Source organism: Protofrankia sp. Cas4 (assembly GCF_963555915.1).
Lineage (GTDB): Bacteria > Actinomycetota > Actinomycetes > Frankiales > Frankiaceae > Protofrankia.
Genome location: NZ_CAUVXL010000113.1, coordinates 1 through 48029, shown reverse-complemented (window position 1 = coordinate 48029; position 48029 = coordinate 1). Strand labels below are relative to the sequence as shown.

At 68.8% G+C, this 48029-nt stretch carries 39 protein-coding genes; 27 read left to right on the top strand and 12 right to left on the bottom strand.

Going from position 1 to position 48029, the window contains the following annotated elements; genetic code table 11:
* The first annotated feature begins 231 nt into the window (after window positions 1-231).
* A complete protein-coding gene (locus tag U9979_RS10565; protein ID WP_322779232.1) occupies window positions 232-1488 on the top strand; it encodes a cytochrome P450 in 1257 nt (418 codons plus the stop codon).
* A gap of 17 nt (window positions 1489-1505) precedes the next feature.
* Here U9979_RS10565 and U9979_RS10560 read toward each other — a convergent pair whose 3' ends face one another.
* A complete protein-coding gene (locus U9979_RS10560; RefSeq protein ID WP_322779231.1) occupies window positions 1506-3056 on the bottom strand; it encodes an FAD-dependent oxidoreductase in 1551 nt (516 codons plus the stop codon).
* A gap of 380 nt (window positions 3057-3436) precedes the next feature.
* Here U9979_RS10560 and U9979_RS10555 point away from each other — a divergent pair, with 380 nt between their 5' ends.
* Window positions 3437-4684, top strand: coding sequence for a cytochrome P450 (locus U9979_RS10555; RefSeq protein WP_322779230.1), 1248 nt, complete (start codon window positions 3437-3439; stop codon window positions 4682-4684).
* 101 nt (window positions 4685-4785) lie between these two features.
* Here U9979_RS10555 and U9979_RS10550 read toward each other — a convergent pair whose 3' ends face one another.
* Window positions 4786-5358 carry a YceI family protein gene (locus U9979_RS10550; RefSeq protein ID WP_322749930.1) on the bottom strand — a complete coding sequence of 191 codons (573 nt, stop codon included), beginning with the start codon at window positions 5356-5358 and terminating at the stop codon, window positions 4786-4788.
* Between the two features lie 346 nt (window positions 5359-5704).
* Here U9979_RS10550 and U9979_RS10545 point away from each other — a divergent pair, with 346 nt between their 5' ends.
* Window positions 5705-6541: an SDR family oxidoreductase gene (locus U9979_RS10545; RefSeq protein ID WP_322749932.1), complete on the top strand. Its 837-nt coding sequence runs from the start codon at window positions 5705-5707 to the stop codon at window positions 6539-6541.
* A gap of 31 nt (window positions 6542-6572) precedes the next feature.
* On the opposite strand, the gene U9979_RS10540 is transcribed toward U9979_RS10545, so the two are convergent.
* Window positions 6573-7001 (bottom strand): PGPGW domain-containing protein, encoded by a 429-nt coding sequence (locus U9979_RS10540; protein ID WP_322749933.1) that lies wholly within the window; start codon window positions 6999-7001, stop codon window positions 6573-6575.
* Window positions 7002-7232: 231 nt separating this feature from the next.
* Here U9979_RS10540 and nhaA point away from each other — a divergent pair, with 231 nt between their 5' ends.
* Window positions 7233-8468 carry a Na+/H+ antiporter NhaA gene (gene nhaA, locus U9979_RS10535; protein WP_322779229.1) on the top strand — a complete coding sequence of 412 codons (1236 nt, stop codon included), beginning with the start codon at window positions 7233-7235 and terminating at the stop codon, window positions 8466-8468.
* Between the two features lie 55 nt (window positions 8469-8523).
* Window positions 8524-9297 (top strand): enoyl-ACP reductase FabI, encoded by a 774-nt coding sequence (gene fabI, locus U9979_RS10530; protein WP_322779228.1) that lies wholly within the window; start codon window positions 8524-8526, stop codon window positions 9295-9297.
* A 143-nt stretch (window positions 9298-9440) separates the two neighbouring features.
* Here the strand turns inward: fabI and U9979_RS10525 are convergent, their stop codons facing one another.
* Window positions 9441-10199, bottom strand: coding sequence for an SDR family NAD(P)-dependent oxidoreductase (locus U9979_RS10525; protein ID WP_322749936.1), 759 nt, complete (start codon window positions 10197-10199; stop codon window positions 9441-9443).
* Window positions 10200-10289: 90 nt separating this feature from the next.
* On the opposite strand from U9979_RS10525, the gene U9979_RS10520 reads away from it, so the two are divergent.
* On the top strand, window positions 10290-11072 hold the full coding sequence (locus U9979_RS10520; protein ID WP_322779227.1) for an SDR family NAD(P)-dependent oxidoreductase: 783 nt from the start codon (window positions 10290-10292) through the stop codon (window positions 11070-11072).
* Here U9979_RS10520 and U9979_RS10515 read toward each other — a convergent pair.
* Window positions 11057-11440: a DUF167 domain-containing protein gene (locus tag U9979_RS10515; protein WP_322779226.1), complete on the bottom strand. Its 384-nt coding sequence runs from the start codon at window positions 11438-11440 to the stop codon at window positions 11057-11059. The two genes, U9979_RS10520 and U9979_RS10515, sit on opposite strands and share 16 nt — an antisense overlap.
* Before the next feature lie 99 nt (window positions 11441-11539).
* Between U9979_RS10515 and fabG the strand changes: the two genes are divergently transcribed.
* From fabG to U9979_RS10495, 4 genes are all read left to right on the top strand, one after another.
* Window positions 11540-12256, top strand: a complete 717-nt coding sequence (gene fabG / locus U9979_RS10510) for a 3-oxoacyl-ACP reductase FabG (RefSeq protein WP_322749939.1) — start codon at window positions 11540-11542, stop codon at window positions 12254-12256.
* A 103-nt stretch (window positions 12257-12359) separates the two neighbouring features.
* Window positions 12360-13523: a ferrochelatase gene (locus tag U9979_RS10505; RefSeq protein WP_322779233.1), complete on the top strand. Its 1164-nt coding sequence runs from the start codon at window positions 12360-12362 to the stop codon at window positions 13521-13523.
* Window positions 13524-13697: 174 nt separating this feature from the next.
* Complete coding sequence (locus U9979_RS10500; protein WP_322749940.1) at window positions 13698-14228, top strand: DUF3090 family protein; 531 nt, start codon at window positions 13698-13700, stop codon at window positions 14226-14228.
* A 483-nt stretch (window positions 14229-14711) separates the two neighbouring features.
* The gene (locus tag U9979_RS10495; RefSeq protein WP_322779225.1) at window positions 14712-15311 is read left to right on the top strand and encodes a hypothetical protein; all 600 of its coding nucleotides are present in this window, start codon (window positions 14712-14714) and stop codon (window positions 15309-15311) included.
* 360 nt (window positions 15312-15671) lie between these two features.
* Here U9979_RS10495 and U9979_RS10490 read toward each other — a convergent pair whose 3' ends face one another.
* Window positions 15672-17189 (bottom strand): FAD-binding oxidoreductase, encoded by a 1518-nt coding sequence (locus tag U9979_RS10490; RefSeq protein WP_322779224.1) that lies wholly within the window; start codon window positions 17187-17189, stop codon window positions 15672-15674.
* A gap of 133 nt (window positions 17190-17322) precedes the next feature.
* Between U9979_RS10490 and U9979_RS10485 the strand changes: the two genes are divergently transcribed.
* From U9979_RS10485 to U9979_RS10470, 4 genes are all read left to right on the top strand, one after another.
* On the top strand, window positions 17323-18585 hold the full coding sequence (locus U9979_RS10485) for a glycosyltransferase family 1 protein (RefSeq protein WP_322779223.1): 1263 nt from the start codon (window positions 17323-17325) through the stop codon (window positions 18583-18585).
* Window positions 18582-19784: a glycosyltransferase gene (locus U9979_RS10480; protein ID WP_322779222.1), complete on the top strand. Its 1203-nt coding sequence runs from the start codon at window positions 18582-18584 to the stop codon at window positions 19782-19784. The genes U9979_RS10485 and U9979_RS10480 overlap by 4 nt, the downstream gene beginning before the upstream one ends.
* The gene (locus U9979_RS10475; protein WP_322779221.1) at window positions 19732-20649 is read left to right on the top strand and encodes an SGNH/GDSL hydrolase family protein; all 918 of its coding nucleotides are present in this window, start codon (window positions 19732-19734) and stop codon (window positions 20647-20649) included. Before U9979_RS10480 ends, U9979_RS10475 begins: the two co-directional genes overlap by 53 nt.
* Window positions 20650-20711: 62 nt before the next feature.
* Window positions 20712-21497, top strand: a complete 786-nt coding sequence (locus U9979_RS10470) for a hypothetical protein (protein WP_322748654.1) — start codon at window positions 20712-20714, stop codon at window positions 21495-21497.
* 59 nt (window positions 21498-21556) lie between these two features.
* Here the strand turns inward: U9979_RS10470 and ftsH are convergent, their stop codons facing one another.
* Window positions 21557-23533: an ATP-dependent zinc metalloprotease FtsH gene (gene ftsH, locus U9979_RS10465; RefSeq protein WP_322779220.1), complete on the bottom strand. Its 1977-nt coding sequence runs from the start codon at window positions 23531-23533 to the stop codon at window positions 21557-21559.
* A 608-nt stretch (window positions 23534-24141) separates the two neighbouring features.
* Between ftsH and U9979_RS10460 the strand changes: the two genes are divergently transcribed.
* Genes U9979_RS10460 through U9979_RS10450 form a run of 3 tightly spaced genes read left to right on the top strand, consistent with a single transcriptional unit; the run spans window position 24142 to window position 26591 of the window.
* On the top strand, window positions 24142-24546 hold the full coding sequence (locus tag U9979_RS10460; RefSeq protein WP_322779219.1) for a DUF3099 domain-containing protein: 405 nt from the start codon (window positions 24142-24144) through the stop codon (window positions 24544-24546).
* 9 nt (window positions 24547-24555) lie between these two features.
* Window positions 24556-25737: a CaiB/BaiF CoA-transferase family protein gene (locus tag U9979_RS10455; protein WP_322766301.1), complete on the top strand. Its 1182-nt coding sequence runs from the start codon at window positions 24556-24558 to the stop codon at window positions 25735-25737.
* A 14-nt stretch (window positions 25738-25751) separates the two neighbouring features.
* Window positions 25752-26591 carry an SAM hydrolase/SAM-dependent halogenase family protein gene (locus U9979_RS10450; protein WP_416219891.1) on the top strand — a complete coding sequence of 280 codons (840 nt, stop codon included), beginning with the start codon at window positions 25752-25754 and terminating at the stop codon, window positions 26589-26591.
* A 23-nt stretch (window positions 26592-26614) separates the two neighbouring features.
* Here U9979_RS10450 and pucL read toward each other — a convergent pair whose 3' ends face one another.
* A complete protein-coding gene (gene pucL, locus U9979_RS10445) occupies window positions 26615-27508 on the bottom strand; it encodes a factor-independent urate hydroxylase (RefSeq protein WP_322748659.1) in 894 nt (297 codons plus the stop codon).
* Window positions 27509-28021: 513 nt separating this feature from the next.
* Here pucL and U9979_RS10440 point away from each other — a divergent pair.
* Both U9979_RS10440 and U9979_RS10435 read left to right on the top strand, forming a co-directional pair.
* Window positions 28022-29344 carry a L,D-transpeptidase gene (locus U9979_RS10440; protein WP_322779217.1) on the top strand — a complete coding sequence of 441 codons (1323 nt, stop codon included), beginning with the start codon at window positions 28022-28024 and terminating at the stop codon, window positions 29342-29344.
* A gap of 190 nt (window positions 29345-29534) precedes the next feature.
* Window positions 29535-33308, top strand: coding sequence for an ABC transporter ATP-binding protein (locus tag U9979_RS10435; protein WP_416219900.1), 3774 nt, complete (start codon window positions 29535-29537; stop codon window positions 33306-33308).
* Between the two features lie 21 nt (window positions 33309-33329).
* On the opposite strand, the gene U9979_RS10430 is transcribed toward U9979_RS10435, so the two are convergent.
* Complete coding sequence (locus U9979_RS10430) at window positions 33330-34127, bottom strand: TetR/AcrR family transcriptional regulator (RefSeq protein WP_322779215.1); 798 nt, start codon at window positions 34125-34127, stop codon at window positions 33330-33332.
* A gap of 157 nt (window positions 34128-34284) precedes the next feature.
* Here U9979_RS10430 and U9979_RS10425 point away from each other — a divergent pair, with 157 nt between their 5' ends.
* From U9979_RS10425 to bfr, 6 genes are all read left to right on the top strand, one after another.
* The gene (locus tag U9979_RS10425; protein WP_322779214.1) at window positions 34285-35187 is read left to right on the top strand and encodes a phosphatase PAP2 family protein; all 903 of its coding nucleotides are present in this window, start codon (window positions 34285-34287) and stop codon (window positions 35185-35187) included.
* A gap of 136 nt (window positions 35188-35323) precedes the next feature.
* Entirely contained in the window at window positions 35324-36496 is a 1173-nt protein-coding gene (locus U9979_RS10420) for an OmpA family protein (protein WP_322779213.1), read from the top strand.
* A gap of 71 nt (window positions 36497-36567) precedes the next feature.
* On the top strand, window positions 36568-36999 hold the full coding sequence (locus tag U9979_RS10415; RefSeq protein WP_322779212.1) for a ferritin-like domain-containing protein: 432 nt from the start codon (window positions 36568-36570) through the stop codon (window positions 36997-36999).
* Window positions 36996-37802 (top strand): family 1 encapsulin nanocompartment shell protein, encoded by an 807-nt coding sequence (locus tag U9979_RS10410; RefSeq protein ID WP_322779211.1) that lies wholly within the window; start codon window positions 36996-36998, stop codon window positions 37800-37802. Before U9979_RS10415 ends, U9979_RS10410 begins: the two co-directional genes overlap by 4 nt.
* Window positions 37803-37989: 187 nt before the next feature.
* The gene (locus U9979_RS10405; RefSeq protein ID WP_322779210.1) at window positions 37990-38178 is read left to right on the top strand and encodes a (2Fe-2S)-binding protein; all 189 of its coding nucleotides are present in this window, start codon (window positions 37990-37992) and stop codon (window positions 38176-38178) included.
* Window positions 38179-38195: 17 nt separating this feature from the next.
* Window positions 38196-38666, top strand: a complete 471-nt coding sequence (gene bfr / locus U9979_RS10400) for a bacterioferritin (RefSeq protein WP_322779209.1) — start codon at window positions 38196-38198, stop codon at window positions 38664-38666.
* Between the two features lie 23 nt (window positions 38667-38689).
* Here the strand turns inward: bfr and U9979_RS10395 are convergent, their stop codons facing one another.
* Window positions 38690-39889 (bottom strand): glycerate kinase, encoded by a 1200-nt coding sequence (locus U9979_RS10395; RefSeq protein WP_322779208.1) that lies wholly within the window; start codon window positions 39887-39889, stop codon window positions 38690-38692.
* Window positions 39890-40061: 172 nt separating this feature from the next.
* Here U9979_RS10395 and U9979_RS10390 point away from each other — a divergent pair, with 172 nt between their 5' ends.
* Complete coding sequence (locus tag U9979_RS10390; RefSeq protein WP_322779207.1) at window positions 40062-42311, top strand: putative bifunctional diguanylate cyclase/phosphodiesterase; 2250 nt, start codon at window positions 40062-40064, stop codon at window positions 42309-42311.
* 31 nt (window positions 42312-42342) lie between these two features.
* Here the strand turns inward: U9979_RS10390 and U9979_RS10385 are convergent, their stop codons facing one another.
* Complete coding sequence (locus U9979_RS10385) at window positions 42343-45717, bottom strand: DUF2232 domain-containing protein (protein WP_322779206.1); 3375 nt, start codon at window positions 45715-45717, stop codon at window positions 42343-42345.
* 118 nt (window positions 45718-45835) lie between these two features.
* Window positions 45836-46474, bottom strand: coding sequence for a hypothetical protein (locus U9979_RS10380; RefSeq protein WP_322748672.1), 639 nt, complete (start codon window positions 46472-46474; stop codon window positions 45836-45838).
* 230 nt (window positions 46475-46704) lie between these two features.
* Here U9979_RS10380 and U9979_RS10375 point away from each other — a divergent pair.
* Window positions 46705-48029: universal stress protein (locus U9979_RS10375; RefSeq protein ID WP_322779205.1), on the top strand; the 1325-nt coding region annotated here is incomplete at its 3' end.

Genomic DNA, 48029 nt, shown 5'->3' with positions numbered 1-48029 from the left:
TGGTCCGCACCAACCTGCTTCGGGAGTGGGTGACCGGTGTGCAGGGCGCGCTGTGCGATTCCTGCCGTCCTGCATTCAGCGGCGATTCATCCGAGAGCAACGTCGTCCGGCGAGTGTTTGTCTGACAGCCAGTCGCCAATCGCACGGCTGAATTAGGGCGGCATGGCCGAACTGCGACGGCCCGGCATGCGCCGTCGCATACCGGATGATCGTGCGAAGGAAGGGCTGGTCGTGAACTCTGCCTCGACATCGAGTGTGGTCGCTCCCGCCATACCGCCGGCTTTCGGTGCGTTCGACCCGGCACCGGAACGGCGCGCCGATCCTTACCCGAGCTACCGCGCCCTGCGCGAGGCCGATCCGTTCTACCGCCTGCCGTTGGGTGCGCAGCAGGTCACGATCCTCACGCGCTACCAGGACTGTGTGACCGTTCTCCAGGGCGCGGAGTGGGGCCGCAGCGAAGAAGGAACCAATGCGTGGCGCCCGAGTGACGCGCTCGACGGCGGGCTCCGGTCGTTTCTGCGGATGAATCCGCCCAATCACACCCGGCTGCGCGGACTGGTCAGCAAGGCTTTCACTCCCCGAGTCATTTCCGGTCTGCGGCCCCGGATCACCGCACTCGTCGACTCCCTGGTCGACGCCGCGCAGGCCGCGGGCGAGGTGGATCTGATCGACGTGTTCGCCCGCCCGCTCCCGCTGCGCCTTATCTGCGAACTGCTGGGCGTGCCCGCGCGGGACGAGGAGACGTTCCGGGGCTGGGCGGCCGCGCTGACCCGTGGGCTCGATCCGGACCATCTACTTACACCCGCCGAACTGGCCCAGCGCGTCGACGCCACCCGTGAGTTCGACGCCTATTTCACGGATCTGATCACGGACCGGCGGAACCGGCCTACGGATGATCTGCTCAGCAACCTGGTGGCGGTGCGCGAACAGGGTGACCGGCTGACCGAGGCCGAACTGCTGGAACTCTGTGCGTTGCTGCTGGTCGCCGGGTACGAGACCACGGTCAATCTGATCGGCAACGCGGTTCTGGCACTGGTGCGTAATCCCGACCAGCTCGCGACCGTGCACGCTGATCTCGACCTGGTACCTGCGGTTATCGACGAGACGCTGCGCTACGACCCACCCATACAGTTCATCGGACGCTTTGCGCTACAGGATACCGAGGTGTCCGGGCGTGCCTTCAGATCAGGCGATGTCGTCGTCACCCTGTTGGCCGCCGCCCAACGGGACCCCGACGCCTTCGGGGATCCGGAGCGGTTCGACATCACCCGCTACGGCGGGCCGGCCCCGGCCCTTCGGCACCTCGGTTTCGGCCTGGGCATCCACTACTGTCTCGGCGCGCCGCTCGCCCGCCTTGAGACAGAGATCGCTCTGCGGGCGCTCATCCGCCGCGCTCCGCGCCTCGCTCTGAGCACAGACCAACTCGCCTACCGGGCACACCTGGTCGTGCGTGGCCTCCAGACCCTCCCCGTCCGGCTGGCGCCCTGACGGCGACGAAACCGCGGTCAAGCCCGGGTGGCGGGTGGCAGCTGCCCAGGTAGGGACGGACGTGCCCGACCGGACCGGACGACGCCCGCCACCACAGCGGGCCGCAGCAGCGCGGTGGGAGCCTCCACGAGGTTCAGCACATTCATCAGCGCGCCGGCCACCGTGGCATCGTGATGTGCGGCGATCTGTACCCGCTCGCCGTATGCCCCGACCAGCCGGCCGCGTAGGCTGCGTCGCCCCTGCACGCCGGGATAGCGAAGGTCTGCGCCGGTTGCCATCTCCCATGCGGCGTCCACGAGGCGGCCGGCCTGCCGGTAGAAGCGCGCGGGCAGATCCGGGCCACCGGCCTCCAGACAGGTCCGCAGGGCCAGCGCCTGCTGGGCCGCCACCGTCATCCCCTGGGCGTAGAGCGGATTGAAGCTGCAGATCGCGTCGCCGATGGCGAGGAACCCGACGGGCGGGTTCGTCAGACGCTCGTAGCGTCGACGCAGCGAACCGGAGAAGCGGTGGGGGATCGGGTCACTGAGCGCTTCCGCCGAAGCGACCAGGTCGTGGATGTCGGGAACGGGCAGCGTCCGGGCGAACGCCTCGAAACCGTCGGGGTCCGTCGGCGGATGGTCGCCGAGCATCCCGGCAAGCGTTATCTGCCAACGCTCGCCCTCGAGCGCTACAGCTCCGCCGCCACGGAACCCGGGCATCGTCGAAATGATGATCGAGCGGTGACCGTCAAGGTCGTCGGGCTTACGGCGGTAGAACCGCGACGCATAGCCGAGGTCCACGTCGACCCGCTGCTCCGACGGCCGGGGCAGGCCGAGGGCGGCGAGCCAGTCCGGGCCGCGGGAACCGCGTCCGGTCGCGTCGACGACGAGGTCCGCACCGACGAACTCCGCACCGACGAACTCCGCCCGCTCGCCGGCCGCCGGCCCCGGGCCCGAGCCCGGCCCGGGGCCATCCGAAACGGTTCGGGCCGATCGCAGGACCCGCACGCCGATGATGTGCCCGGGAGCGCCGGGAGCTGCGACAAGCTCGGTCGCGGCTGCCCGCTGGATGAACTCCACCCCCGCGGTCCCGCGCAGACTCGTCCGGATGACGGCTTCCAGCAGCGGTCTGCTGGCGAGTATCGAGATCAGCCCGGTCTCGGTCGGGTGGACCCGCAGCCCCCGTAGGTACCAGCGGGAACCGACCAGCGTCTCGATCGTGGGAGCACCCCTCGCGCCGAGTTCGGCGGTCAGTCCGGGAAACAGTTCCTCCATGATCTGACGGCCACGGTCGAGGAGGCCGTGCAGGTGGCGACCCTGGGGCACGCCGCGACGCGGGTCTGCCTCGGGGTCGGCATCGGGGTCGGCATCGGGGTCGGCAAGGACGTCCCGCTCGAACACGGTGACCCGGTCGAAGGTTGCCGCGAGCACCCGGGCGGCGAGCAGCCCGGCGATGCCGGCGCCCAGGACGACCGCGTGGCCACGGCCGTCGGCGGTCTGGGGAACCAGCGCGGGCCGGCTCCGAAACGGATCATCAGTGTCGGACGTGAATTCCTGCTTCGGCTTCCGGACTGTCCCACCGTGTACCATCACGCCTCCGTGGCCGTCCTGTGTTCGCCACCGACAGGTGGTCCACCGCCAGCATGGTCGGGTCATCTCGAATCTTATTCTCGTCTGTTTGGCCGGCTTTTTAATTATTGAGCCATCCGATAGATCCATTCATGGACGCAATGATGCGACGGGATGTGGCGTGGCCGGTCGGACGAAAACCCGTCGGGATCTTGCCTCGGTATGTCAATGAACCGTTCACCGTGGCGCCAGTCGGATCTGCTGGTATAGCTTTTTACCGGACGATCTGACACGTTCGGCGATTTCTGTTCCCGACGTGGGCGTCAGCGTATCCGCCGGTGCGCTCGACGCTGACGACCGGTGACCGGAGAAGCGTCGAAGAATCGTGAGAGGGAGCCGAAATGGACGTGGCAACCAGCCCGGCGAACACGCGGACCGACATGGTCGTACCGCCCCTGTTGGGCGAGCTGTTCGATCCGGCGAACCGCGCCGATCCGTACTCCCGATACGAGGAGCTACGAGCCGCCGGACCACTCCACATGTCAGCCATCGGGTTGCACCTGGCAACCCGTTACACAGACTGCGTCAAGATCCTGCAGAGTGCGGACTGGGGGCACGACAAGGAAGCCGAGCAACTGCACCCCACCATCCCGGCAGCGGCCTTCCCCGACACGTTCCTGTGGATGGAGCCACCCGACCACACTCGGCTACGCGGCCTGGTCACCAAGGGATTCACCGCGCGGCGGGTGGCCGAGCTCCGGCCGCGCATCACCGAACTGGTGGACAGCCTTTTTGACGCCGCGCTGGACGCCGGCGAGTTCGATCTGATCGAGATGATGGCCTACCCGCTGCCGCTCACCATGATCTGCGAGATTCTGGGCGTGCCCGCCGAGGATCATCCACTCGTGCAGAAGTGGTCGCAGGCGCTCTCGCGCGCGTTCGATCCCGACGTCTACATGACGGCCGAGGCGCTGGCCGCCCGCAACACGGCGCTGCCGGAGTTCGCCGCATACTTCCGTCAACTTGTTGACGAACGGCGGCGCAGCCCCGGCGACGACCTGATCAGTTCCCTGGCCGCGGTGGAGGACCAGGGCGACAGGCTCACCGCGGAGGAAGTTCTCGGCACCTGCATCACCCTGATCATCGCGGGTCACGAGACGACCGTGAACCTGGTCGGCAACGGTGCCCTTGCCCTGTTGCGCAACCCCGACCAGCTCGATCTGTTGGGCACGAGGCCGGAGCTGATACCCAGGGCCGTGGACGAGCTGCTCCGTTACGACTCGCCCATTCACATGAACACCCGTGCCGCCAAGCGGGAGCTCGTGATCGGTGGGCGGACCTTCGCTCCCGGGGAAGGCGTGGTCGCTCTGATCGCCTGCGCGAACCGTGACCCTGACGCCTACGACGAACCAGACCGGCTCGACGTCACCCGATTCTACGGCGAACGCCCGGTCTCGCGTCATTTGTCCTTCAGTCTCGGCCACCACTACTGCCTGGGCGCGCCACTCGCCCTGCTGGAGATGGAGATCTTCCTCGACGCGCTGGTGAGTCGGGTCAGATCCACCGAGCTGCTCAGCGCCACCCCTCCGTACAAGCCGAACATCCTCATCCGCGGTCTGGCGGGTCTGCCCGTCCGATTCCAGGCCTAAGCCCGGCGTGCCGGAGACCTCGGGGGCGGGTTACGGCCACCGGCCTCAGGGTCTCCAGCTACGCGAAAACCACCGGCAGCGTCGCTTTGGCCTCGACCAGGTCAGGCTGCCGTTCTGGTGGTCTCCAGGACGGCTTCGACGTCGACGGTGACGTCGATCATGTCGCTGACGACGACGCCGCCACGGTCGACCACGTCGTTCCAGCTCACGCCGAAGTCGTGCCGGTTGATACGGGTCGCGGCGACGAAACCCGCACGTCGCCGTGGCCCGAGGTTCTGGCCGTTCTCCCACCAGGGCGTATCCCACTGGCCCAGATATGTCACGGCCAGAGTCACCGGGCGGGTGGTCCCACGGATGGTCAGCTCCCCGGTGACGTCGAACTCCGTCGCGCTCACCTGGGTCACCCGCGTTCCCGTGAACGTCCATGTCGGATGGTGGTCCACGTCGAAGAAGTCGGCACTGCGCAGGTGGGCGTCCCGGTTGGGTTCGCCGGTGTACACCCCGGTCGCGTCCAGCGTCGCCTCGATGCGTGCGTTCTCGGGTTCGTCCGGGTCGACCTCTATGGACCCGCGAATGTTCTTGATCTGCCCTCGCACGTAGGTGACCATCATGTGCCTGGCCGTGAACTGCGCGCCGGTGTGACCGGGTTCGAAGAACCAGCTCGTCGCCGCCACTGTTTGTTCCTTCCCTCGGAGATGTCGGCCACACGACCGGCACGGCCGCCAGGAGTCACCCCGACCACGTCGACCACGTCGTGTAGCCGTCCTACCCACGGCTGGCGGTGACGGCACCATCACCAGGCGTGTGGTTTCGGGTGGACGGGTCGTGTTGGCCGCCTGTCGGCGGGTAGCGCTGCGTTCACTCGTAATGATGTTGCTTATCGGCCGGTATCCTGAACTGTCGGTGGATCGGTGCATAGATCGCCGACATCGCCCGATGATCGTCTGATCTCTGTGTGCGCAGCCGCCAGGGCCGGCCTTCGCGGTAGACGGAGGTATCGATCATGATTGGATCGGTCACATGAAGGATCTTGTCGGGCAAACGTTCCTGGTGACCGGCGCCAACACCGGGATTGGTCTGGCTACGGCCTGTGATCTTGCTCTGCGTGGCGGGCGGCTGTACATCGCCTGCCGATCGGAGGCCAAGGGGCGAGCCGTCGTTGACGACATCGTGCGGACGACCGGGAACGAGGCCGTCGCCTTCCTTTCCCTGGACCTTGCCGACCTGGCGTCCGTGCGTCGGTGCGCCGAGGACTTCCTCGCTCTGGGTCAGCCGCTGCACGGGCTCATCAACAACGCCGGTGTCGCTGGGCATCAGGGCATCACCCGGGATGGCTTCGAGCTGGCTTTCGGGGTCAACCACCTCGGCCATTTCCTGCTCACCACCGCCGTGCTCGACTGCCTGGTGGCTAGTGCGCCTGCTCGCGTTGTCACCGTCTCCAGCGACGGGCATTACCGGGCCAAGGGAATTGACTTCACAATGCTACGCAAACCCACGCACAGCATCACCGGATTTCCCGAATATGCGGTGTCCAAGTTGTGCAACGTACTGTTCACCCAGGAGCTCGGCCGTCGGCTGGCCGGTCGTGGTGTCACGACATACGCCGTGAACCCCGGCGCGGTGGCGTCCGACATCTGGCGGCGGGTGCCCTGGCCGATCCGGCCGCTGATCAAAATGCCGATGCGCTCCACCGAGGACGGCGCCCGCACATCGGTCTACTGCGCCACGGCCCCGGAGCTGGCGGGCGTGACCGGCCGTTTCTACGACAACTGCCGCGAACGGCAACCGAGCCGGGTCGTCAGCGAGGAGCTCGCCCGGCTGTTGTGGGAACACAGCGAAACCTGGACGGCGGCCTAACCCCGCGTACAGCTACCGGCGCGCAGCGGCGTCAGTCGCGGGTCGGTCGGCCGGCGTCGCGTACCGGTCGGGCCTGCCACAGGCTGACCAGCATCGTGATCAGGATCACCAGGCCGCCGAAGATGAGGCTGCCGCCCGTCCACGGAGAGGAGAAAGGCAGCGCTTCCACGACAATCCACGCGACGCCGGCGGCAACCATGGCCAGCCCGAAGACGATCGTGAAAACGGATGACCACACCGCCGCCGCGGCCTGGTCAGCAAGGTCGGCGGCCTTCTGCCGCGCCCGTTCGAACCGTCGCCGGGCCCATGGGTACTCCAGACTCAGGATGAAGAACCCCAGCGCGACGATGAGGAATCCCGGGCCGGGCAGGGCGAGCAGCGCAACCCCCACCCCGAGCACGCCCACTCCGAGCACGGTCACCACGATCCGGCGGACCAGGCGGGCACTCCTGTTGAGCACCGCGGAACCGCCTTTCCGCGGGACGTCATGCGGGACCGGTTGACCAGACGCCGCCGTGTCCGCTGCGTGTCCATCGGCCGAGTGCCACCTGCGGTGGGACATTGTTGCCACGGTACCCAGAGTTGCCACGGTACCCAGCGAACGGAGCGTGCGATCGTTGGCCGTGGCCGTGGCCGTGGCCGTGGCCGTGGCCGTGGCCGCCCTGGGCGGGCCGTTCCCGGAAGGAAACCGGTGGCACGCAGGCGAGTGACCACACATTCCCGCGTCCCCCAGGTTCTGTCGAGCCGTGGGGAGTTCGCCGAGTTCCTCCGCCAGGAGACCACCGGTGGCTTCCTGCTGCTGGGAGCCACCCTGATCGCCCTGGTGTGGGCAAACGTCGCCGGTGGCACGTACCGGGAGGTCTGGGATGCGCAGCTGGGCTTCGGCCCGTCCTGGTTGCATCTGAACCATCTGAGCGCCGGGGCGCTGGTGGCCGACGGCCTGCTCGCGGTGTTCTTCTTCGTCGCGGGCCTTGAGCTCAAGCGGGAACTCGTCGTCGGGGAGCTCTCGGACGCTCGCGCCGCTGTCCTGCCGGTCGTCGCGGCGCTCGGCGGCATGGTCGCCCCGGCTCTGGTGTTCCTGGCGGTCGCCCGGGGCGCGCCGGGGGCGTCTAACGGCTGGGCGATCCCGGTGGCCACCGACATCGCCTTCGCACTCGGTGTGCTGGCCCTGGCCGGGACGAACCTGCCCACCTCGATGCGGGTGCTGTTGCTGAGCCTGGCGGTCGTCGACGACATCGGCGCCATCATCCTGATAGCTGTTCTGTTCACCAGCGGGCTCGAACCGGTCTGGCTGGGCGCGGCCGTGCTTCTGCTGGCCGGCTATGCGTTCGCTCAGCGGCGACGGTGGACCTCGCCGCTGCTCTACATCCCACTGGCTCTGGGTGTGTGGATATGCGTACACGCTTGCGGGATACACGCGACCGTCGCCGGTATCGCCCTGGCGCTGCTCACCCGGGTGCACGCCGACCCCGGTGAGGGCCTCTCACCCGCCGTGCGCCTTGAGCACAGACTGCATCCGCTCTCGGCCGGACTGGTCGTGCCGCTGTTCGCGCTCGCCGAGGCCGGGGTGCCGATCACGGTGACGGCGCTGCGTGCCGTGTTCGAGGACCCTGTGTCCCAGGGCATCATCGCCGGGCTCGTCGTTGGCAAGGTGATCGGTGTTCTCGGCGGTGTGTGGCTCGCGGTGCGGGTCGGCGCGGCGCGGCTGCTCGTCGGGCTCGGCTGGCGCGGGGTGACCCCGATCGGTGTGCTGGCCGGTATCGGGTTCACCGTCAGCCTGCTGATGTCACGGCTTGCCCTCGACGACTTCGGCGCCCAGCAGCGGGCCGCCACCGCGGTGCTCGTCGCGTCCGTGGCGGCCAGTGTCCTCGCAATGATCGTTATGAGGCTTGTCGGTCGTGCGAAACCCACCGTCCGCGGCGGGTGAATTTGTCGGTGCGGCGTCTCGCCAGCAGCTGGTGATGTTTGGCAGGATGCCGGCTGTGAGTGGACTCCTTGCAGGTAAGCGCATCCTCGTCACCGGCGTCCTGACGGACGCGTCCATCGCGTTCGGGGTCGCCCGGATCGCCCAGGAACAGGGCGCGACGGTGGTGCTGACCGGATTTGGCCGCGGGCTGTCGCTGACCCGCCGGATCGCCAAGCGGCTCCCCGACGAGGCTCCCGTCATCGAGTTGGACGTGACCGACGAAGAGCACCTGAGCGCATTGGCCGACCGGATCCTTGAGCACACCGACGGGTTGGACGGTGTCCTGCACGCGGTTGGCTTCGCGCCCGAATCCGTGCTGGGCGGCAAGCCGTTCGTGGAGGCACCCTGGGCCGATGTCGCCACCGCCGTGCAGGTCTCGACCTGGTCGCTGGCCTCCCTGTGCCGGGCGACCCTGCCGTTGTTCGGTGAGCGGGTTTCGGTCGTCGGGCTCGACTTCGACGCGGCTGTGGCCTGGCCGTCCTATGACTGGATGGGTGTGGCCAAGGCCGGGCTGGAGTCCGCGACCCGCTATCTCGCTCGTGATCTCGGACCTCGGGGCGTCCGGGTCAACCTGGTTGCGGCGGGGCCGCTGCGCACGATGGCAGCCAAGAGCATCCCCGGCTTCGAGCGGTTCGAGGCTGTCTGGGACGAGCGCGCGCCGCTCGGCTGGAACATCCATGACACCGGCCCCGCGGCCCAGGCCTGCGTGGCGCTGCTGTCGGACTGGTTCCCCGCCACCACCGGAGAGATCATTCATGTGGACGGCGGTGTGCACGCGATCGGTACGTGATCGGCACGTGATCCGTAGGCGGATCCATACGTGATCGGTACGTGCGGCCTCGCGGTGGTCGTCCGCCGGGAACCGGCTGGCGGACGACCCGGCTGGCGGACGACCCGGCTGGCGGACGACCCGGCTGGCGGGACGCGGCTCGGTCAGCGCAGGAACGCCTGGCCGCCGTCGAGCGCGATCGTCGTACCGGTCATGTAGCTGGCGGCGTCGCTGCACAGAAAGGCGACCACGTCCCCGATGTCGTGGCGCGGGTCGCCCAGCCGGCCCAGCGGGATGTTGCTCAGACTCCGGGCGTACTCCTCGGGTTGCGCCTGCGCCCACGCATCCGCGGCGGGGCTGGTGGACGCGGGCAGCACGGTCAGAACCCGGATTCCGTCCTTGCCCCACTCCGCGGCAGCCACCCGGCCTAGCGTCTGGGTCGCGGCCTTGACCGACGCGTAGACACCCCGGCCGACCGGCATCGGATTCACCGAGGTCGAGCTGCCCAGGTTGATCACAACGCCGCCGTTACGCAGATACGGATAGGACGCGCGCATCAGCCGGAAGGTGGCGAGCGTCCCGGATTCCCAGCATGCCTGGAGAACGGACTCCTCGACGTCGAGGATGGAGCCGAGCGCGGTCTGCTGGGCGTTGTTGACGAGAATGTCCAGACCGCCGAGCCCGTCGACCGTCGCGGTCACGCTCCTGGCGATGTCCTCGGGCCGGGTCACGTCGGCGGGGATGGTCAGCGCCCGGCCGCCGAGCTCATGGACCTCCTTGGCGACCTCGATCAGTTTTGACTCGGTCCGCCCGACGAGGGCGACAGCCGCGCCCTGCGCGGCGACGGCCAGGGCGATGCCACGGCCGACCCCCTGCCCGGCGCCGGTGATCAGGGCCTTGCGGCCGACGAGCGTCCCCGCCATCGCCGTTCTCCATTCCATGTCGAGTTTGTTTTGTTAGATTTAACTTATCTGCCTGCTTGATGATGCGTCGACCATTCGGAGGTGGACTGCTTGACCGGCAGTCTGGACAACCGCTTAGCGATCGTCACCGGCGCCGGATCGGGTATCGGACGGGCGACCGCGCGCCTGCTCGCCGCCCACGGCGCTCATGTGGTGGTCAATGATCTTGTGCCCGAGCGGGCGAAGGAAACGGTCGCTCAGGTGAGTTCCGAGGGCGGTAGCGCCGAGGAGTACGCCGGTGACGTCACCCTGTCGGCGTTTGTCGACCAGCTCGTCGCCGATGTCGTGGCTACCTGGGGACGGCTCGACATCCTGCACAGTAACGCCGGTGCCGGGCTGGCTCAGGGGCCGCTGGTATCCATCGAGGACGACGGTTGGCAGGCGGACCTCGCGCTCAACCTCGGCGCCAGCTTCTTCTTTTTGCGTGCGGCGCTGCGGGCCATGGTTCCCGCCGGCCGGGGTTCGATCATCTGCACGGCATCCACCGCGGGTCTGGCTGCCGTTCCCGGCGTCGCCCCGTACGGGTCCGCCAAGGCGGGGCTCCTGCAGCTGGTCCGTTCGGCCGCCGTCGAGTACGGGCCGAAGGGGATCCGGGTGAACGCCGTCGTACCGGGATCCGTCGCAAGCGCGAGGTTCACCTCGCGGGTCGGAGGCGAGGAGCGACTCGCCGCCTACGAGCGGCAGATCCCGCTCGGCCGTACGGTGACCGCGCATGACGTCGCCGAAGCGGTGCTCTGGTTGGCATCGGACGCCTCGGCGTGTGTCACCGGTATCGCGTTGCGGGTCGATGGCGGGATGGGTGCGATGCTTGCTCAGCCCTACCTCGGGGACTGATCCTTCCGGGAACTGGTGCGCGTGCGGACTGATGCGCCTGGTCGGTCCGGCGGCCTGTCGGGCCCGACGCCGAGCTCGGCGAGTCGGCCGCGTAGTTCGGGCTCGGGTAGCCCGCCGATTTCGACGATCTTCATGCGGCTTGTGGCGCCTGTGACCAGCACGACCTCGCGGCGGCGTACACCAAAGGCGGTCGCGAGCGCCCGCAGCGCAGCTTCGGTTGCCCGGCCGTCCACAGCGGGGGCGGTGACGTGGACGATCAGCGCCAGCCCACCACCGGCGCCGACGGGCTCACCAGCGGTCGCGAGTTCCTGGAAACCGCCGACCGAGGTCCGGGCCGATCCGGGGCGAACTTTGATGGTCAGGCGCACTGCCGCATCGTCTCGCGAAGCAGCCATCATGGCGGGGGTTCGGTGTGTCGCGGACGGTGAGACCACTGGTTGCGCCATCTGACGGTTACCATCCGACCTATGGCGGAGGCTCAGGGGCGTGTGGCACTTGTAACTGGGGGTAATCGAGGGATCGGCGCCGCGTGTGCGGCGGCGCTGGCCGCGGCGGGCGACCGGGTGGCCGTGGCGAGCCGCGGGGGAGGCGCCCCCGACGGGATGTTCGGGGTCCGGCTCGACGTCACCAGCACGGAGGGGGTCGACAAGGCGTTCGCCGCAGTCGAAGCCGAGCTCGGGCCGGTGGAGGTGCTGGTGTCCAACGCCGGGATCACCCGGGACACCCTCCTGTTGACCATGAGCGAGGACGTGTTCCAGGAGGTCGTCGACACCAACCTGCTCGGCGCGTATCGGGTGGCCAAACGGGCCGCCCGGCCGATGCTGCGGATGCGGCGCGGACGTCTGATCTTCATTTCGTCGGTGTCGGCGACCAGCGGTGCCGCCGGGCAGGCGAACTACGCCGCGTCCAAGGCCGGCCTGATCGGCTTGGCCCGTTCGCTGGCCCGTGAGCTCGCACCGCGCGGCATCACCGCGAACATCGTGGCGCCCGGCCCGATCCGCACGGACATGACCGACGCACTCACCGACGCCCAGCGCGACAACCTCGTCTCTCAGGTGCCGGCCCGGCGTATGGGTGCGCCTGAGGATGTGGCCGCACTCGTGGCGTTCCTGGCCTCGCCGGCGGCGTCCTACATCACCGGGGCGCTGATCCCGGTCGACGGCGGGCTCGGAATGGGGCATTAGGAGGGTCGTCAGCGCCTACAGCCGACCCCCCGGGATGCGGTGCGCACCGTGCGCGGGGGACGATCGAGGCGTGTCGGACGCCAGGAGGACTACAGCTGATCATATCGGAACCGACCCTGGGCCGGCTGCTCCGGTCGGGGTCGACGCGTTGCTGCTGGTCTCCTTCGGCGGCCCGCAGGCGCCTGAGGACGTCATGCCGTTCCTGCGCACCGTCACCCGCGGGCGCGGCATCCCAGATCAACGGTTGGGCGAGGTTGCCGAGCACTATCACCGCTTCGGCGGCCGCAGCCCGATCAACGACCAGAACCGCGCCTTACTGGCCGCGCTGAAAGCCGAACTCGCACCGTTGCCCGTGTACTGGGGCAATCGCAACTGGTCGCCGTTTCTCGCCGACACCCTCGCGGAGATGCGCCGCGACGGCATCGGGCGGGCGGCCTGCTTTGTCACGTCCGTCTTCGCCTCCTATTCCGGTTGCCGCCAGTACCGCGAAAATCTCGCGGACGCGCGGGCCACGGTCGGTTCGGGCGTACCGGAACTGATCAAGATGAGGCACTACTTCGACCATCCCGGCTTTGTCCTGCCCATGGTCGACCATGTGGTCGACGCGTTGGCAACGGTTCCGGCGTCCTCGTCGGACAGCACGCGATTGGTCTTCGTCGCCCACTCGATCCCCACTGCGCAGGCCGAAACCAGCGGCCCGGGCGGTGACGCCTACCCCCGGCAGTTCGCGGCCGCGGCCCGTGCGGTCGCCGACCGGGTCGCATCCCGGACCGGGCGCCGCCACCGTTACGACCTCGCCTATGTCAGCCGCAGCGGGCCGCCGGACGTCCCCTGGCTCGTCCCGGACATCGGTGACCATCTCGCGGCGCTCGGCGCCACTGGTACCATGACCGCGGTTGTGGTGGTACCGATTGGTTTTGTCAGTGACCACATGGAGGTCGTTTACGATCTCGATGTGGAGGCGGCCGCGCGGGCCGGTACAGCAGGTCTGACGTTTCGCCGGGCGGCAACGGTGGGGACCGACCGCCGTTTTGTTGCGATGGTCCGCGAACTGCTGGACGAGCGCAGGCACGGCGACGTGCCGCGACGGGCACTCAGTGAGTTGGGGCCGAGCCACGACGTGTGTCCGCTGTGGTGTTGCGCCGGGCGGGCTCGCCGTCCGGCCGCTGCCGGCACCCCGGCGGATGAGGAGCCTACCCGCAACGCCACCGCCAGTCTGGACATCACTGACGTTGCCAGGGAGGAACCCCGGGGGATACGACGTTGACTGACGTAGGAACGCAGGCGTGGGCAAGAGGCCGTAGGGGAGTCAGGGGCCAAAGGGTGCGCGATCGTGGTTTTTCGCGCAGCCGGAGGCCGTAGGGGAGTCAGGGGCCAAAGGGTGCGCGATCGTGGTTTTTCGCGCAGCCGGAGGCCGTAGGGGAGTCTAGGGAGGGACGAGGTGTACCAGCAGCAGCGGCACGTGTTCGATTCGCCAGACCGTTTCGTGGTCGGAACCGTCGGTCAGCCCGGCGAACGTGACTTCTACCTTCAGGCCAGCGCGCAAGGGCAGGTTGTCACCGTCGGCCTGGAGAAGATCGAGGTCAACGCGCTCACCGAAGGGCTGACAACGCTCCTCGGTCAGCTTAGCCGCACCGGGGGCGTGGCCGTACCCGAGGCGCGGGATGTCTTCGTTGACCTTGCGCCGCTGGATGCCCCCTTCGAGGAGGACTTCCACCTCGGCAAGCTCACGGTGTCCTGGGACGGTAAGCGGGTGCTGGTCGAGGCCGCGGGCCGGGCTCGTGGCGGGGTGGCGGCCGGGGGCCCCGATGACGAGACCTCGCTCGACACCCTCCAGGTCTCCCTGTCCCTCGACCAGACCAAGGCGTTCGTGGAGCGGGCGCGCAGCATCGTCGCCGCCGGTAGACCTCCGTGCGTGCTGTGCGGACGTCCGGATGGTCCGACCGGGCACTTCTGCCCCCGTCTCAACTGACCCTGTGCCACCGCGGATCGTCATTGCCTGAGTCCGTCCCGACAGTGCGGTAGGCGCGGTAGGCGCGGTGGTGCGGTGCCGCCTGCCTTGGCATGTCCGCGAGTACGGGACCGGCATCGACCGGGGGCCCTCCGGGCGTGGGGGGCGTGGGGGGCGTGTGGGGCGTGTGACACCGATCAATAACAACAGATGAACTACAGCTGCGGTAGATGCTGAATGGCTCGACTCTGCGACGGCTTATGTGCAATGCTCCGCAGCGTGAATCCACCTGTACCGGGCATAGGTGATGATTTCTTGTCCGGGTAACAGTCTGGCTGTCTTCTGAACGTAACCGTGGGAACCTCGGTGTGCCCATGCTGACGCGTCTTCCGCGTTCCGCTTGTGTTGTTGCTGTTTGCTGCACGTCCAGCTGGGCGTGCAGGTCACCGTGCCTTTCTTTTCGGGCTGCGCCGTTGTCCGGTGTTGCCTGCCGCGCATGGGTTCGTGCAAATTCTCGCCATCGTATCTTTGGAGTTTATTCATGCGTGGCCTGCTGTCCTCAGTATCGGCTACAAGGCTGCGACCTTCAAGCAGGCCGCCATCTTCTGCATGATTTTACTGGTCGCGGCTGCGGCCTGTGGCTATTTTGTGATGACTGATCTTTATCGGCCGCTGTTTGTACCGGTGTTCCTTCTCAACGTGTCTGCAACTGCCCTGATAGTATTCCTCTGCCTGCGGGCCGCCTGGCGGGCATTCCGCGGTTTCCCTCTGCTCACTCTCGATGCCGAACGGGTGACTTTGCACTCGGCTCGGGTGTATTTGGGGTGGTCCGACGTTGCCGAGATCCGGATCACCCGTATAATCCGGAAGGGTAGGGTCCACGATATGATCGTGTTCGTTCCCGTGGACGCACACCGCGCCATGGCAGGGCCCCGCGGTCTGCGGCGTCAGTTCGCGCGGGAAGGGATCAAGCATTTCGGGAGTCCCGTCTATCTCCGTGTCGCGGACTTGACGCTGCCCCTCGGTGACGTCGTCGCCGCGGCGCAGCGACTGACCGCCGCTCCTGTACGCCACCACTACGATCCATGGTTGACCTCCTTTTGACCTCCTTTTGACCTCCGTGGCGACGGCGTCGCGGATGGTGATGACGTGCTTTCCTGGCGCACGCGTGCGAGGCCGTCCAGGCGATGGCGCCGTACCTGTCCGCGCGCCAGAGCGTCGACCGCTGACAAGATCGGCACGAGTTTGTCGTTAGGTACGGATATATGGCTAAAAAGCGTACACAGCGACAAACATATGCCGATCATCGCCCGGGCCGTCCGGTCCGGGCGTGTCGCCCACGATGGACGTGGTGGACGGGCCGGAGGCGGCGGGCCGGAGGCCCACTGTGACGAGCGCAACCGGCGGCGGTGTCAACCGGTTGGCGCGTCGGCCCTGGTAAAGGGGTGGCTGGCCGACGGACAACTATGCCGAGGCCGAGGCCGAGGCTGGCCACGGGCCTGTGGTGAGGCCGATGCCGTAGGGCGGGACGAGGACGCCGGGGTTGAGCAGGCCGGCGGGGTCCAGGGCATGCTTCACCGCGGTCATCACGGCGAGTTCGTCAGGTGATCGGGACAGGCCTATCCAGGGCATTTTGGCGCGTCCCACGCCGTGTTCGGCGCCAATGCTGCCGCCGTCGGCCGCGGCCCGGGTGAGGATCGCCCCGGCGAGCGTTTCCCGGCTGCGGCTGTCGTCGCGGTCGGGTCCGGTGATGTTGACGTGCAGGTTCGCTTCGGCCAGGTGACCCCACAGGTGCAGCCGGGCCGATGGCGTCACAGCTCGGACGAGTGCCGGGAGATCGTCGACGAAGGTGGTGATCCGGGTGAGGGGGACGGCGACATCGAGCTTGACCGGGACCCCGAGGGCGTTCACGGCCGCGGCGTGGCCGTCGCGGTAAGCCCACAGCCGACGACGGTCCGTGGCTGTCGTGGCGACGGCGATGTGCAGTACACCCGCGGCGGTCTCGATCGCGGCGGCGAGCTCGTCGGCCGGATCGGTGCGCCCCACACATTCCACCAACAGGTAGGCAGTGTTGTGTCCCGGGGAGGTCCGGCCGGGAAACGGTGCCGGCAGACCCTGGTGGTCGCAGACCAGCGTGATGCCGCCGTCGAACATCAGCTCGACGGCGTCCAGGGATCCGACCGTGGCCCGAAGCTGGGCGACGAGATTGACGGCGGCGGTGAGGTCCGCCATGGCGATCAGCGCGGCCGTCCGCGCGCGGGGCAGCCCGACCAGGCGCAGCTGCACCCTGGTGATGACTCCCAGGGTGCCTTCGCTGCCGACGAACAGCGCCGGCAGGTCGTAGCCGACGTTGTCCTTGGGTAGACCCGACAGCCGCCGTACCAGCCGGCCGTCGGCGAGGACGGCCTCCAACCCCGCTATCTGGCTGCGGGTCATGCCGTGTCGTAGTACCCGCTCGCCGCCGGCGTTGGTCGCGGCGATCCCACCCAGGGTTGCCGAGTCGCGGGCGGCGAGGTCGATACCGGTGGTGTAGCCGGCTGCGCGCACGTGTGTCCGGACATCGGCGAGGGTTGCGCCCGCCGCGGCGGTGACCAGGCCCGCGGCCGTGTCGACCGGGTCGATCGCGGTGAGTCGGCGCAGGCTGAGCACGACCGCGCCGGTGGCGGCTCCGGCCGGTACCGACCCGCCGACCAGGCCGGTGTTGCCGCCCTGCGGTACGACGGGCCGGTCGTGGGCGGCGCAGACCCGCAGGACGGCGGCGACCTCACCGGTCGACGCGGGGCGGGCCACAGCGGCGGCGCGGCCAGTGAAGGCACCGGTCCAGTCGGTTTCGTAACCGGCGGTGAGATCGCGGTCGACCAGGACGTGGTCGGCGCCGAGCGCCGCCACGAGATCCGCGATCAGCTGGTCCTTGCCGCGCTGGTCTTTGCCGCGCCGGCCCTTGCCGGGGTCGTCCTCGCCTTGCCGGACTGTTCCACGCACGGTTTTCGGCCTCCGCGAATATTTGCCTACTCACGCTATGCCGCGATCAGTAACATCAAGTTGTGCCACAATGTTCACGTCGCGGACGAGCGGACGTCCGCGAGCGATCCCCGTAGCTTGGGAGCCTAGTGTCGTGCGCGTAGCAGTGATCACAGAGTCGTTCCTGCCGCACGTGGACGGGGTGACGAACTCGGTCTGCCGTGTGCTCGAACATCTGCAAGATCGCGGGCACGAAGCGCTCGTCATCGCCCCCGCAGCGGGAACTCAGGTACCAGCTGCCGACCCCGACGTCTACGCCGGGGCACGGGTACTGCGTGCACCCTCTGTTCCAATGCCAGGATATCCGACCTTCCGGGTCGCCACTCCGTGGCCCCGGCTGGTCGGCGTTCTGGCGGAATTCCGACCCGATGTCGTGCACCTGGCCGCACCGGCGGGGCTGGGCGCGCAGTCCGCCTTCGCAGCCTGGCGGCTGGGGCTGCCGAGCGTCGCCGTCTACCAGACCGACTTCGCCGGCTTCGCCGCTCGTTACGGGCTGGGCCAGGCCGAACGCACCATCTGGCGATGGGTGGCGACCGTCCACCGGCTGGCCGGGCGGACGCTCGCGCCGTCGTGGCCGGCCGTCGACATGCTGCTGAGCCAGGGCGTTCACCGGATCGCCCGGTGGGCACGTGGGGTCGACCTGGAGCGGTTCAACCCGTGCCATCGGGACGCCGCCCTGCGCCACCGGCTCGCCCCTGATGGTGAGCTACTGATCGGATACGTCGGCCGGCTCGCCCGGGAGAAGCGGGTGCATCTGCTCAGCGCGGTGCAGGATTTCCCCGGGGTCCGGCTGGTCATCGTTGGTGACGGGCCGATGCGGCCGACTCTGGAACGTCAGCTACACCGGGCGACCTTTCTCGGTTTCCAGTCCGGCCGGGACTTGTCCTCGATCGTGGCGAGTCTGGACATGTTCGTCCACACCGGTTCCCATGAGACGTTCTGCCAGGCCGCGCAGGAGGCCAAGGCCAGTGGCGTCCCGGTGGTCGCTCCGGCCGCCGGCGGCCTGCTCGACGTGGTCGACGACGGCCACACAGGCCTGCACTTCACACCGGACTCCCCGTCGGCGTTGGCCAATCGGGTCGCCACCCTCATCGCCGACGGTGAGCGGCGGGTGGCAATGGGCGCCGCCGCCCGGCGTTCGGTCGCCGGCTGCGGCTGGAGCGCGATCGGGGACGAGCTCATCGGCCACTATCACGACGTCCGCGGTTTCGGGGTGGCGCAGGCGCGGGTCGGCGCTCTGCGTTCGCGGACCGTCCTCGCTCGTCGGGCACAGCTCCACCGCGTCGCTGTCGACCGCTATGTGCGAGACAGTGGGCGGGACGGCGCTTACCATAACGATGACGGGAGTATCCGGTGAAAATCGTTCAGGCCGCCAACTTCGTCGCGCCGCGGTCCGGTGGTATCCGCACGACAATGCGTCATCTCGCCGCCGGCTATACGGCGGCCGGTCATGAGGTCATCCAGGTCCTACCCGGGGAATGCGACAGCGTCCGCTACACCCCCGAGGCCAGGGTGGTGACCATGCGGGCACCGCTGGTGCCCGGCACGGACTACCGGGTCCTGACCGACCCGTGGCGGGTCATCCGCCATCTCGACGCCGCCGCACCCGACCGCATCGAGGTGCACGACCGGGCGTCGCTGCGGCCCCTGGGCCGCTGGGCCAGCCGTGCCGGTGTCCGATCCCTCGTCGTCAGCCACGAACGCCTCGACCGGCTGCTGAACCTGTGGACGCCCCGGTCGCTGCGCGGGGTGCTGCCGGTCCGCTCCGCGGCGGACCGGTCCAATGCCGCGCTTGCGCGAACCTTCGACACGGTGGTCGCCACCACCGCGTGGGCCGGGAGCGAGTTCGTCCGCATCGGCGCAACGAATCTGTGCCAGATCCCTCTGGGTGTCGATCTCGAGCGTTTCCGCCCCGACCGTTACGACAGTGCGCTGCGCCGGGCGTTCGCCCGCGACAGCGAGGTTCTCCTGGTGAACGTCGGCCGGCTGTCGCCGGAAAAGCGGGGGGACACGGCTGTGGACGCGCTGGCGGAGCTCGTCCGCCGCGGGGTGCCCAGCCGGCTGGTGATCGCTGGTGACGGTCCGAGCCGGGGGCGCCTCACCCGGCGCGCGAGCGGTCTTCCGGTCATCTTCCTCGGCTATGTCGCCGATCGTGATCGCCTGGCCACCCTGCTCGCCTCTGCGGACGCCATACTTGCACCAGGGCCGGTGGAGACGTTCGGTCTGGCTGCGCTGGAGGCCATGGCGAGCGGTACCCCGGTGGTCGTCCATCACAGCAGCGCTCTGGCGGAGCTCGTCACGCCGGGAAGCGGGATCGTCGCGGCGGGCAGCGGCTGGACCTTCGCGGACGGCGTCGAAGAATTAGTCGCCCTCGACGGGCCCACCCGTCGGCGAGTGGCCCGGGCCCGCGCTGAGCGGTTCCCGTGGAGCGTCACCATCGACGGTTTCCTCGCCGCCCACGGCCTGTCCTCGATGTCCGGTCATGACGCGTTCGGCGGTGCCGATGACCATCGCGGTTCCGGTGACCATCGCGGTGGCGCGACCCGAGCGGCCTGACGTCACGGTGAACGGGATCTGCTTCGTCGCGCTCGGTGACAGCATCACGGCCGGGCTCGGTGACGGTGTCAGCATGGGCCGGTACCGCAGGGCACATGCTGACCGGGCCCTCGCCGGCCGGGGCTGGGCCGCCGCCCTGGCCGCATCCCTGGCCCCGGCCGACCAGGTGCGGTTCGCGAACCTCGCGACCACCGGTGCGACCACCAAGGACGTCCGTGACTCCCAGATCCCCGTCGCCCGCACGCTGCGTCCGCAGATCGTGAGCATGATTGCGGGAATGAACGACATAATGTCCCCGGGATTCGATCCGCTGCGCCTGCGGCACAACCTCGTGTGGGGCGTCCGGGACCTGCGGGCCGACGGCATCTGGGTACTGATGGCACGGTTGCACGACCCGGGACGTCTGCTGCGGCTACCCGGCCCGGCCCGGCGTCTGCTCACAACCCGGGTCGGGCAGCTCAACGCGGCCGTTGACGCCGCGGCCGCGGCAGATCCCGGTGTGCTGGTGGTCGACCTGGCGCGTCATCCCGATATCTATCAGCTGTCGACCTTCGACGTGGACCGGGTCCATCCGGGACCTCGCGGCCACCAGCTCATCGCCCGCGCCTTCGCCGAGGCTCTGTGCAAAGCCGGTATTCCGCTGCTGGCGCTGCCGAAGATGGGACCGCCGACCGCGGCGCCCACCCGGCTTGCGCACGCCCGTTGGATGGCGCAGGTGGGCGTGCCGTGGCTGCTGGCCCGTCCGGCCGCGCCCATCCGCCGGCGTGCCGAGCGGATCCGGGCCGAGCGCAGGCAGTCGTCGCCGGCGCCCGGCTGGAGCATTTCGGCCACGACCGGCTCGTTGCCAACTGTCGACCGCATGTGACGCCCAGTAATCTAGGCCCGGATCGTCGCAGGACAGGGCCATCATTCCTTAACGTAGGCATCGTGATTTGCGGCCAAGCTGCCTCGCCTCGCTCGGGGGCACTCACCGGATGGGGTAATGCGTGGCTCGCTGGGCTCGTCAGCACCGACGAGGCGATCGCCCAGATCCGGGAGGGCTCCGGTGGGCCTGACGCCCCGCACACTGTTGACGGCCAGGGACTTGCGTTGGGGCTCGGCTGGTTGCGGACCGTCGGTACCCGGCGCCTGCGGCTCGTTCTGCCGGTGCCCGGCGATGTCAGCGGTCTGCCGGGGCCGGCGGCCACCAACCGGGAAGCCCTCGCCGCCGGCGAGGCGATCGTCGTGCTCGGCCCCACTCCGCCGCTGGTCCTGGTGCCCTCGGTGACCGCGCACGGTCCGGCGGTCGAGGGCGGTCTGGAGTCGGTGCACTGGCACTCGGCGACCGGCGCCCACCTGCCACCGCCGCCCTCGCCGCTGCGCGCCGCGGAGCACGAGCTCAACGAGGCCATCCGGACCGCAACCGCCGCGCTGCTCAACCTCGACCGGGCGAAGGCCGGCCCCGAGGTGCTCTCGGTGCTCCGCGAACGCCACACCGACGAACCGGTTCCGCTGCTCGCACCCGGCTACCCACCGTCCGCCCACGCGCTGCTCGCGCAGGCCGTGCGGATCGCGAGCCTGATCGACCTCGCGGCACGCGACGACGGCGCGGCGGTCACCGCCGAGGAGATCGACCGGCGGTCGACCACGCTGCGCGCGTTGTCCGCCGCGGTCCGTCGCGCCTGCGAATCAGCCTACGACGCCTTCGACCCCTCACAGTCGATGGCCAGGTAGCAGCCGGGCCCTGGTAGCGGCCGGGCCCGACCGGACCGGTACCGGCGTTCACAACGGAATTATTCCTTGCCCAGCGACGCCGACCGGGACACCTGCGAGGACTGCGGGGACCGGTCGGCGTCGCTGTCCGCATACACCGGGGCGTGGTCACGCAGGACGTCGTCGAGCACGCCGCCGTCGACGGTCTCCCGTTCCAGCAGGATGCCGGTGAGCGCGTCCAGCGCGCCGCGGTGGGCCCGCAGCAGCGTCATGGCGTGCTCCTCGGCCTCCCGCAGAAGCCTGGCCACCTCCGAGTCGACGATCCGCTGGGTCTCCTCCGAGTACGGTCTGGAGACCAACTCCTCGCCGCCGAGGTACTGGGGGTTGCCCGAGGCGTAACCCACCGGCCCCAGCACAGGGGACAGGCCGAACTCGCGCACCATCCGGGTGGCAAGCGTCGTGGCGCCGGCCAGGTCGTTGGCGGCCCCGGTCGAACCCTGGCCGAAGACGACCAGCTCCGCGGCCCGCCCGCCGAGGCGCACGGCGAGCGAGGCATACAGGTAGCTTTCGGTATAGAGGTGCCGTTCGTCCTCAGGCAACTGCTGGGTGGCACCGAGCGCCATCCCTGCCGGCAGGATTGTGATCTTCGCCACCGGGTCGGCGTGCGGCGAGAGCGCCGCCACCAGCGCATGCCCGGACTCGTGGACGGCCACCGACTGCTTTTCCTCGGGCAGCAGCACGTTGGTGGCGTCGCGCCGGCCCAGGATGATCCTGTCCCGGGCGGCGTCGAAGTCCTTCGCGGTCAGCACGCTGCGCCTTTCCCGCACGGCATGGATCGCGGCCTCGTTGACCAGGTTGGCCAGATCCGCGCCGGAGAAGCCGGGGGTGGCCCGGGCGACCACGGTCAGGTCCACCTCCGGGCTGAACCGCTTGCCCTGACAGTGCACCTTGAGGATCTCCGCCCGTTCCCGTTGGGCCGGTAGCGGCACGGTGACCTGCCGGTCGAACCGTCCGGGCCGCAGCAGCGCCGGGTCGAGGGTCTCGGGCCGATTGGTCGCGGCGAGGACGACCACGCCCTCGGCCGGGTCGAACCCGTCCATCTCGGCGAGGAGCTGGTTGAGGGTCTGCTCACGTTCATCGTGACCGCCGCCGATGAGCCCTGAGCCTCGCTTGCCCCCGATCGCGTCGATCTCATCGATGAAGATGATGGACGGTGCCCGCTTGCGTGCCTCGTTGAACAGGTCCCGGACTCGGGAGGCACCGACCCCGACGAACATCTCGACGAACCCGGAGCCACTCACCGACAGGAAGGGCACCTCGGCCTCACCGGCGACCGCCCGGGCGAGCAGCGTCTTGCCGGTGCCGGGCGGCCCGACCATGAGCACCCCACCTGGGCCCTTCGCCCCGGCCTGCCGGTACCGCTCGGGATTACGCAGGAAGTCGATGACCTCACTGACCTCTTGTTTCGCGCCCTCGTAGCCGGCCACGTCGGTGAATCGGGTGGTCGGGCGTTCAGCATCGATGATCTTCGTTCGGGATCGACCGATGCCGCCGAGCCCGCCCGCCAGCGACCGTTGCGCCGCTCGGCCGGTCCAGAGGAAGAACGCCACCAGCAGAAGAAGCGGCAGGAAGCTCAGCACGATCGACAGGAAGGACGTGCCGGAGCGGGTCGCCTTGACGTCGACCTTCTTGGCCTGCAGCTGGGTGAGGACTCCCTGGGTATCGAGCGCGGTGGGGACCTGCGAGGTGAACCCGGTGCCGTCCTTGAGAGTGCCGGTGACCGCACCCTTGTCGTTGATCGTGATGTTGCGTACCGTACCGGCGTCCACCTGCTGGGTGAGCTGGGTGAAGCTGTAGGCGGTCGCCTGCTTCGCGAACATGCTGGGGGCGAACAACAGGGCCACGGTGATGATGATGCCGATGGGCAGCAGCCAGCGGCGCCAGGTCGGAGGTGGGGTGGGCGCGGGCTTCGGTGGAGTCTCGCGAGGAGGCCCGGAACGCGCCGAGGTCGACAGATGACGTCGGGCGCTTCGGTGGGATCCTTTGCTGGAGATCATTTTTTGGTGCTCCTACCTGTATTGCCCCTGTGGTGCCGCCCAGGCGAACATCAGCGGAAGCCGGTGGCTCCCTGTTGCATCCGTCACAGACGATCGATACCCGTTTCAACGCACGAACCCTCCGATCGGCGTCGTGGTCATCCTCACCGCGGTGTCGGGAATCAACTGGGCACCGGGTCCGTCATGACGTCCGGCCACGCAGGTACCCGGCGCCCGGCATACTTTGCCGGGCGCTTTGTGGGAACGATGTGAATCTGGTGTTGTGGCAGGAGCATCAGATTCACATCGTTCAGAGCGCTTGGCAGGAGCAGCGTGGATCAAGAAGTGGGGCTGGGGCGGGTAGATCGCGAGGTGCGTGCCCCAGCCCCGCGACGTCGCGTCCCCGTTGCCGGGCGCTCGTAGTCGGACTTTCGCGGGCGATGCGGGGCCCGGGCGCGCACACTGAACAGGCCTGGAGGCTTGGAGGTGCCGGGCGCTCTTCGTCTGACCGCCCGTTCGCGGCGCCGTCGGCGCCGGTCTGCGAGGCCGGACGCATCGGTTGGTCACAGGGACGTGAGCGGTCACAGGGACGTGAATGGTCGCAGGGAGCAGTCGTAAGGGGTGCGTCGGTGCGGATCAGGCGGAACAGCGACACCACTTTGATCACTCGTGCGGCCCTGTCGCGCCCGGAGGAGATCCAACGCCGCCAGCGACGCTACGTGATCTCGATGCTGTTCCGCACCGTGTGCCTCATCCTTGCCGTGGTTGCGCTGCGCGACTGGGCGCGCTTCGTCGCCATCGCAGTCGCCATCGTCGTACCGTGGTTGGCAGTGGTATTCGCCAACGGCGGTCCACCGATCGAGAAGGACGCACCGTCGCTGGTCACTCCACGACAGCCGCCGGCCGCTGCCCCACCGCCGGCACTGGGGCACGCCCATCACGAGGTTGTCGACGGTGACGTCGTGGACGTCGTGGACGGCGATCGGGCCTCCGGCGGCGCGGAAAAACATGATCGCGCCGCCTTCGGCCGATAGTGTGAGGGCGTGCTGCCGCTGCAAGGTGTAACCGTCGTCAGCCTGGAACACGCGGTGGCCCTGCCGTTCGCCACCCGTCATCTGGCTGACCTCGGCGCCCGGGTGGTGAAGGTCGAACGGCCGGGGTCCGGAGACTTCGCCCGGGCCTACGACGCGGCGGTGCGGGGTGGGATGTCGGCCCACTTCGCCTGGCTGAACAGATCAAAACAGTCACTGACCGTCGACATCAAGGCTCCCGAAGGTCGCGCGGTGCTCACCCGGCTGGTGAGCCGTGCGGACGTGGTGGCACAGAACCTGGCGCCGGGCGCCGCGGCCCGGCTGGGCCTCGACGCGGCCACGCTGGCTGCGGGGAATCCGAGGCTCGTGGCCGTTGATCTCTCCGGTTACGGCGCGCAAGGCCCCTATGCGCACAAGCGCGCCTACGACATGCTCATCCAGGCCGAGACCGCGCTGATCTCCGCGACGGGCACGGACGAGCACCCCGCGAAGGCGGGGTTCGCCGCGGGTGACGTGTCCGCGGGAACCTACGTCGTCCAAGCGGTACTGGCGGCGTTACTACGCCGCGAGCGTTCCGGCGTCGGCGCCGCTGTCGAGATCACGATGATCGACGCCCTTGCCGAGTGGATGGGGTACTCACTACAGACCGTCGAACACACCGGCGTCGAACCGCCACGGCTGGGCATCGGCCACCCGTCGATCGCGCCCTACGAGGCGTTCACGACAGCCGACGGTGACCGTCTGCTGATCGGCGTCCAGAACGATCGTGAGTGGGCCCGGCTGGCAACCGACGTGCTGGCCCGGCCGGAGGCGGCTGCCGCCGACGATTTCGCCACCAACCAGGCCAGGGTGCGTAACCGGGCGCGCACCGAGGCGCTGGTCGCGGACGCCGTCGTGGCGCTGAGCACGACCGAGACCGAGGCCCGACTGGACGCCGCCGGCATCGCCCATGCTCGCCTCAATACCGTCCGCGGATTGCTCGATCACCCTCAGTTGGCGGCGCGGAACCGGTGGACCTCGGTTGACTCACCGGTGGGACCGGTCCGCCAACTGCGCCCGGTGGTTGCTTTTCCCGGTGAGGAGGCTCCGATGGGACCGCTGCCCGCACTCGGAGCAGACACCGACGTCATCCTCGCCGAGCTCGGCTACGGTGCGCCGGAGATCGCCCGGCTCCGGACGAGTGGAGTCATATGAGTCGTATGAGTCGTATGAGTCATATATCGTGTGTGAGTTTTCTGTCCGACTACGGACTTGTCGACGGGTTCGTAGCGTCCTGCCATGGGATGTTGCTGTGTCGGACGCCCGGCGTTCACATCATCGACATCACTCATTTGATACCAGCAGGTGACGTGCGGCGGGGATCGGTCGTACTCGCCCAGACGGTCGGGCATCTGCCACCCGCGGTGCACCTTGCGGTTGTCGACCCGGGGGTGGGCACCTCGCGGCGTGCGCTCGCGGTGGCCACCCCACGGGGATTTCTCGTCGGCCCCGACAACGGCCTGCTGCCGCCCGCAGCCGACGCGCTCGGGGGCGTGCGGTCCGTGGTGGCGTTGGCGGTACCCGCCGAGGTGTCGGCGACGTTCCACGGGCGTGATGTGTTCGCGCCCGCAGCCGCCGCACTCGTGGCCGGCCAGGACTTGGCCGGCCTCGGCATACCGGTGGACCCAGCTGGGCTCGCTCGGCTCCCACCGCCGGTCGTGCGGCCCGCCCGGCCGGCCACCGCCGGTGCGGCGTCTCCCACCGCAGTCGAGATCGAAGTCCTCACGGTCGACACCTTCGGCAACGTCCAACTGGCCGGCGCCGCGGACGTGCTCCCCTCGGCCTGGGTTGCCCCCGGCCGTACCATCGAGATCACTGCGGACCGGTCGGTGGCCACCGGCCTGTTCGGGCTCACCTTTGCCTCGGTGGATCCGGGCGAGATCGTCGTCTACGTTGACTCCGCCGGCCTCGTGGCGCTCGCGGTGAACAGGGGGAGCGCGGCGCGGCGCCTGGCGGTCACCGCCGGGGACGTCGTCCGATTGGCCGCCGGCGGCGCGGAACGACAATGATCGCGCCGCCTTCGGCCAGCTGATCAGCAGAAGCCCGGGACCGCCAGCCAGGCCGGCCCGGGTGCGGGTGCGTCGTCGCGCTGCACGCTCCCCTCGATCTTTCCATACGGCCGGTCGGCCGGCTGGTAAACGATGTCGGGGTTGTCCAGCCCGAAGGGCGTGAGATCAACCAGGAAGTGGTGCCTGTTCGGCATCGACATGCGGATCTCGGCAACCTCCGGATGAGCCGCGAGTACCTCCCGACCCATTGCGTACAGGGTTTGTTGCAGCGCGAGACTGTGCACCTTTGCAAACGTCTGCAGGAGTACCGCCCGGATGCCCGTGAACAGCCGCCCGTACTCGACATCGGCGCTGGTGTACCGCCATCGGGCGGTGACCTCGGTGGCGAGGACCCGGTCGTCCGCTTCGGGCAGCGTCGTGTACGTGTCCCGAGGGAATCCGCGAAATTCCGATCCGGTTGACTTGAGCAGGATCAGTCCGCCGATTCCGGCTATGACATAGGCCATGTCGTGGTCGACGGTGACCACTGTCGACCGGTATTCACCACCGGCTCGCAAGAAAGCGTGATCATCTGGATGGCCGGCAACGTCGATCCGCTGCCAGCCGTATTCAACAATTTCCATCCGGGCGCCCGTGGTCCATTCACTGGATCCGACGAAATGCCGGGCGAGCCGCAGGCCGAATTCCTCGATCTCGCCGACACCACCGTCGCGTGCGAAGGCATAGACGGTGTTCTTCTGCGTGTCGGTGGGCAGCACGTGGCTGTTGTCCCCGTCGAGGTACGCGCCGGCGAAGTCGCCCCGTAGTACCGATGAGACGTCGATGTCCCTGATCCGGTGAGCCCGGGTCGAACGGTCGATATGGACGAGTCTGACTTCGGCTTTTCCATACTGGTTGTCGCCGAGAATGATTGCCATCGCACCTCCAGGTCGGGCCAACAGACCGCGCCGTCGGTGCCCGGGGCGGCTGGGGACGTCGGAAAGTGAACCGGAAGATTGCCGGGTGGTCTGCGCCCGCGGCTTCCTGCCGCGTGTCTGGTACCGGGCGGCGGTACCAGTACCAGTACCAGTACCGGTACCGGTACCGGGCGTCCGTGGTGGAACGGGCGCGCCCGGACTTTGGGTGATGCCACCGCTACTCCGATCCGGGTGACCGGTCCGTGTCGTTGATTCGGGGAACCGCGCGGCGGGCAGGCCTTTGGAGGCCGGCCGGACGCAACTTTTGGGAGTCCTCACGCGTCGGACGGGACGACAGGGGAGGGGCCATGGATCACAGCCACATAAGACTACTCTCTGTATTCAATTGTTCGACGATTGGTTGTGGTCGTCCGATTGACACCGGCCATTTTAATGATCGACAGGTCGTTTGTCGGTATGGCTGGGTACGGTCCGGCTGTGAATGAGGGGACGCCACTCAAGAGGTGCCGGTCGATGATCTGGCCGCACTCGGTATCGCGCGTATTCGGACCACGCGGACCGCTGCTGTCGACCGTCATCGCGACGGTATTCGTCGGGACCGCCGTCCTGTCGTGTACTCCTCGGGCTGTCGACAAGCCGGTGACCGGCGGGCCGGCACCGGCGGTGCCGACCGCGCAGGCACCGCGGGTCACCATTACTCCCGTCGACGGCGCCGGGGGCGTGCCGGTCACCAGCACCGTCGTTGTACACAGCAATGCTCCACTACAGTCAGTGACCGCGATCCGGGCCGCCAGCAAGTCCCAGGACACCGCCGCGGGAGTTCTGCGGGGGCAGCTGTCCGCGGATGCCATGACCTGGACGTCCACTGACGGGCTGTTCGCCGACACCCGGTACCAGGTGACCGTGCAGACCTCCGCCGCCCCGGGTATATCGGGCACAACGGCCGCCGGCGCGACTTTCACCACGGTGAATCCGGCGAATTCCCTCAAGGTCTCCTGGGGGCCGGCTGACGGTCAGACCGTCGGGATAGGTATGCCGATCACACTGACGTTCAGCGCGCCGGTCACAGACCGTGCCGCCGTGCAGCGGCGTCTCATGGTCACGGCGAGTCCACCGGTCAACGGTGCCTGGAACTGGGCGTCGAACACGGTGGTGCGCTGGCGTCCGCAGCAGTACTGGAAGGCGGGCACCCGCGTTCACGTCGAGGCGAACCTCGCCGGCTTCGATGCCGGTGGCAACCGTTTCGGAGTGAAGGACCGGGCCATGGATTTCATCATCGGGCCGGCTCAGGTCAGCTATGTCGACGCGGCGACCCACACCATGAAGGTGTACCGGGACGGCGTCCTGCAACGGAGTCTTCCGGTGAGTCTCGGCCGGCCGACGCTGCCGACCATGAACGGTCCACACAATGTCATCGGCACTGCGGCGACGGTGATTATGGATTCCGCGACCGTCGGAATTCCCAAGGGGAATCCGGACTACTACTACGAGACCGTGCAGTGGAACGTGCAGTTCACCAGTGGTGGCGAGTATGTGCACTCGGCGCCGTGGTCGGTGGCGTCCCAGGGGGAGGACAACGTCTCGCATGGCTGCATCAACGCCTCCCCGGCGGACGCCGAGTGGTTCTATCGATTCAGCCGGTTGGGTGACATCGTCGACGTGCGGAACTCCGGTCGCCCACCGGACACGTCGCAGTTGGGCAATGAGTGGTCGATCTCCTGGGAGCGGTGGAGCGCGGGCAGCGCCCTGCCACTGGCCGATACCGCGAGTGTCGGGCCGGCGCAGGCAGATCATGCCGTCGGCGTAGGGACAAGCCCGGCGACGGCCCGCTCCTGACGCCCGTCGATGTCACCGGTGGTGGCACCCCGCCGATGATGCATCGGTGACACCGCGGGTAACCGGGACGCGATGATCTCCTGGGGTGGTTGAGGACGGTTGTCCAGACCGCTCATCCCGGGAGGTCCGCGCGAACAGCAACCGCTCCGATCCCGGCGGCACGCCACCGTCGGGGTCACTCGGCGCGTCGGTGTCCCGCCAAGGCTGGCTGCGCCGGTTGACCGGGCACGTCCTGCGGTACCGGCGCAACGTCGTCCTGGCGTTCGGCGCTGCCGTGTTCGGTACCGCCATCGCCGCGGTCACGCCGTTGATCGAACGCGCGGTGATCGACAATGTGGTGGTGGCGCGCCGGCAACCGCTCGCGCCCTACGTGCTCGCACTGGTCGCAGCCGGGGTGCTGCGGTTTGCCGCCGGGTTCGTCCGTCGCTATGTCGGCGGACGCCTGGCCCTCGACGTTCAGTACGACCTGCGGGATGCGGTATTCGCCGCGCTCGCGCGCCTGGACGGCGTCCGCCAGGATGGGCTGCGGACCGGCCAGATCGTCAGCCGGTCCAGCTCGGATGTCACGGTCGTCCAGGGCCTGCTGGCCTTTCTGCCGCTGATGAGCGGGAATCTCCTTCTTTTCGTGCTCGCCATTATGATCATGTTGACGCTCTCCCCGCTGCTGACACTACTTGCGCTCGCCATCGGCCCGCTGGTTACGATCATCGGGCTGCGGGCCAGGAGGACCGTCTTTCCGGCGACCTGGGTGGCCCAGCAGCAGGCCGGCGAGGTCGCCGCAGTGGTGGAGGAGAACACCGCGGGTGTGCGGGTGGTCAAGGGTTTCGGGCAGGAGGATCGGGAGCTGGCCAGGCTGGCCGCGGCCGCCCGCACCCTGTTCTCGCTGCGGATGCGCGCGGTCCGCTTCACCAGCCGGTACACCAGCGCGCTGGCGGCGATGCCGGCCCTCGGGCAGGTCGGAGTGCTGGCACTGGGCGGCTGGCTGGCATTGCGGGGCAGTATCAGCCTCGGCACCTTCCTGGCGTTCAGCACCTATCTCGGCGAGCTGGTCGCACCGACCCGGATGCTGGCCGGCCTGCTGACCGTCGGCCAGCAGGCCCGAGCCAGTGCGATCCGTGTTTTCGAGGTCATCGACACCCACCCCGTCATCACCGAACGGCCTGACGCCCACCGGCTCGTTCGGGCCCGGGGAAGCATCGAGCTCGACAATGTCACCTTCGGCTACCGCCAGGATGTCACCTTCGGCTACCGCCAGGATGTCACCTTCGGCGACCGCCGGGACCGCCCGGTGCTCGACGGGGTGAGCCTGCGGGTCGAACCGGGTGAGACCCTCGCGCTGGTCGGCGCGTCCGGGTCGGGCAAGTCGACGGTGGCAGCGTTGCTGTCCCGTAGCTACGACCCGGACACCGGCACGGTGCGCCTGGACGGCCACGACGTCCGGGCGCTGACCCTGTCATCGTTGCGGGCGCAGCTCGCGATGGTGCTCGAGGACAGTTTTCTGTTCTCCGACTCGGTTCGTGCCAACATCAGCTACGGACGTCCGGACGCGACTGACGCCTCGGTTGTGGCCGCGGCCCGGGCAGCCCGGGCGGACGGCTTCATCCGCGATCTCCCGGACGGCTACGACACGGTCGTCGGTGAGCAGGGGCTCACCCTCTCCGGCGGGCAGCGTCAGCGGATCGCGCTGGCTCGCGCCCTGCTGACCGACGCGCCCATCCTGGTCCTGGACGACGCGACGTCCGCGGTTGACGTCCGGGTCGAGGCCGAGATCCATGCCGCGTTGCGAGAGATCATGGGTGGCAGGACGACGCTGCTGATCGCCCACCGTCGATCCACTCTGCAGTTGGCTGATCGCATCGCGGTGCTCGACGCTGGGCGCCTGGTCGACGTCGGCACCGACGAGGAACTGTCCGCTCGTTGCGCGCTCTACCCGGTGCTGGTGGACGGCCAGGTTCGCGGGCCGACGGCGACCGCACCCGCGCCCCGGCAGGCACCCCCCACCATGTCCCTCTCGGCCCCGGCGCCCGGGCGAGGTGGTGGCATGCGGTCCGCTGCGCCCGGTCCGTGGTCGCCGGCCCGGTCCGCCGACGGCAGGGGACGCGGTATTGGGGGCGCGGCCGGGGACCTTCCCGCGACCCCTGAGCTGCTTGCGCGCGTCGCGGCGCTGCCACCGGCCACCGAGGCGGTCGGGGTGCGCACGGCGGACGCCGCCGTCGGTGATCCGGCGTTCTCGTTGCGTCATCTGCTGGGCGGAGTGCACGCGCTGCTCGCGCTGGGTCTGCTGCTCGTGGTGGTGGACGCGGGGGCGGGTCTCGCCCTGCCGGCCCTGGTGCGCCACGGGGTGGACGCGGGCGTATCGCGGACCGCGGGAGCAGTACTGATCCTTACGTCCACGGTGGCGCTCGCCGTGGTGCTCACGGCCTGGCTCGCGCAGGTCTTCCAGACCCAGGTGACCGGACGGTTGGGTGAGCGTCTGCTGTTCACCCTGCGGGTGAAGACATTCGCCCAGCTGCAACGGCTCGGCCTGGACTACTACGAGCGCGAGCTCTCAGGTCGGATCATGACCCGGATGACCACGGACGTCGACGCGCTGTCGACGTTTCTACAGACCGGGCTGACGACCGCCGTGGTCAGCATGCTGTCGTTCGTCGGTGTCGGGTTGGCGCTGGTGGTCCTCAACGCCCGGCTGGCCCTGGTCGTGCTGCCGATGGTGCCGGTCGGCGTCGTCATCACGATGCTCTTCCGGACACGTGCGTCGGCGTCCTACGTCGAGTCACGAGAGCGGGTCAGTGCGGTCAACGCCGCGTTGCAGGAGAACCTCGCCGGCATCCGGGTCGTGCAGGCCTTCCGCCGCGAGGAGCGCAACCTGGCTGACTTCCGTGGTCTGGCACAGCGCTACCGGGAGTCACGGCTTCGGGCGCAGCGCCTCATCGCGATGTATTTCCCGTTCATGGAGTTCTGCTCGGAGCTGGCGGCCGCGCTCGTTCTCGGCGCCGGCGCCGGGCTGGTCGCGTCCGGATCGCTGACCACCGGCGGGCTCATCGCCTACCTGCTTTACATCGACCTGTTCTTCTCCCCGATCCAGCAGCTGTCGCAGGTGTTCGACGGTTACCAGCAGGCCAAGGTGGGTCTGCGCCGGCTGTCGGACCTGCTGCGCACACCCACATCCACCCCGGCCTGGCCCGATCCGGTTCCGGTCGGTCGGTTTGCCGGCGAGATCGAGTTGGACGATGTGCGGTTCCAGTACACCGGCGCAGAGCGTCCCGCGCTGGACGGGGTGAACCTTCGGGTGGCCGCCGGGGAGACCGTCGCACTGGTGGGCGAGACCGGAGCCGGCAAATCGACGGTCGTCAAGCTGGTCGCGCGTTTCTACGACGCCACCGGGGGTGTGGTCCGCATCGACGGTACCGACGTGACGCGGCTCGACCTGGTCGGCTATCGCCGTCGGCTGGGAGTCGTTCCGCAGGAGCCGTTCCTGTTCGCCGGGACGGTCCGCGACACGATCGCCTATGCCCGACCGGACGCCACCGACGCCGAGGTGGAGGCTGCGGCGCGTGCGGTCGGTGCGCATGCGATGATCGCGTCCTTGCCCGGCGGCTATGTGCACCCGGTCGGCGAGCGCGGCCGGGGCCTGTCCGCCGGGCAGCGCCAGCTGCTCGCGCTCGCCCGGGCCGAGCTCGCCGACCCTGACATCCTGCTTCTCGACGAAGCGACCGCCTCGCTGGACCTTGCCAGCGAGGCGGCGGTCACCGAGGCGACCGACCGGGTCGCGCGGCGGCGGACCACCCTCGTGGTGGCCCATCGGCTGACAACCGCTGCCCGCGCGGACCGGGTGGTGGTGATGGACGCCGGCCGGATCGTCGAGCAGGGTCCGCATGCCCAGTTGATCCGCGCCGACGGTAGGTACGCGCGGATGTGGGCGCAGTTCAGCGGCGAGGGTGCACCGGCAGGCCATCTGCTATGATTCGAACGTAAGTTCGATATGTTATCGAGATTTCTCAATGAGAGGTGTCTCAATGATTGGCCTGACAACAGTGGGCCTGACCGCTGCGGGCACGGCAGTGGTGGGCATGACGACGAGGGGCATGACTATGCCGTCCACAACGTCGACTATGTACCTGTGGTCCAAGGGTTCACCCGAGATGAGGTGGCGGCCGAACAGCAGGGAGGGTCCTATTTCGTTGACTAGCGGCCACGGAGCGTCATAGCGGACGTCGCCGCGCTTGATGGCTCGCTCGGCGATCGCCATCTGGACTGCTCGGCGCTGGTGAAGGAGGACTGTCCGCAGGGCCACGGCGAGATCGGCATGTCGGGTGAGCTCGCCGACAAGGGTCGCGGTCACCGCACCCTGGCGTCCGCGAAGTACGTTGGCGAATTCATGCAGCAGCAGAAGCTGGTCCTCGCGAAAATTTCCGGTGTCCGGGTCGGTGGCGCAGCTGTTGTCGAGGCGCCACACTGTGTCGATCACCAGGTCGAGCTTGCAGGACCACCTGCGGTAGAGCGTGGCCTTGCCCGCCCGGGCCCTTGCAGCCACAAGATCCATTGTTACGGTGCCGTAGCCGTGTTCGGCGAGCAGTTCGACCACCGCGGTGTGGATCGCGTCCTCCAGGACCTCGCCGCGTCGCCTCGGGATGGCCGGTGCGTGCGGCGACCGGCGGCGGCCACCGGCCGCAGGGGTGAAACCCGTCGCAGGAAGGGGGAGGGGTGCCGATGTCGCCGGCGTCCCGCCGGCAGGTATGGGACGTGCCGCATCAGGCGGTACGCCGACTGTCGGGTGCGTCATCGCTACCCCCGGGAACGATCCGTTGTCGGTAGTGCAGCTGGTGACGCAAAGGTACTCGACTGAATACGTTGAGCGAAAGATGGGGTGTCTGGGTCGGCAGGAGAAGGTCGAAAACGGGCCCACAGGGGGGCTCAGGTCAAAGCCGGGGAGGTCGCGGGTGATCTGCTTGCGCCGCAGGTCGGACGGGCTGCCGGTGGTGTGGGTAGAAGCTGTTATGATCATTGGTTTCTACTACACCTACACGGCTACTCGCGCGGCGGCGGACGGATCCGTGCCGGCTGCGCTCGCCGTCGGGTGGGATCTCGTGCGCATCCAGGCGGACCTCCATCTCAACGCCGAGCGTGGGCTGAACCACTGGCTCCAGGGCATCCCCGTGCTGGCTGTGGCGAGCTGTTACTACTACGCGACCCTCCACTTCATCGTGACGCCCGCCGTCCTCGTGTGGCTCTACCGCAAACGTCCCGGCCACTACCTGCGGGCTCGCTGGACGATCATGTGCGCGACCGTGATCAGCCTTGTCGGGTTTATCCTCCTGCCGACGGCCCCCCCGCGGCTGCTGCCCGGTGCAGGGTTCGTCGACACCATGGCGTCGTTCCACGACTGGGGTTGGTGGGGTGGCGGCTCCAGCGCGGCGCCCCGGGGGCTGGCAGGTCTGGCCAACCAGTTCGCGGCCATGCCATCCCTGCACTGCGCGTGGGCCCTGTGGTGCGGCTGGTGTGTCGCCAGGTTCGCCCGCCACCGTTGGGTCAGGACGCTCGCCGTCATCTACCCGGGCACAACGGCGTTCGTGGTGATGGCCACCGCCAACCACTACGTGCTCGATGTCGTCGCCGGGTGGGTGGTGCTCGGGCTCGGAGCCCTGTTGACAGCGGCCGTGACACGCGTGGCGCACCGGCGCGGGCGTCGCGACGGCCGCGCAGACCCGGTCGACCAGCGTGCCGGGCCCCAGCGTGCCGGGCAGCAGGCCCAGCCGGCCGCGATCGTCGGTACGGCCGCGGCGCACCCGCCCGCATCGACCAACATCCACCGGACCCGGCCTGGACCCACCCGGTGTATGTGACGGGCGTCCCGATGTGCGACAGTTGACCCGCGGCGGGGTTGTTCGTCGTACTTTTCTGGTCCGTTGGGCCGCCCGAAGGCATCGTGGCGGCGCGTCCTGACGGCGTCCCAGCAGATTCCGCGCGGAGACCACTTCGATGTCCTTGGCCCAGCTGGCCGCGGTGCGGCGACCTCGTCCCGTCGTGTTCGCGGTGTCCCTTGTCGTCGCCTGGCTGCTGCTCGCACTGCTTGCGTTCGGCCTGCGGCGTGGGCCGATCGAAGACGAGCTGTCCAGGCGGGCGGCCTCGGTGGTCCGCTCCAGTGGCCGGACCGGAGCGGATGTGACCTTCGACGGCCGGGATGCGACCGTGCACGGGACCTTCCCCAGCCTTGCGGCCGCCGAATCGGCCCGCCAGGCCGTCGCGCACATGTCCGGCGCGCGGTCAGCCACGCTGGCTCCTGATGTTCGGATCGTGCCAGGGCCAGGGCCAGGGCCAGGGCCAGGGCCGGGGCCGGTGCCGGTGCCGGGCGCCACCGCGAAACCGTTGGTGATTTCTGTCAACGGCGGATCGCTCACCGTCACCGCGACGGTGCCTGACCGTGATGCTCGGGAGCGGCTTCTCGGCGCGGCAGCTGCGGCGAGTTCCGGCACGTTGACCGGGCAGGTCGCGGTTGATCCCACGGTGGCCGCGCCGCCGGTGACGACCCTGGGGGACCTGACCCGTTCGCTGACTGCAGTGGCGGGCACACATCAGGTAACGATTATCGGTTCCACGGTGGTTGTCGAGGGAACCGTGGTCGATGCCGACGAGCGCGCGCGGCTGGGGTCCGCTGTGCTCGCCGCGGCGCGCACAGCAGAACCTGCGATCTCCCTCGACAACCGCCTGACGGTTCGATCGGTGACTCCTGAGCCCGCCCCTGCAGTCGACGCGGCGGGCGACGCGGCGGGCGACGCCGCGGTCGACCGTACCGCCCCGGCCGATCCTCTTGCCGGTGCGCTGGCCTCGGGTCGGGTCGCCTTCGCGACCGACAGCTCGGAGCTCACCGACCTCGATCGTGCCCATCTCGACCAGATCGCGGCGGTGCTGCGCGGCGGTACCCAGAAGGTTCTGGTGGCTGGTCACACCGATGCCCAGGGTTCCCTGCCGGTCAACGAGGTCTTGTCGCTGGCACGGGCACACTCCGCGGCCTCCTATCTGTCGAGTCACGGAGTACCGCAGGGGCAGCTGCGGGCTGCCGGGTTCGCCGCCGACTATCCGGTGGCGACCAATGACACCGAAGCCGGCCGCGCCGCCAACCGCAGGGTGGAGATCTCCCCTCTCATGCCGTAGTGGCCGGCGGACTCGCTGCGTGCACGCGTTTCCTGACGCGTGGTGCTCCACCTGCGTGGTACCTACAGCGGGTGGCTGACACGAGCATGGGGCTGCACGAGCAGCCCGGAACGCTGCATCCGGCAACGATCGACCGACACCGGGCGATCGTCTCGCTGATGGAGGAACTCGAAGCGGTCGACTGGTACGACCAGCGGGTGGATGCGGCGGGGGATCCAAGCCTGGCCGGCATCCTCGCTCACAATCGGGATGAGGAGAAGGAACACGCCGCAATGACCCTGGAATGGCTGCGGCGTCACGATCCGGCCCTCGACGCCCAGCTCCGGACCTACCTGTTCACCTCCGGCCCGATTCTCTCGGTGGAGGCCGAGGCGACGGGAGGCAACGGCGACGGTGCGCCGACGCAGGACCGGCGGCTCCCCGTCGAGGGTCCGATGCCGGCCACTCCCGGGCGCGGTGACGGGTCGTTGGGCATTGGCGGTCTGCGGAGCGTGACCGGGTGAATCATCTGCTGCGCGACCACGCTCCGCTCACCGAGGCTTCCTGGTCGATGATCGACCGGGAAGCGCGGGCGAGGCTCACCACGAACCTCGCCGCCCGCAAGCTGGTCGATTTCTCCGGCCCGCACGGCTGGGGCCGGTCGGCGACCGCGCTGGGGCGGGTCACGACCCTTGCCACGGCGCCGGTAGAAGGCGTGGTTGCCCAGCTACGGCAGGTCCTGCCCCTGGTTGAGCTGCGGACATCCTTCACGCTGGCATGCCGGGAGTTGGCTGACGTCGACCGGGGCGCCGACGATGTGGATCTCGGTGCGCTCGACGAAGCCGTGCGCACCATCGCGATCAGCGAGAACGCGATCGTCTTCCACGGGTTTCCCGATGCCGGGATGGTCGGGATCATGGAGGCGTCGGCGCATCCCGCCGTCTCGCTCGGAGCTGACACCGGCACCTACCCCCGCGCCGTCGCCAAGGCCGTCGCCCTGCTGGCGCAGGCCGGCATCGGTGGACCCTACGGTCTGGCCATCGAGCCGGACGGGTACACGGCGATCATCGAGACGGTCGAGAAGGGCGGCTATCTGCTGCTCGGCCATCTCCGCCAGATTCTGGACGGGCCGGTGGTACGCGCTCCCGGAATCCGCGGAGCGGTCGTGCTGAGTCTGCGCGGGGGGGATTTCATCCTCGAGTCCGGTCAGGACCTGTCGGTCGGTTATGCCGGCCGCACGATGGACACGGTCCACCTCTATGTCGAGGAGAGCCTCAGCTTCCGCGTGACCGAGCCGGATGCGGCCGTGGTGTTGCGGGCACTGTGATCTGGGTGACAGCGAGGCGGTACGGCGACCTGCTTGTTTTTGATCTTTCTGTGTGAGACTCTCCCGTCTGGGAACTATTAGGGAAGCTTTAGCTAAGTAGCGAGCGTTCGTTTTCGTCATCCCAGCTGTGCGCAACCTCCGCTGGGTGACGCGGTGAACAGCTCCTGAATGGGCGTGGTGAGGTGCGGTGCTGGTCTGTTCATGTTTTGCTGTAAACGATCGGACGTTGCGCGGCGTGATCGAGTCGGGCGCGCGCGACACGGGTGATGTGGGTGACGTCTGCGCCGCAGGTACCGGCTGCGGCGGCTGCCTCGACGAGATCGAGGAGTTGCTGAGCGATCATCTCCGTGTCCGTCCGGTCGTCCCGTCGGGCTGACGCAGCGGAGGTTCCATGTGAGGGGCGACCCGGAAATCGTCGAACTGCTCAATCGCGTCCTCACCAATGAGTTGACAGCCGTCAATCAGTACTTCCTGCACTCGCGGATGCAGCTCAACTGGGGCTACGACCGGCTGGGCAGGCACACCTACGACGAGTCGATCGATGAGATGCGCCACGCTGACTTGCTGGTGCACCGGGTGCTCTACCTCGGTGGGCTCCCGAATCTCCAGCGGCTGAACACGTTGCGCGTCGGTGAGACCGTCGTCGAGCAACTGAACTCCGACCGGACCCACGAGATCGAGGCATGCGGCCTCCTGCGCGAAGGGATTGTCCTGACCCGATCCCGTGACGATGTCGGCTCGGCCGTCCTCCTGGAGAGGATCCTCGTCTCAGAGGAGGAGCACATCGACTGGCTGGACGCCCAGATCGAGCTACTCGCCCAGGTCGGGGAAGCGCACTACCTCTCGCAGCAGATCCACGACTGACCGGTAGCGGGCGACTGACCGTTTCAGGACAGCATGCTGCGGAGGGCTTCGGCGGTCGCACGTCGCAGCCTGCGGGCAGCCTCGGCCCGGCCGACGAACGCCGGCACCCCCACCGTCGCGGGGGCGCCGGCAACGGGGGCCACCGGGTGGACGGGGGCCACCGGGTGGACGGTGAAGACGGCGGTGAAGCCGGCATCCTGCCAGCGACCCGGGTCGAGGTCCACCCGTCCGCAGACCGCGATGACCGGCACACCGGCCGTCCGGGCCCGGCTCGCGACGACCGCCGGAGCCTTGCCCCGCAGGGTCGTCGCGTCCAGTGCGCCCTCGCCGGTGATCACAAGGTGAGCGCCGTCCAGGGCCGCGTCGAAGTCGACGAGATCGAGGAGCAGCTCGGCGCCCGCCCGTATCTGTGCACCGAGAAAGACCATCGCGCCAAAGCCGAGACCGCCGGCCGCGCCTGCGCCCGCGGTGACCCTCGCCTCCCTCGCCGGGAGGCCCGCGACATCCCACGGCAGCGCGTCGAGCCGGTTGGCGAGCGTGCGCAGCCCCTCTTCGAGGACGGCGACCTCGGCTGGTCCTGCGCCCTTCTGCGGTCCGAAGACCGCTGCCGCACCGTGCGGCCCGAGCAGCGGGCTGTCAACGTCTGCCGCGACGGTGATCTCAGCATGGGCGAGTCGCCGATCCCGACCGCTGACATCGATTGTGTGAAGATCACGTAGGGCGGCGCCACCCGGCGGCAGGGGCCGGCCGGTCCGGTCCAGAAATCTGACACCCAGTGCGGAGGCCATCCCGGCGCCCCCGTCGGTCGTCGCGCTCCCGCCCGCTCCGAGCAGCAGCCGTCGGGCTCCGGCGTCCAGGGCGGCACGCACCAGCTCACCGGTACCGGCAGTGGACGCTGCCAGCGGCGCGAGCCGTCCAGGTGGCACGAGCCGCAGACCGGACGCCGCAGCCGTCTCCAGCACCGCGGCGTCGGCTCGAACGGCGAACGCAGCGCGCACCGCGGTTCCCAGCGGCCCGGCCACAGTGGCCTCATGACGGGTGAAGCCCGCGGCAAGAGCCGCGGCCACGGTTCCGTCGCCGCCGTCGGCCACCGGCCGCATGACGATGTCCGCGTGCCGGTAGGTGTCACCGACCCCGTCAGCCATGGCGTGTGCCGCCTCGTTCGCGGTCAGCGTGCCTTTGAAGGCGTTGGGTGCCACAACGATTCGAACGGACGTGGACATGCCCGCATAATCCCGTTGCGACGTGCGGTCGGTACATCCGGCACATGTGAATATCCACCGGACACGCCCTAACGTTCTGTGCTCACCCGACTGCCGCTACACTCAGTCTTCGATCGGGAAGTAGCGTGATGAGCCGGGATGTGCACGGGGCTGACATCCGCGAGGAGGTGCGTTGGTCGCGAGCGTGGTCGGCTTGGTGCCTGACGTGGTGTCCGCCGGGCTACTGGTGGTGACATCCGACAGCCGTGTGGTTTGGGCTAACCGGGCCCTGTTCGCCCTTGTGACGGGCGGTGCGATGGTGCATGAGCAGAGTGCGACACCGGATCCGACGGGTCTTGGCGTACTCGTGCAGGCCACCGCCGGTTTCGACGACATGGTTGCCGCCCGACTGGCCGTCGCCGAGGCCGGACTGCCGTTGGTGGGCGTTGTCCCGGACGGGGAACCGTGCGAGGCCAGGTGGCAGGCGCCCGACGGCACCACCCGGTGGCTGGAGATCCGTTGCCGTGCGCTGGCTGCCGGTGACACGGGCCGGGACCGGACGGTCGGTACCGGGGGCTATGTTCTTTATGAGATTGTCGACAATACCGCTCGTCACAATGAAGAGGATGTCGCGCAGCTGCGCCAACGGTGGCTCCGTCATGTGGAGACGATCGCCCGGACGGGCATCTGGGAGTGGGACCTGGTCACCAACGAGGTGGAGTGGTCCGACGAGCTTCTTGCGATGTTCGGCTACCCCACGGACACCTATCTCGATTACGACACCTACCGGTCGCTGATGCACCCCGACGACGTCTCGAGGATCGAAGGCGTTCTGGAGCGGGCGATCGCCGAGGTCAGCCCGTTTGAATTCACCCACCGCATGTACCTGGCCGACCGGGTTACCGAGTGTGTGCTCGAATGCCACGGCGATGTCCTCACCGACCATGCGGGTACGCCGATTCGGATCATGGGTACGGCTCATGACGTCACCGAGCTGATCCGGGTCCGCCGCGAGCTCATCCACCTCACGACGCACGATCCGCTCACCGGACTGCGCAACCGCCAGGCGATGACGGCGCTTCTGTCCGAACGCATCGCAGGCATCGCAGACATCGCAGACATCGAACCCGTCGAGCGCATGACGGGCATCGCCATCGCGTCGAACGGGATGGCGCCGAACGGGATGGCGCGGGCCGGGATGGCGCCGAAGGCGCCGGCGCAGGCCGGGACTCTGCTACTCGTCGACGTGGACGATTTCAAGGACGTCAACGACATGCGCGGCCATGCCGTCGGCGACGCGGTGATGGGGGCTCTCGCCCAGCTGCTGGCCAAGACCCTGCCCGGCGCGGTTCTCGGGCGGCTCGGCGGCGACGAGTTCGCCGTGGTTCTGGAGTCCGACAACGGCCCGGACGGACTGGGCGTCGCGAACGCCCTGTGCGAGAAGGTTGCCCGGCACACGATCATCGTCGATGGCGTGACGATCCGTATCACCGTCAGCGTCGGCGTTGTGTCGCTGTCATCTGCGACCGACAGCGACATGGCACTGGCTCGTGCCCACCTTGCGTTGTACGAAGCCAAGGATGCCGGACGCGGCTGTGCGCGACTGTTCACCCCGGAGCGCTATGAGCACGTTGCCCGGCGGATCTCGATGGTGCAGCGGGTACGCGACGCCCTTGACGGGGGTCTGATGGCGTTGGACGCGCAGCCCGTCGTGGACCTGTCATCCCGCCAGGTGCAGGGATACGAGCTTCTGTTGCGTCTTCGTGACGGTCGGCAACCGGATCTGGCGCCGGCCGAATTCATGGGCGCACTCGCCGACAGCGATCTCATGCTGAGCCTGGACCGTTGGGTGCTGGCGCAGGCGGTGGCCGCACTCGCCTCCGCCACCGCTCGCCGGGAGCGGCTCCGCCTGCACATGAACATCTCCGGCCAGTCCGTCGCGGATCCCGAATTCGGTCAGTTCGTCCTGTCGGCGCTGCGTGCGGCCCGGGTCGATCCATCTCAACTCGGCCTGGAGATCCCCGAGAGCGTCGCGGTGACCAGCCTGGACGCGGCGCGGCATCTTGCCGAGACCCTCACCGACGCGGGATGCCGGTTCACCTTGGATGACTTCGGCGCGAGCGTGGGTTCGTTCGTCTACCTGCGCAACCTTCCATTCACCAATGTGAAGATCGACGGTGATTTCCTGCGGCATGTGGACACGTCGCCGGCCGACACCGTCCTGGTGGACGCCGTGGTACGGGTCGCGCGCTGCCTCGGTATGTACACCATTGCCGAGAAGGTCGATCGTGAACCGCTGGCGCTGGCACTGCGTGATCTTGGAGTGGACTATGCGCAGGGGTTCCTCACCGGCCGCCCCCGTCCATTGACCGATCTGCTCGCCGAAGGGTCGGACGTGGATCCCGAGACGCGTGAAGTCAGTCTCAACGGTTTTCTCGGTTAGCGCGCCCGGCAGTGATCAGCTGGAGCCGGTTTCAGATCAGTAGGGCCGCTGTGAACAGTCCCACCATGGTCGCGAGCGCGGCGGCGTCTGCGCGTCGGGGCCGGGCCGGCTGGTGTGACACCGCGCCGAAGCCGCCCCGCGCGGTGATCGCGTCGGTCATCTCCGCGGCCCGTCGTAGGCACGTGACTATCGCGGTGCACAGCAGCTCGGTCGCGCATCGCGCGTGGCGCGCCAACGCCGCCGGCCGGCGCGGCCGGGCCGGCCCCGCGGCCGCGCGTAGCCGGCGGACCGCGAGCAGCGTACGGATCTCGTCAACCAGCAGAGGCAGGCAGCGGATGGCCAGCGCCACCGTTGCCACCCACTCGTCGACCGGCAGCCGCAGCCGGCGCAGGGGCGCCATCAGCCGGTCCAGGGCGGGCGCGACGTCCGACAGCGGCGTTGTCCACCCGAGCAGCGCGGCAGTGGCGAACATGGTCATGGAGACCGACGTCAGCCGCAGCCATTCCAGGAGACCGCCGAGTGACAACCGCACTCCCGCGACCGCCATGAACGGTGCCTCGTGTGACTGCATGGTGAGCGCGGCGCCGATCAGGAGGCCGTACCAGAACCAACGGGGCAGCCTCGGTGCCGCGCCCGGCGGGATCCGGGCGATCACCATGCACACCCCGACGAATCCCGCGATCAGACCGATCACCGGCCACGACGGTCGCAGTGCGATGAGCATCCCGAGCGCGGCCATCATGATCAATTTTGTCCCCGCCCAGAGCCGGTGTACCGGGCTGGTGCCGGGGATGTAGCGCAGGAGGTTGGGTTCGGTCCGGCGGGCACGCGCGGCCGAACGCCGCCGGGAGAACCGACCCGGTGCTCGGGACGTGGCGGGCACGGGGACGTCGGGTTGCGAGGGCGCCGGTTGCGAGGGCGCCGGTTGCGAGGGCGATGGGGATGGGGATGGCGCTGGCGCTGCGGCCACGGGGACCGGATCCCGATCCCGATCCGGCAGCGGCAGCGGCAGCGGCAGCGGTGCGGCGTGGGGACCCGCGGTGCTGATGATCCCCGAACGCTGCGCACGAGCGATGAGCGGTGCGCTGCGAGGCTGGGGGAGCATGCGGGAACCGATGCGGGCGGTGTCCGCAGGGTCGCTTGCTGATACGTACCGTGGCCGGTCACCGTGGAACGGGCCGTCGTGGACCACCCGTCCGGCGTCCAGGACGAGCATCCGGTCTATCACCTCGGCCAGACCTTCGAAGTCGTGGGATACCACGACCAGCGTCAGCCCGGTGCGGATGCGAAGGTCCGCGAGCACCTTGACGAGGATGTGTCTCGACGGGGTGTCGAGTCCCGCCAGTGGTTCGTCGAGGATCATCAGGCGGGGTCGGCGGGCGATGAGTCCGGCGAGCGCGGCGCGGCGCATCTGCCCGCCGGAGAGGTTCTCCACCCGCCGGTCCCGAAACAGCACGGGGTCCAGGCCGACCGCGGCCAGCGCCTCGTCGGCGGCGGCGGCGCTCACCCCGGCCGCGGCGCGTACGTCAGCACCCACGGTGGGCGCCAGCAGCTGAAGGCGGGAGTGCTGCACGGCCAGTCCGATCTCGCCGGGGCAGGCGGTCAGCGGGCGACCGGCCATGCGGGCATCGCCTTCCGACGGACTGAGCAGACCGGCGAGGACGGCCGCGAGCGTCGACTTTCCCGATCCGTTACGACCACCGATAATGATCGATTCGCCGCTGTCGAGCTGGAAGGATACGTCGGTCAGCGCCCGGTGTGCCCATGGCGATCGGGATGAGTAAACCTGTCCGACACCGTCGAGACACACCAGCGGAGACGCCCCGGCGGTCACGATCGGACCCGGCGGGAACCGCGGTTGGCGCGGGTTGGGGCCCGGATCGACCGGTGCACAGCGCAGCGGGCCGGGTGGCGAGCTGTCCGCCGGTGTCATCCGACCGCTGTCGAGCATGATGCGACGATGTGCCCGCATCGCTTCGGTACGGCGGTGGGTCACGTGCACGACCGCGACCCCCTCCTCGTCGGGAAGGCGTGCCAGCAGCTCGGTGAGCTGCTGGCGGCCGTCAGCGTCCACCATGGCGGTGGACTCGTCGGAGACGAGCAGGCTCGGTGCCCGCGCGAGTGCGGCGGCGACCGCCAGCCGTTGCAGCTGTCCGCCCGACAACGTCGCGGTTTCGTGGTCGGCGAGCTGGGCGAGCCCGACCTTCGCCAGCAGCGCCTCGACATCGACCGCCCGGCCACCGTCAGCCAGGCCCCACACGATGTCGTCGCGGACACGCACACCCAGCACCTGTGACTCCGGCCGCTGGAAGATCATGGATGTGCCGCCGGGTCGGCCCAGCGCACAGTCACCGGGCCGCAGTACCCGCCCGCTAGTAGGGCTCCAACCACCGATGATGCGGGCGAGGGTGGACTTCCCGGATCCGTTGGCACCCAGGATCGCCACGAACTCGGCCGGCCAGATGGTCAGTGACACGTCGTGGACGGCGTCCCGTGACGCGCCGGGATAACGGTAGGTCACCGATTCCAGCTGGAGGGGAAGGGGCCGGGTCTGCGGACAGGGCTGCGCATCGGCTTGTGCCCGCGGGTGTGCCTGCCAGTATGCCTGCCAGTGTGCCTGCGAGTGTGCCTGCCAGTGGTCTGGCTGTTGCGGACGGGCGTGCGGATCCGGCTGCGCCGGCGCAGACCGCCGTCCGGCGGGGAGCCACGCCGGGGGGTTGGGATGGTCGGTCCGCGCCGATGGCGCGCCGGCGGCGAGGTGACGCAGTACCGGGCGGGTGACCAGCACGGTGGCGAGCACGTTGACCGCGGTGTTCGCCAGCAGCGCGGTCGGTAGGAGTGCCCACCAGTGCGTCGCGCCCCAGCGGACGACCGAGTCAGCGGCCGCCAGCCCGGGGTTGTCCGGCGCCATCCCGAGCCGTCCGATGCTGGTCCGGGCGCCGTCCCAGCTGTTGACGATCTCGGCGAGGACCAGTGTGCGCAGCTCGGTGAGAACGCCGAACACCGCGTCCATGACAAGGGCGACCGGCACCCACAGCACACCGACGGCCGCAGCCGCCGTGCGTAGGAGACCCCACCCCCGGCGGTGGGCGGTGCCCAGCAGCGTCCCGGTCATCATGCAGGAGGTGATGGTGATGGCGAACCCGGTGCCGCCGATGAGGACGGCTACGGCCATCGCGGCGAAGATCGCGGCGATCCCCGCCCGCAGTCGCCAGCGTGCAGCCAGTACCGCCGCCGGAACCGCCGCCGGGATCGTGAGCAACCAGCCGAGTGGAAGGAAACGCGCCACCAGGCAGATCGCGATCACCAGGTCGACGAGAACCGCCGCCTCGACGATCTCCAGTGCGCGCAGGCGACGCCCGGGCACAGACGTGACGGGCACCTCCGTCCGTATTTCCACGGTCACTCGCCACTCCCAGTCGCCGCCACACCGGACATCCAACTGTCCCATGGCGCTGGCACGGTGTCTGAGTCGCCCACGCCGATCACATCCCGGCGGCTGGGGGTCCTGGCTGTGGGCCGGGTCAGCTCAGCGGGCGGAAGGACGCCGGCTGGATGGCGGCCGGCTCGGTGGTGTACGCGGCGAGGGTGCGGGCCAGATCGGTCGGGTCGACACCGATGGCATGCATGTTGCGGGCGAGGTCGGCCATGACCGACAGTGCGTGGTACAGCAGCACTTCAGCGATTCCGGACGGCTGGCAGATTGCCAGCCGGAACGCGTTCGCGGCGTCGGAGTCCCCGGTCAGCGCGGCCAGTGCGCCGATGCGGATCCGTTGGCTGAGCGATTCCCAGACGCCCTCGCATTGAGGTGCCTCGGCGCTGCGCCAGACGCCGCGGTAGGTCAACGACCGGATGACCGCGTGTGGTTGTTCACCGGTTCGCAGATGCAGCGTCACCGCCCACATCGCGAGCAGCCAGCTCAGTGACCGCAGGAGTCTCGCGGGGTCGGCTGCGAGCCGTCCCGCCAGTGCATCCTCGGCCTCTCCTCGTGTGGATGTCTCCGCCCAGGCCTGGACTAGGCGTTCGGCTTCCACGATGTCGGTGATGCCCAGCTCGGGCGTGCATGGTCGCGCGACGGCGGCGGCCCGGTGGGACGCGGTGTCGACCAGTGCGAGTGCGCCGGCATCGTGCAGTGTCTGCCAGGCAAGTCCTGCTTGCGGCATGCCCGCTACGGTAATGGCCTGTTCGTCGTTTGAGTTCCCCTATTGCGCAGATCACTGACCTTCTCCACCACATGGACCCGTTCGTTGGTTGCGGCTCCGGAGGGTGTCTGCGGCGTGCGGACTGTGTGTCAGGCGTTGAGTTGTGATGCCAGTGTGAATGTATGTGCGGTCGCCGCTACGCTGTGCATATGTCGGCCGTCCCGCGCGGCGCGCACGCCTGATGGCGCACGATGGGTGTCGTGACTCGGGGAACCTTGCGTGTCTACCTTGGTGCCGCGCCAGGCGTCGGTAAGACCTACGCGGCTCTGGACGAGGCGCACCGGCGCCGCGATCGGGGAACCGATGTGGTCGTCGGTTTCGTCGAGACCCACGGCCGGCCGAAGACGGCGGCGTTGCTGGAAGGGCTGGAGGTCGTCCCGCGAAAGGAGATCTCCTACCGGGACGCGGTGTTCACCGAGATGGATGTTGACGCTGTGCTGGCCCGCAGGCCCGCGGTCGCCCTCGTCGACGAGCTCGCGCACACCAACGTCCCCGGCAGCCGCAACGCCAAGCGCTGGCAGGACGTCCACGAGCTCCTTGGCGCTGGTATCGACGTCATCTCCAACGTGAACATCCAGCACATGGATTCACTCAACGATGTGGTTGAGACGATCACCGGGGTGGCCCAGCGGGAGACCGTGCCCGATGACGTCGTCCGGGATGCCGACCAGGTGGAGCTGGTCGACATGGCCCCGGAGGCGCTGCGCCGTCGAATGGCGCACGGCAACGTCTACGCTCCGGAGAAGATCGACGCCGCACTGTCGAACTACTTCCGGGTTGGCAATCTGACTGCTCTGCGCGAGATAGCGCTACTGTGGGTAGCCGACAAGGTGGACGAGCAGCTCGACCGGTACCGCGCCGAACACGGCATAGCGGGGACCTGGGAAACCCGTGAACGCGTGGTCGTCGCTCTCACCGGTGGACCCGAGGGGGACACCCTGATCCGCCGGGCCGTCCGGATCGCGGACCGCAGCAAGGGCTCTGATCTGCTCGCCATCCACGTGGCCCGGTCGGACGGCCTGACCGGCGCGAACCCGCAGGCACTGGCCCGGCAGCGGGCGCTGGTGGAGAGCCTGGGAGGTACCTACCACCAGGTGATCGGCGAGGATGTCCCCACCGCGCTGCTCGACTTCGCCCGCGCGGAGAACGCGACCCAGCTGGTGCTCGGTGCCAGCCGGCGCGGCAGCCTGGCCCAGATGTTCAGCCCCGGTATCGGGGTCACCACGACCAAGCTGTCCGGGTCGATCGACGTCCACATGGTCACCCACGAGGAGGTCGGTAGTGGCTGGCGGCTGCCGCGGCTCACGCACGGCCTGACGCCGCGACGCCGCTTGATCGCGACTGCGCTGGCGGTCGCTCTTCTCCCGTTGCTCACCGTGGTCCTGGCGATCTCGCGTGAGTCGCTCAACCTCACAACCGACGCTCTTGCCTACCTGCTGGCGGTAGTGATCGTCGCGCTGGTCGGTGGATTCTGGCCCGCGCTGTTCGCCGCGGTCGCGAGTTCCCTGTTGCTGAA

What these genes read in the sequence shown, in the direction of transcription:
- U9979_RS10525 (WP_322749936.1), bottom strand. Translation starts at nt 10,199, where the DNA reads ATGGCGGGGACGCTCGTCGGCCGCAAGGCCCTGATCACCGGCGCCGGG.
- pucL (WP_322748659.1), bottom strand. Translation starts at nt 27,508, where the DNA reads ATGGCAATCATTCTCGGCGACAACCAGTATGGAAAAGCCGAAGTCAGA.
- U9979_RS10420 (WP_322779213.1), top strand. Translation starts at nt 35,324, where the DNA reads ATGTCCTTGGCCCAGCTGGCCGCGGTGCGGCGACCTCGTCCCGTCGTG.
- U9979_RS10545 (WP_322749932.1), top strand. Translation starts at nt 5,705, where the DNA reads ATGAAGGATCTTGTCGGGCAAACGTTCCTGGTGACCGGCGCCAACACC.
- U9979_RS10440 (WP_322779217.1), top strand. Translation starts at nt 28,022, where the DNA reads ATGATCTGGCCGCACTCGGTATCGCGCGTATTCGGACCACGCGGACCG.
- U9979_RS10395 (WP_322779208.1), bottom strand. Translation starts at nt 39,889, where the DNA reads ATGTCCACGTCCGTTCGAATCGTTGTGGCACCCAACGCCTTCAAAGGC.
- U9979_RS10380 (WP_322748672.1), bottom strand. Translation starts at nt 46,474, where the DNA reads ATGCCGCAAGCAGGACTTGCCTGGCAGACACTGCACGATGCCGGCGCA.
- fabG (WP_322749939.1), top strand. Translation starts at nt 11,540, where the DNA reads ATGGCGGAGGCTCAGGGGCGTGTGGCACTTGTAACTGGGGGTAATCGA.
- ftsH (WP_322779220.1), bottom strand. Translation starts at nt 23,533, where the DNA reads ATGATCTCCAGCAAAGGATCCCACCGAAGCGCCCGACGTCATCTGTCG.
- U9979_RS10430 (WP_322779215.1), bottom strand. Translation starts at nt 34,127, where the DNA reads ATGACGCACCCGACAGTCGGCGTACCGCCTGATGCGGCACGTCCCATA.
- U9979_RS10475 (WP_322779221.1), top strand. Translation starts at nt 19,732, where the DNA reads ATGACCATCGCGGTTCCGGTGACCATCGCGGTGGCGCGACCCGAGCGG.
- U9979_RS10450 (WP_416219891.1), top strand. Translation starts at nt 25,752, where the DNA reads ATGAGTCATATATCGTGTGTGAGTTTTCTGTCCGACTACGGACTTGTC.
- U9979_RS10560 (WP_322779231.1), bottom strand. Translation starts at nt 3,056, where the DNA reads ATGGTACACGGTGGGACAGTCCGGAAGCCGAAGCAGGAATTCACGTCC.
- U9979_RS10555 (WP_322779230.1), top strand. Translation starts at nt 3,437, where the DNA reads ATGGACGTGGCAACCAGCCCGGCGAACACGCGGACCGACATGGTCGTA.